Raw genomic sequence first — 56,974 nt, forward strand, 5'->3', positions numbered from 1 at the left:
CAGCGAGCGCGTCGTTCCGACGACGATGTTCACGGTGCCGACGGTATCGCCGAGTTCGTGGTCGGCATCCGACACCTGCTCAGAGCCGTCACGGTCTCGGTCGCACTCGTCCACCGACCCGTCCATCGGCAACGCCGCCGGATTCGACACGCCCGCGGTGGCGACGACTTCGACCGGGCCGAACCGAGCGCGACGCGCGTGCTGTTGGGCGACGCCCGTGAGAAGTACGGGACCGGCGTCGTCGAACCCCGCGGCAGTGACTCGGCGGTCGATGTAGGCGTCGAGGTCGGTCTTCGACCAGCCGTCGGGCACGGTGACGTTGTACGCGGCCGAGCCGTGCGATTCGCCGCCGGCGTAGCCGGTCGAGAGCCAACGCGTTCCCGGACGACCGAGGCGACAGACGCCCTCCCGGCACGTCGTCTCAAACATCGGCGAGTGCGCGGCACAGTTGGTCGTTTTCTGCCGGGCGCTTTACCGCCACGCGGACGTGCGAATCGAGCGTCCGAAACGTGGTCGCGTCGCGGATAGCGACGCCGCGTTCCAACGCGGTCTCGACGACAGACTGAACGTCGCGGTCGCCGACGTCTACCAAGAGAAACGGCGCGTCCGACGGCGACACCGAAAACGACGCCGAAAGCGACTGTCGGAGGCGTTCGCGCTCCGACTCGACGCGCTCGCGGGTGCGCGAAACGAACTCGGTGTCGCGCATGCAGTGCGCACCGACGGCCGCCGCGGGGGTCGAAAGCGACCACGACCGACGGGCAACTGCGAGTCGGTCGCCGAGGTCGCCGGGAGCGACTGCGAACCCGGCGCGGATGCCCGGGAGACCGAACATCTTCGTCAGCGACCGGGCGACGATAACGCCGGACTCGCCGGCCAGACTCGACGCGTCGGTGAAATCGAGAAAGGCCTCGTCGGCGACCAGAACGGTCCCGGCGTCACGACAGCGGGCCGCGAACTCGCGGAGACGAGTCGGGTCCGCGAGTTCGCCGGTCGGATTGTTCGGCGTGCAGACGACCGCAATCTCGTGGTCTGCGGGGTCGGCGTCGAGGAGTTCGTCGTGTGCGACGCGGACGGGGGTCGAACCCTGTAGCCCGACCTCGCGGGCGTACTCGCCGAAACTCGGTTCGGGAACGAGCGCCGAATCGCCCGGTTCGAGCGTGATTTCGAAGGCGAGTCTGAGCGCTTCGAGACCGCCCGCGGTCGGCACGACCGACGCCGGGTCGCAATCGACGTAGTCGGCCGCGGCCGCCCGGAAATCGGGATAGCTGTCGTCGGGATAGCGAGTCGAAGCGTCGAGCGCGTCGACGTACACGGCATCGACGCCAGCGGGTCGCTCCGGGTTCGTGTTCGCACTGAAGTCGAGAACCGAGCTATCGGTCGTTCCCCCGTGAGGGACGCGAGCGGCGGCCCGAACGGCGTCAGGCTCCATCCTCGGCCTCGCCGACGACATCGACATCAACATCGACGGCTTCTGGGTCCAACCGCGAGAGCACGTCCAGCGTCGCCGCCTCCACGTCGTCGATGACGCCCATCCGGTCGGCGAGCATGAGTGCGCCGCCCATTCCCGCGCCTTCCTTGGCCTCGCCAGCCGCATAGCGGTCCAACGGGTGCGTCTCGAATCCGGGGTCGGTGACGGTCACGTCGAGGTCGAGTTCGGCGGCCGTGGCTTCGAGTTCCGGCACGTCCGCTGCGAGATACGAGGTGGTCGCAAGCGTCAGATCGCCGTCGGCACCGGCGTGTCGGGCGAGCGCGGCCGCCGCGAGGAGTTGCGTGCCCCCGCCGAGCGTCACGTCGATGTCGGATTCCAACGCCCCGACAGTGAGTCCGGCGACGACCGGAAGTACGGGGTCACCGAGATATCGCGCGGCGCGTCTCGGCTCGTGGGCCGCCACGCCGGGTTCCATGTCGCTCGCGTCGAACGCCTCGGCGACGACTTCTTCTTTGAGACCCGTCGGGTTGTCCGGGAGTGACGACGAGACCGGGAAGGACTCGCCGAGCGCGCGCAAGACGGCGAGCGCGGTCGTCGTTCCGCCGGGGACCGTCTCGCCGATGACGAGTTCGTCTTCGGGGAGCGCGAGACCCATGCGTCGGGCCGCCTCGAACGCGCCGGGTGCGGTCCGGACTGGCTCGCTCTCGCGGATGTCGTCACCCGGTCGGGCACCCACGTCGATGGTCGGCGTCGCGGTCGGTTCGGCGAGTCCCGCATCGACCGTAAGCACGTCGAATCCTGTGAGTTCGCGGACGGCGCGGGTGATTGCCGCGGGCGTCGGACAGCCTGTCGGACTCACCGGCGTCACCGGCGAGCGGACGGTGTCTCCGTATTCGATGATTTCGGCGTCGGCGCTCGGCGTGTGGTCAACGAGCGATGGGTCCGCACCGGCGGCGCTGATGCCGGGAATCTTGGCCGTCCCGGTCGTGCCGGCGACGAGGACTACTCGCATCGGTCCTCCGCGAGCGCGATGTCTGTCGGGCGATTTACGTTGAGTGCGAGTCTCGAATCTGTCGTGAGATACATGGTTGAATCAGTGTTTGCGGAGGGTGCGTCAGCCGGGTCGGGGTCCGCGCCGACGACGCCCAAGCCGGTCGGACAGACGTCGGTTCCGCGGTAGTCGAACACGAGCGAGTCGTCGATACTGGCTCCGAAAGACGCTTTCAGTTCGACGGGGACACACGCCGTCAGCGATCCGCCATCGGCGGCCGCAATCGCCGCATCGACGTGGTCGGGACACAAGAGCGGGAGGTCGGAAACGACGGTCACGACCGGTTTCGAAACCGAGTCGCGTTCGAGCGCAAAATCGAGGTCGGCGACGTAGCCCTCGCCGGGCGCGTCGATACAGTCGATATCGAGTTCCGCCGCTCGCGCGCGGGTACGCGGTGTGTACGGTGACGTAACCGCGTGAACGGTCTCGACGCTGGAGCGACGGAGGGTCTCCACGATGCGGTCGAACATGGGTCGCCCGCAGATATCGACGAGCGGCTTTTCGACCGGCGCGTCGAGGCGCGTGCCGCGGCCGCCACACATCAAAAGAGCGTCCACACGACCACCCCCACGTGTAGTGCCGCGGCGCGAGCCAGTTCGTTCGTCGCTCCGATGAGGTCACCTGACACGCCGCCGAGTCGCGTCTGCCCCCACGAGCGCAGGGCGAGCGCGACGACAGGGCCGCAGGCGACCGCGGCGACGACACCGATACCGCCGGTGAACAGCCCAAGTGCGAGGGCTGGCAGACACGCGACAGCGACCCCGAAGAGGGCGGATGCGTCGGTTTCCCCGACGAGCGCCGACCCGAGTCCCTCGTGGGCCGGCTCGCCGAGACAAACCAGCGTTGCCATCCCCGCCTTCGCGCCGACTTCGGCCGCGACAGCGATTGTGACGGCGGCCGTGAGTCCAGCGCGTCCGCCGCCCGTCCCGGCGAGACCGAGCACGCCGAGTCCGAGGACGACGAGCGTCACACCGAGCGCGAGCACGCCTCCGACGCCGGTCTGTGAGTCTTTCAGGACAGATAGCCGACGCTCGGCGTCGCCGTGAACGACGGCGGCGTCACCGATGTCCGCAAGCCCATCGGCGTGGGTGACGCCGGTCACGAGATACAGCGCGACGAGATACGTCGCCGCCGCGGTCAGAATCGGGAGCGGAAGGACAAAGGGCAGTGCGACGAGTCCACCGATGACGTACCCGGCGAGCGGGAAAGCGACCGGCGTCCGCCTGAACGACTCCCATTCGGTCTCGCCGCTCCGAACCGGAAGCCGCGTGAGAAAGCCGAGTGCGCCGCGGACTGCGGTTAGAACCACGCAATCACCCCCGCGACGGCGAACGCGGCGAGGCCGGCGCGCGAGACGAGTCGCACCCCGCGTGCCGCAGTCTCCGCGTCGGGAAACTCCGGGCCGCCATCCAACAGATAGTGGTCCGGTTTCTCCAGTCGCGTTTCGAGCAGGACGGCGAGCGTCGCCATCGGCCAACCCGAATTGGGCGACGCCGGACGCCGAGCGAGCGACCCGACGCGCGTGAGAACGCCGGGTGCCCCAGCGACGAGGGCGAGTAAGACGGCCGACAGGCGCGCCGGAAGCCACATCACCGCGTCGTCGAGGCGGGCGGGGACGCGGCCGACCGGCTTGTATCGGTAGCCGAGCATCGAATCGAGCGTGTTGACGCCCTTTACCCACGCCGCCGCTCCCACTGCGAGCGGGAGCGACCCCGGCGCAACGAGAGAGAACGCGAGTAACGGGGCGACCAGTCCGTCGGCGAGGTTCTCGGCCGCGCTTTCGACGGCGGCGCTTCGAATCGCCCCCGGCGAGAGCGACGCCGGGTCGCGCCCGGCGAGCGCGCGAAGGTCGGTCCGCGCGCGGTCGAGGTCGGTCGCCGTCGCCGACACGACGGTTTCTGTCGCATCGAGAAGCATCCGACGGCTCGTCGTCGAGAAGAGGGCCAACGCGGCGACGACCGAACCGGCCCACGGAGAGGCGAGCGTCGCGCCCCACGTCGCACCCGCGACGATACCCGCGGCGAGCGCCGGAAGCGCGAGCGCGGCGAGTGCGCCGACCGCAGTCGGGTGTTCCCACTCGCGGTCGATGGGTGCGACGAGGCGTCCGAACAGCGCGACGGGGTGGATACGCGCGGGCGGTTCAGCGACGAGACGGTCCAACCCCGCCGCGACCGCGACGGCGACCACCGCCGTCACGGGCACGGGACCTCCCCGGCACGCAACCGTGTTGCGAGCGCGTCGAGCGCCGTCGTTTCGAGACTCACGAACTGACCGCCGACGGCTTCGATACCGCCGTCGGTGTCGGGGTCGTCGCCGACGTGAACGAGGTCGGATACGTTGACATCGAGGCCGCGAGCGGCGGCTTCGAACGCCTGTCGATGCGGTTTTCGCCAGCCACAGGCGACGCTCGTGGTGATACTGTCGAAGCCGCGTCGGTCGAGGTCGGAACGGATGAGCGTCCGCGCGACGAGTTCCGGCACCGAGCAGTTCGAAAGGAGACCGACGGGACCGGCTTCGCGGGCAGCCTCGACCGCTTCGACCGCTCCGGGTCGAGTCGTCACATCGGGGTCGAACGCCGTGATGACCGCGCGACGCGCCGCGTTGTCTGGCGACTCGGCACCGCGCGAGCGAAGCGCGGCGGCGACGTGTGCGGGAAGCGGAACCTCGGCCCCTTCGGGGGCGTCGATATGGACCTCGCGGTAGGCGTCGTCCCAATCGCTCGGGACGTCCACGCCGTACTCACAGAGCGCGTCGGCGACGGAAGTGCCCGGGTCTGTTGGATACTCGACATCGACGAGCGTACCGAAGAGGTCGAACGTGACTGCCACTAGAGTTTCATCGATGAAATTCTACTTGAAGATAGCGAAGCCGAAGGTGGAGTCGGCTCGAACAGAGCGCGGCTTGCCGGGAGTGCTCCTGCGCGCGGCGTACCCAACCGCAGTGCGTATAGGTGTTGTCGGTGCGACAGTTCGGGCGTGAGCCTGCTCGGAACTGACGCTCCTGACTTCACGCTCGAACGGACCACCGGCGACGACGTGACGCTCTCGGAGACGCTGGAGAGCGGCCCGACCGTCGTTCTCATCAACCGCGGCCACTGGTGTTCGTTTTGCGCCGAACAGCTCCAGACGTTCAACCGGGTCGCCTACGACCTCTGGTTCAACGACGGCGTGGACATCCTCCCGGTTGTGACGAGCGACCTCGGTGACCTGATGGAGATGCGTGACCGCTTCGGCTTCGAGTTCCAGCTCGCCGCCGACCCCGGCGGAGGCGTCGCAGAGCGGTACAGCGGAACCGAACAGACCAGCCACGGGCTGACGGGCATCGCCGGAACCTACGTCATCGACGGCGACGGCATCGTCCAGTACGAACAGGTCGCCGACCACCCGGCCGACAGAACCTACGGCAACTGGGTTCGGTACTTCATCCGAAACGACTACGAAGATATGTTTACGTAGGCGCGTGACGAGGTCCGTTCCGGTTCGTCAATCCGTCCAGCGTGGAAACATTGTGGTCGAATCGAGCGGGCTGTTACACCTTCTCGGCGAGTCTCGGTAGGGTCCGTGGTCATCTGGTCAACCCTGTTTGTAGGCGGCGTCAGAAACGAGTCCGCGCTCCCCGATTTGAACTCACTCGCAACGCTTCGCGGTGCTCGCTGTTCAAATCAGGTCGAGAAATCCTTCACATTCAACACCGTTCGCTTCGCTCACGTGTGTTGAATTTCAGTCCGCTCTCCCCGATTTGAACGGGGGACAAGCCGATCTACAGTCGGCTGCTCTGCCAGGCTGAGCTAAGAGCGGTCACCAATTTCTATCCCGCCGACGGTTTTAACCATTATCATTCTCCGCGCCACACGCGACGTGTGTCACACACGTGCGAAGATTAAAATAGCCCGAAGATGATTCCCGGATAGATGAGTAAAATCACGTTCCGCGCCGACGACGCCCTCGTCGAGCGATTGGACCGCCTCGATACGTCAAAAAGCGAGGTGATGCGTGAGGCGCTTCGACACTACCTCGACGAGTTGGAACGTGACGACGCGGTGTCTGATACGTCAGAACACGACCCCAACGACGGGACCGACGGCGGACTCGACGGTGCGCTCTCCACTCGCGTCGAGGAACTCGTTGACGCTCGCCTGAACGAGCAACTCCCCACACTCGTCGAGGAGACGCTCGGCACCCGCTCGCAGCGCCGTCAGACACCAGCCGATCTGAACGTCAACATCAACGTCGATGGTTCAGCCGACGAAAGCGGCGTAAACACGTCTCTCGACGACAGTACGGCATCGAATACGGAACGTAAGACACCGAGTGAAATCGAACGCGCGGAGCCGGAAACACAGCCCACAGATTGTAGTCAATGTGGCGAATCTGTCGGAAGCGACCACGTATACTGTCCGAATTGCGGTGAGAAAATGTCGCACCGAGCGTTTTGTGAGTGCGGCGAAGAATTACGGACCGATTGGGCGTTCTGTCCCGACTGCGGTCGTCGGACGCCAGCGGCCGACGTACTCGACCGCGGATAACGACCGATTAAAGCCGTCTATACGTGATATTCAGCTTCTGTCTTACAATTGCCGTTACATTTATATTCCATCCCTCTGTGGTGATTATCGCGTAAGACGGTTGTCTTACAGCCACCCAACGGCGGGCCGGTTCCCGGTTCCGTCCGTTGGTCTTAGGGTGTAAGACACTCGCACTCGCGTGCGGCGCACCGTCTTACCGGGGGAATGTAAACATGGAGCGTGTGACACTACGAATTCCGAAGCAGCAAATCGAGGAGGTCGAGCGAATGGTCGAAACGGGAGAATTCCCGAACCGGTCCGAAGCCATTCGGTCTGCCGTCCGCGATATGCTCAACGAACAGACGAGCGACAAGCGACAGCGTGAATCTACCAGCAAGCGCGGCTGGGCAAAGGTGTAACAATGCAGGATATCGTTCGTGAGGCGATGGAACGTGACGAGGCCGAACGGAAGACGCAGTCGTCGCTCGAAGACAGCGACGACCAGTTCGGTGACCCGCGTATCGTCATCGTTGGCTGTGGTGGTGCCGGGAACAATACCATCAACCGCCTCTACAACATTGGTGTCGAAGGTGCCGACACGGTCGCCATCAACACCGACAAGCAACACCTGAAGATGATCGAAGCGGACACCAAGATTCTCGTCGGGAAATCCCTGACGCAGGGTCTCGGTGCCGGTGGCGACCCCTCGATGGGTGAACGTGCCACCGAGATGGCACAGGGAACCGTCAAGGACGTCCTCGGCGACGCAGACCTCGTGTTCGTCACGGCGGGGATGGGTGGTGGCACCGGTACTGGTGCGGCGCCTGTCGTCGCAAAAATCGCAAAAGAACAGGGAGCAATCGTCGTTGGGATGGTCTCGACTCCGTTCAACGTCGAGCGCGCCCGGACGGTCAAGGCCGAAGAAGGACTCGAGAACCTCCGCAACGAGGCCGACTCCATCATCGTCCTCGACAACAACCGCCTCCTCGACTACGTCCCGAACCTGCCCATCGGCAAGGCGTTCTCGGTCATGGACCAGATTATCGCCGAAACCGTCAAGGGTATCTCGGAGACGATTACCCAACCGTCGCTCATCAACCTCGACTACGCCGACATGTCTACCATCATGAACCAAGGCGGCGTCGCGGTGATGCTCGTCGGCGAGACCCAAGACAAGAACAAAACGCAGGAAGTGGTCAACGACGCGATGAACCACCCGCTTCTCGACGTAGACTACCGCGGTGCGTCCGGTGGTCTCGTCCACATTACGGGCGGTCCTGACCTCACACTGAAGGAGGCAGAGGGGATTGCAAGCAATATTACCGAACGACTGGAGGCCGCCGCGAACGTCATCTGGGGCGCTCGTATCCAGGACGAGTACAAAGGGAAAGTCCGCGTCATGGCTATCATGACTGGTGTTCAGTCCGCACAGGTCCTCGGCCCGACGACCCAAAAGCAGGCCGATAAGTCCCGCCAGAGCATCCAGTCTGGAGACACCCAAGAACAGCTCCAGAGTTCGGAATTCGACAGCTCACAGCGTGTCGAGACGTCGCAGAGTGGCACGTGGTCCGACGGCGGCCGCGACGAAGTCGAGAAGAACAACGGTCTCGACGTCATCCGGTAACGCCCTGTCGGACACGACCTCGGACGCCGCCGCGTCCGTCCGACACAGAACTCATGGATACTTTTTGTTGACTACTTCACCCGCGAGCGACCGCGGTTTTCGGTGAACGACCCGTCGTCAGACCGCTTCTATCGACTCGATGAGCCGACACTTTCGGCACACGTCACCGGCGGTTTTCGACCCGCATCGCTCGCAGTCGTTGAGGTCAGCTTTGCCGTCACCGCGGTACTCGCGGGCGGTTATCTCGGCTAATTCCTCGTAGCCCGCCATGATCGAGTGCCGCGTTCCGGGGTGATTCTCTTCGAGTTTCAACAGGAGTTGCTGGACTTCGGCGCGGTAGGCCTCCGACGAGTGCGGGCACTCGGTGATGTGTGCGGGGAGGTCTTTCAAGTGGGCGTAGAGTGCGACCTCTTTTTCGGGGACGTCACGGAGCGGTTTTGCTCTCGGAATGAACTCACCCGCGTCGCGGCGCTTTTCGAAGTCGCCGATGCTGGCGTCGTAGTGTTTCGCCACTTGCTTGAGGTCGCCTTCGAAGAAGTTCATGAGCGCCGTTTGGGCCTCGTCGTCGAGGTTGTGGCCGGTGAGCAGTTTGTCCGCGCCGAGTTCGTCGGCAAAGCGCTCTAAGAGGTCGCGCCGAAAGACGCCGCAGTAGGCACACGCGGCCATGTTTTCGGGGTCTTTCTCGACCACGTCGTCCATCTGGACGCCGAACTCGTCTTCGTACGTGACCAGTTCGTGGTGGATGTCGAGGTCGGAAGCGAGTTCGACGCAGGCGTCGACCGACTTGTCACGGTAGCCTTCGATACCCTCGTGGATGGTCAACGCGACGAGTTCGATTCGCGGGTCGCGGCCGAAGGTGTCGTCGAGAATTTGCGTGAGGACAACGCTGTCTTTCCCGCCTGAAAGACCGATAACCCACGTCTGAGGGTTGTCTGGCGTCGCGTCTCGGGGTAGCATGTTGTCCTCGCGGATACGGCGTCGCACGCGTTTTTCCACCGAGGCACAGAGATGGTCTTCGCAGAGATGTGCCCCAGAGTAAGCCGCGTGCATGACCGCGTCGCGGCCGCACTTGTCGCACTCCATTGCCGGTCGCTTGCTTGGCAGGAGGGATACGGGTTTCGCCTCGGGGCGGTCGTCACACTCGGTCGCAACCGGTTTGCCCGTCCGCCTCTCACAAACACGCGATGGAGCGAGACGCCGCCCTCGACCGAGTCGAGAACATCGTCGATGCCGTCGAATCCGAGACGCTTCCGGTTCCGGTCCGTGAGGTATGGGTCTACGGCGACGTTGCCCTCGGACTCGACCCGCTCGACCGACTCGACGTGTACGTGACGAAAGATATTCTCCTCCGCGGCGACCCCGACGCGGCCGAGGAATTCGAGCAATCTCACGGGGTGAAAGGCGTCGGCAAGAGCGTCCGCGCCGAGTGGGCACGCGACTATCCCGACCTACTTCGCGCGAACGCGAATGGCTACGCCGCGCCCGAAAAGTGCCTCGCCGCACACCTCCTTCCGGACGACGACGAACCCGTCCACCTCGAAGTGTGCAACGCCTCGTTCGAAGACAACGTCACCCAACGACTGAAGGGCGCGGTCTCCCGCGAGGCGTACGAACAGATTCTCGACCCGCGGGGCGTCTGTCTCTACGCCGACGGCCAGCGCTCTCCGAACGCGATGGAGAAACTCAGACAAAGCGAGTTCGCCTTCCCGACGCTCACCGGCGCACTGGAGATGCTCGGGTTAGAAGGCGACGAGGCCGACGCGGCCGTCGAGGCGATGCGCACCTACCGTGCCGAACAGACCGGGACGTCGGTCCGCGGCGACGTAGTCTGAGGCGACCTGAATCCGTTCCGTACGCTGGTCGCGCCGACCCGCACGTCACTTTTGATTGTACCGTTTTCCCTCTTCGCGGGCTTGTTGCTCCGCGTCGTGCCGGTCCATCTTCGGGAGGTCGCGCGTCTCTCCCCGAATAGCGAGATAGATGACGACCGGAACGCCGACACTCAAGAGAAGAATCAAGAACAGTCCGATTCCTGAAGACATATTGTCATCTGTGGCGGCCGGAGTGGTAATCATTTCGGGGGCCGTGAATCGGCAGGTTAGGTATCAGCAGAGCGGAGACAATCGAAGGCTCAGCTATCTTGGTGGTGGCCGGGTCGAATCTGCCTAAAGGTGTTTGACAGTTGGATTTTTATCCTCGGCGTGTCCATCTCCTCCTATGAGCCCTCCAATAGACAGCGACCGCGGCGGTTGCCCGAAGTGCGGACACGAAGAGACGGAGATGGACTCCATCGCAACGTCCGGAACCGGTCTCTCGAAGATTTTCGACGTCCAGAACCGCAAATTCACCGTCGTTTCGTGCACCAGTTGCGGCTACTCGGAACTCTACCGCGGACAGTCGGGCGGTAACCTCGTTGACCTCTTTTTCGGTTAACCAGCGCGGTCCGTCCGCGAATCAGATTTTATTGCCGGAGCTACAGGACGGCGTCACCAGCGACGAACTCGGTCGGCGCGGTTGCGTTCGTCACCCCGCGAACCGTCGTCAGTCCACAATCGTCCGTCAGTCTGCAAACCGTCGCCCGCAGTCACACCCTGCCGGTCGTCACGTCGAACGGGACGACTTCGGCCCGGCGGTACGCCCCGTCTCGAATCTGCTGGACGACTTCGCGGCCCATCTGCCGCCATTCCCGCCGGACAGACTCGTACGACACGTCGTCAGCGAGACCGCGCTTGAGGTCGGCTTCGTGACGGTCGAGTCCCTCACCAGTCGCTTTCTTGGCCGCACTTCGAACGTCGTGTTCGTCGTACGGCGGTTCGACCAGTTTTCTGTGGTGGTAGCGTCTGGTGCCGACGACCGACAGTCCGGCATCGGAACACAGGCCGCTCACGCGTTCGCCGAGCGCCACGTTGGTCTGGACGCCGTCGAGGAAGGCGTCTCTGACGCGGCGTTCGAGCGAGACTTCCGCTTCGACCGTCGAATCGACGCCGACAGCGGCGTTATCGGGTTCGACCGCCGCGACGAGGTCTGTAGACACGCGTGCGAACTCCGACAGTGCGGCCGCCGGGTCAGGGAGATTCACGAGGAGTGCCTGACAGACGACGAGGTCGAAACTGTCGTCCGGGAAGGGAAGTCGGGTCGCATCGCCCGCGACGACCGCCACTCGTTCGCGGTCGGCGGCAACCGAAAGCAGGTCTGTGTCGGCATCGACGCCGACGACGTCGGCGCTGGAGGACTCGGCGAGGACGCGCGAGAATTCGCCCGTGCCGCACCCGACATCGAGGATTCGGTCGCGCCCATCGAGGTCTAAATCGGCGAGGGCGGCGCGCGAATCGTCCCACATCCCTTGTCGCGTCCGCCGGAGATACGATTCGGAAAAGCGTCGCACGTCCCAGATTCGGGTGCGGCGCGGCAAAAATCAGTCGGTGTGTCGAACCCGATGTCCGACGGGTGCAGTATCAGTCTCTCTGCCGGAGGCGAACCGCCGCGATAGCCAGCGCGACTGTCGAGGCAAAAAGTCCGAACCCGGGTGCGCCAGTCGTCGTCGATGCCGGTTGTGCCGTTGCATTCTCGGGGTCCGATTGGTCGGCTGAGGTGGGAGACGATGTGCTGGGTGGCGTCGCAGTCCGAGTTGTCTCGGAGGGCGTCGTCCGCGGTGCCGTCGAAGATTCGGTTGTCGTCTCTGTGGAACTCGTCTCGGAGGGCGTCGTCGTCTCGGATACCGCACCGAGACTCGGCACTTCGACATCGACGGCGACGCCCGCGTGGTCGGACGGCCAGCGGTCGCCGTCCAGTGTTTCGATACGGGCATCCTCGGTGTGCGCGAACCGAGAGGGTTCGCCCGCGTCGAGGTCGCGGACGAACACGTGGTCAACCGTCCGGCTCAGGTCGCCGCCGGTCAGGGTACTCCTCCGACAGCACGTCGGGGCGAGGTCGGCCGTCACCGGGTCGAGACCATCTGCAAGCCGCGTGTACGCTTCGTCTCCGGGCGTAGTGTTTAGGTCTCCCGCGACGGCTACCGGCCCGTCGCGCGAGGCGACCCACTCGGCGAGTTCGGCGGCCTGTTCGGTTCGGACCCCCCGACTCGCCCGTTCGAGATGCGTCGATACGACGGTAAACGACCGGCTGTTGGAGTCGGTAAGCGAGACCGTCGCCGCGGCGAACCCGCGCGGAATACGGAGTGTGTCATCGGTATCGTTCCCGAGTGGGACTTCGAGCGCGGCGTCGAACGCTTCGCCGCGGAGGTCACTCGCTTCGGCTGTCTCTCGCACGAGAATCGCGTCTTTGTCGCGGAGCGTGACGGTCGTCCGACGTCCGTCGATGCGACCCGGAAGCGAGACCGGTGTCGTCTCGGATACTGCGGCGACGCGGTAGTCCGCCGCCGCGTCGTCGAGCGCCGTCGTCAGTTCTGCGAGGAAATCAACCGATTCGGCGTCGGCCACAGCGACCGCCGCGGCCTCCTGAAGCGCAATAACATCCGCGTCGATTGCGACGAGTTCGCCCGCGAGAGCCGCCATCCGCTGTGTGACGTCGCTCTCGCGGACTGAATCGTACAGGTCACCGACGATACGACGCCGCTCGGATGCGTCTTCGGCAAAGAGAATCGGCGTGAGGCTCACGCCGAGACCGAGGTTTAGCGTGGCGATTCGAGCTGTTCCCGCGGTTTGGGCGGTTTGGGCCGTTTGGGCGGTTTGGACCGTTTGGGCGGTTTCGGCAGTTCCCATGGTTCCGTCGAGTGTCGTTGCTGTCGCGGACTGGGAATGCGCCGCTCCCGCGAAAACGGCGCTCACGGGGACTGTCGTCGCACACCGAAGGACGGCGCGACGGGACAACTGGAGGGTCATGCTGGACGTCGAACGCACACACGGTGATTCGAAAGCGTGACCGATAATCGTTGCCGGACGTGTCGGTTGTCGTTTATTTCGCGTCGGCGCGGAACTCGCGGACGCGTTCGATGTTCCACTCGTAGCTCTTGCCGTTCTCGGTCGGCGTCTCCAACACGAGCGGGACGTCGTTGGCGACGATGGCGTCGTGATTGATGAACGCGCGCATGCCCGCTTCGCCGATGAGACCTTCACCGATGTGGGCGTGTTCGTCCTTGTTCGTGCCGCACTCGTGTTTCGAGTCGTTCAGGTGGACGCACTTGAGATGTTCAATCCCGACTTCGGCGTCGAGTTCGTCGAACGTCTCGGCGACGCCCTCGGGCGTCGAGAGGTCGTAGCCCGCGGCGAACACGTGGGCCGTGTCGAGACAGATATCGAGGTCCTGTGTGGACTCTTCGAGGACGTAGCCGAGGTGCGCGAAGTCGTCGCCCATCTTCGTGCCCGAGCCGGCGTCGGATTCGATGAGGATGGTGACGCCGTCCGGCACGTCGATTTCGTCGAGGACGGAGACGGCGTTTTCGAGTCCCTGCTGTTCGCCCGCGCCGGTGTGTGCGCCGAGGTGAACGTTCACGTACGGAATGTCGAGTTTGGCCGCGGCATCGACTTCCTTCTGCATGGAATCGAGCGACTTCTCGCGCAGACCGTCTTTCGGCGTACAGAGGTTGACGAGATACGACGTGTGGATGACCCACGGGCCGTCGAGCGACTCGGCTGTCCCCTCGCGGAAGGCGTCGGACTCCTCGTCGCCGATATTGGGGTCTTGCCACACCTGCGGGGAGTGGGTGAATATCTGACCGCAGTTCCCGCCGACGTCGATTTGGTTTCCGACCGCATTATCGACGCCACCGGCGATAGAAACGTGTGCTCCAACTCGCATGCCGAACCCCACGGGATACCCGAACAAAGGAACTTCGGAGTTGCTGGACTAGCCGGAACGAATATCAATTACAATAACCAAAATCGAACGATGACTGGACTCGCCGTCGGAGCGACTGCCCCCGACGTCACACAGACGCTCGTCGCACCAGACGGGGAGACGATAGACCGCGCTCTCTCGACCCTCGTCACCGAAAAACCAGTGCTGTTGTGTTTCTACACCGCGGATTTCAGCCCCGATTGCACCGAAGAGTGGTGCGCCATCCGCGACTTCGACTGGTTTTCGACCGGGAACGACGTTCACGTCGTCGGCGCGAGCAAATCGGGCGTCGGTATGCACCGCCGGTTTATCTCCCAACACAACTTGAACTTCCCGCTGTACGCGGACACCGACCTCGAACTCGCCTCGGCGTTCGACGTCGTCTACCGAACCTTCGGCGTCTCGAAGCGCGCCCGCCGGTCGTGTTTTCTCATCGATGAAAATCTGACCGTCCGCTACCGTTGGATTGGCGAGCACTGGCTCGACCCGACTCGGGACGTCCCGCCGCTGACAGAAGTGTACGAGGGCGTCGTCGATGCGCTCGAATTAGACTCACCCGAAACGTTCGGGTTCTGAGTGTCGGCGGCGACCAAGTCGGCTTTACTTCGAACTCGATTGCGGGGTCCGGCGAACCCACTCGCTGTCGCGGTATTTCTCGTCCGCGCGCGTCCGCGCACGTTCAAGTTCGTCGTCGGTCCACGACCCAGCTTCGGCATCGACGAACGCGGCGAGCGAATCGGTCAGCGCTTCGACGAACGCCTCGCGGGACACGTCCGCGAGTTCGTCGATACCGACGACGCGTTCGCGGAACTCCTCGGGGGTCACGTCGTGGCCGTCGAACACGCCGAGGTGCGTTTCGGCATCGACCGAGTACGTGAGCGAGCCGTGTTGTACGACGGCGTCGCGGCGGCGGTACTGTGCGTTCCCCGCGATTTTCCGACCCTCGGCGACCATGTCGTGGGCCGGATGAAGCGCCCGGAGGTAACACGCGGGATGCCAGATAACCGGCATGTCGTCATCGACGAAATCCACGTCAACGCCGACCGACCGAATCGCGTCGAGAATCGGCTCACAGAGAACGTGATAGCAATCCATGAGGTCGCCGGGGAGTTCGTCCTTCGGCGCGACAATCGAGTAAGCGACGTCGCCGTGGTGGTCGTGGTAGATGCCGCCGCCGCCGGTCGGTCGGCGAGTCACCTCGATACCCTCGCGCTCGCAGAACTCCCAATCGACCGTTTCCGGGTCCTGTCCGTAGCCCAGTGAGAGACAACTTGGTTCCCACGAGTAGACGCGAACCGTCCGAGGGCCGCCCGCCGCGGCCGTCTCGCCCGCAATTTCGTCCAGCGCCATCTGCATCGGTCCCGGCCGAATGTCTTCTCGAATCAACCGCCACTCGCGGTCAGCGAGTGCGCCCTCTGAGTCGTTCATACGCTGGATACGCGCAAGCGAGATGAAAGTGATTTCGACGCTCGCCGATACGCGGTCGGTTCGACGCTCGCGCCCCGAGCGACCAATCGCCCCGACGACCAATCACCCCGACGACCAATCACCCCGACGACCAATCACCCAAGTGGCTGGTCGCCGAGCGATTCGATTATACCGCGCCGCGGTGACGTTCGGCTATGAAGTTTCACCGCGTTGCCATCGCCGCGGCAGACCCCATCTCGCTGTGTGAGTTCTATGTCGAGACGCTCGGATTCGCGCCCGTCTCGGGGTCGCAACGCTCTGCGACCGCCGGTGAGACCACGCTCTGGTTCGAACTCGGTGATACGAACCCCGGACACCTCGCCTTTACCGTCGATGCGACGATTGAATCCGTGGTCTCGTGGCTGGTCGACCACGATATCGAGATTCTCGAAACGGACCACGGTGAGAGCATCCGATTCGACTTCCTCGAATGTGACTCTGTGTACTTCGAGGACCCGGACGGCAACGTCATCGAGTACATCTGCTACGACGGCCAGGCCGCCGACGAGTTCGACCCCGAGACGGACCTTCGAGGCGCGACCGAAGTCGGCATGGCCGTTCCAGCAGTCGTCCCGTTCGTCGAAGCCCTGACGGACGCACTCGCCATCGAGACACTGGAATCGTTCGAAGAAGGCGAACTCGTCTTCGTCGGCGATAGAGACGCCCGGTTCGTCGTCTCACCCTCCGGTCGGCCGTGGTACCCGACAGAGACAGACGCGACGGTTGGTCCGGTTTCCGTTCAGTGCGACGTGGATGGCGTGTTCGACCCGGAAGAGTTGCCGTATCGGGTGAACGTCGAAGCCTGAGCGGTCGGTGAGCAGACTCATTTTCGGAGAGGCACCATCGCCGGTAAGCCTACTGTGTAGACTAGGCTGGGCTACAGAACGCGATGGCTGTCGGTGAAAGACGGACTATCGACATTCTATATCGCTGTATTCGATTTATCACGGCACAATTCGGTGACTCGCGGCTCTTTTACGCCTCGCTCACGGAGAGACCCTATGGTACGGAACGTCGCAGGCGTGATGGCCGAACTCGAACCCGAGGACTTCTATCTCCTCTCGGGCGTCGAGCAGGGCATGCGCTTCAGCGAGTGGGTCAACCGCGAGAAGATTCCGAAGAACGCGGGGCTGACCGCAGAAGAGGTCGACTACCGCATCGACCGCTGTATGACCCGCGACCTCATCGAGCGCAAGACCATCCAGTACGAGGGGTACAAACTCACGGTCGAAGGGTACGATGCGCTCGCCCTCCGAACGTTCGCACAGCGAGACACCATTCAAGGATTCGGCGCACCACTCGGCGTCGGCAAGGAAAGTGACGTGTTCGAAGTCCAGTCGTTCAAGCCGCTGGCGCTGAAATTCCACCGCGAGGGCTACACGAATTTCCGGGAGGTCCGCCGCGAGCGCGACTACACCTCCGACAATCACCACGTTTCGTGGCTCTACACCGCCCGCAAGGCGGCCGAACGCGAGTACGATGCACTGGAAACACTCTTTCCGAAGGTGTCGGTTCCCCGCCCCGTAGACCACAACCGCCACGCGATCATCATGTCGAAACTCGACGGCGTCGAACTCGGGAAGTCCCGACTCGAATCCGAGCAGGTGACGGGCGTACTCGGATTGATTCTCGACGAGATGGCCTCGGCGTACGACGCCGGGTTCGTCCACGCGGACATGTCTGAGTACAACGTCGCGGTCGGCGAAGGTGGAATCACCATCTTCGATTGGCCGCAGGCAGTCCCGACCGACCACGACAACGCCCGCGAACTCCTCGCGCGCGACGTGAAGAATATCGTCGGCTACTTCCAGCGTAAGTACCCCACAGAGATGCCAGACGATATCGACCTCGATTCGCTAACCGACGAAATCGCCCGCAACGAGTTCGAACGAGTGGGCGACGGGAGCGCCTAACGGCGGTTTTACAGCGTTTGTCCGGTCTGTAGCCTGTGTTCGAGAGTGACGACGTTGCGTCGGCGTCCCAGATATAAATCTAATATTGCGATATAGAATCCGGGTGTGACTCTCGAACTGCGCGGTATCCACGCACCCCCTGACTGTGATGGCGGACAAGAGCGGTTCAAAATCCGAATCAGCAATCTCGCTTACAAAATATCAGTTCAGCTACTTCTTTAGTAGGAAACGTTCGTAGGGCGATGTGATGCACCAACGCGAACCCACTGTCGTCGCCCTCTGCGGGAGTCTCCGTGACGAGAGTAAGACGCGAATCGCGCTGACAGAAGCGCTCGCGGCCGCACGCGACGCGGGTGCCTCGACAGAACTCGTCGATTTGCGCGACTACGAACTACCGATGTTGAACGCCGCCGATTCCGTGCCGGACGCACGCCGACTGCAAGAGACCGTCAGCGACGCGGACAGCGTTCTCGTCGGCACGCCCAACTACCACGGGTCGTACTCCGGCGCGCTGAAGAACGCGCTCGATTACTGCGGCCGGGACGAATTCTCCGAGACGGTCGTCGGCCTGCTGGAAGTCGCTGGTGGACAGTTTCCGGGGACGGCACTCGTCCACCTCCGGACGGTCTGTCGAACGCTCAATGCGTGGGCGCTTCCGACGGAGGTCGCAATTCCCGACTCGAACACGACCGTCACCGAAGACGGGATTCGAGACGAACAGGTGACAAAGCGAGTCGCCCGCTTGGGGAGCGAACTTGCACGATACGCGGGCATGCCTCACTACCCCGAGATGTGTGAGTCGCGGCGCGAACAGACGATTGTGGGGACACAAACTGACGATTAGCCAGCAGACGAACGCAAGAAGAGCCTCAGCCGGCAGACGCGACCGAGACGTCCGCTTCGGAACTCCGGAGGAATCAATACCAGCGTGAATCAATCCGAGGATATGTCTTTACGCTGGGATAATATCTCGCACGTGACGAAAGTTGACCCGGCGGAACCGTTGCCGTCAGACCTCGATATTCTCGATGGGACCGATTTGGTCATCGTCGGCGGTTCCGACGGCGTCACGCAGGCCAACTCACTCGACGCAATCGAACGGATTCGAGCGCAGTTTTCCGACCTGCCGGTGTTTCAGGAACCCTATGGTTCGGACCACGTCTCGTCGGAGACGATGGACGCCGTCGATTATCTCTCGGTTCCCGCCGTCTACAACGGCGACCGCGACAACTTCGTCGCAAAGCACGTGGACTTCTTTACGGAAGTCGGGAGCAAGCCCGAGGAAGTCACGGGAACGGGACTGCCCGTCGTCGGCGACGTCATCGCGTCTCGCGGCCGCGACGCAATCGCGGCGGCCGCAGAGAAGATACTTGGCGAAGGCTACGTGATTCAGAACCTCGATTCGAAAGCGGCGGCCGTCTCCGGGGTTGACAGACTCTACAGCCCCGACGAGGTCGCGGGCGCGGCGTTGGCGACGGAGTCTTTCTACGGGTTCCCTATCTTCTACATCGAGTACTCCGGCGTCTACGGCGGTCCCGAAGACGTCGAAGCGGCGTCGAAATATCTCGACGAGACGGTACTGCTCTACGGCGGCGGCATCCGGAGCAACGAACAGACGAGAGAGATTCTCGACGCCGGTGCCGACGCCGTCGTCGTCGGAGACTGCTTCCACGACGACCCCGAACGGTATCGACAGACGATGCCCTGAGACCGCCGAAGGCTCTCGGCCGACTGGATTCGGTCACTGCGCGGTCTCGAACGTGACCGTGTCGGCTTCGAAGTCTTCGACGAACGCGCCGGGACCACCGACGCTGTAGGTGCCGTCGTCGGTCTCGACGACGAGCGTGTTTTCGACCGGGAACGAATTGTTCGCGGGTTCGAGCAACCCTTGGCGAGTGTCAACGACGCGCCCGCGAAGTTCCGTCGGGCCGCTCGTGTGAACCATCCGGCCGGAGACGGTTACGTGCAGGTCGATACCAGCACGGCGACAGAGCGCGGCCTGCAAGACGGCGTGGCGGAAGTTGTGGTACGTCGTCGGGAGCGGGTCGGGGTCAACCGTGTAGGCCTCGGCGGCCATCGGCCAGTAGTTGCCGAAAAAGGACCCGACGATGACCGGCCCGAGGTGCGGTTGTGCGAACACGATTGCCTGCGATTCGGAGTTCGACCGGGCGACCATCTCGCCGGGGGCGATGAGACCGGCCCGCGAATCGACGGTGAGCATGGTCGGCATCGGTTGGTGCCAGACGCGCACCAAAGACGCCACGCCTTCGAGCGAGAGGTCGTCGTGCGGTTCGACGCCGCTGACGACGAGCGAGACGAGAACGCCTCGTTCGCGCGCGGCGCGCAGTTCGTCGGCAACCTCGTCGAGCACGTCGTAGGGAAGCGACAGCGTGATTTCGGCGTCCGCTCGTCCGATGAGTTCGGTGATGCGCTTGAGCACCGTCACCCGAGATTTGATGACCTCGAATCGCTCTTCGTCGCGGGCGGTCGCCGTGTACCGTTCTTCGAGCGCGGGACGCATGGACTCGACGCTCTCGGACAGCGATTCGATGACTTCGAGCGGTGGGAGCGGCCGAATCGTCGTCGGCACGACGTGGTCGTTGACCTCTACGAACCCGCGTTCTTCGAGTTCCTTGCTCACGCTGTAGACGTAGCGCTTCGAGACCCCCGCCGCGTCGGCGATTTGGCTCGCCTTCGCCTCCCCGAGTTCGAGGAGCGTCAGATACGTATCGACGACCTTCTCTGAGAGCCCAAATTGCTCCAGGAGGTCGGCGAGTTCCCGGTCGTCCATGCTCTGATTGTCTTGACCACGCTACTTAATCACTCGACTCGGAGACGCGCCGAAACGGGGATTCGCGGGAACGCGTCCCGGCGATGTTTCCACAGTCGGCCGGTCAGCGGCTGACGTGACTACACAGCCATCTAAAAGTATGAAGGAACATTACACCAAGATTATTATCGGCGGGGAACCCACGACTCAGCAATGCAATTACGTGACGCACTGGCTGACTACAAACGGCACGCAGAACACCCGACTCGGTTTCCGGGCGAGAGACGGACGACGAGCGGCCTGTTTTCGGGACTCGACGGCCGACTCGTTCACGTCGAGACCGACGGGTCACTCCGAGACTTTGGTTACCCGCTCTCGGGGCTTTGGGGCGTCGAACGCTCTCGATTCGGTGTTCGTCCGGCGCACGAAAACGACGACGGCGGCATCTACTGGTTCGACAGCGGCGCGACACAGTCGTACACCGACGACGGCGGGGTCGTCGTCACCGAACACGAGACCGCCTACGGCGACGTCACCCAGTCCGACCTCACGGTCGGCGACGGCCACGTCACGCGATTCGAGACCGATACCGACGCGGACGCAGAACTGGAACTCGTCGCGTTCGTCCACTTCCAACCCGACGGCCGCGACACGCTCGTCGGCCAGTTACGCCACGGCGACACCGTCGAAGCGTACCACGCCGAGGAACACGACTTCCTCGCGTCGGCACCCGCGTTTGACCACGTGGAGGGTCGCATTCCCGAACAGTTCGACGAACTGCTCTCCGACGGTGAGGTCGAACTCCCACGCCCTCGCACGGACGACTGCTACGAAGAAGGCCAGTTGAGCGGTGCAATCGTCGGAACTGTCCCGTTCGCCGAGGGGTCGGCCGCCGTCGGGCATCTCGTCACCGACGACACCGAAACGAGTCGGCGCGACGCGCTCGACGCCGTTCGAGACCTCGCGGCGCTCGACCGCGACGACATGCGCACCCGCGCCGCCGAACAGGTCGTCGGACGCGTCCCCGACCACGACGAAGCGGGCGCGATGCACGACGATATTCGCGTCCTCTCACTTCTTTCTGGGCCGCTCGGTCTCCGAATCGCAGGCCCCGATTTCGATCCGTACTACGCCTATTCGGGCGGCTACGGCTACACGTGGTTCCGCGACGATGCCGAAATCTCGAAATTCCTCTTCGAGTCCGACGAGCGACTCGACCTCGGTCTCGACGCGTGGCACGAACGGAGCGCCCGAGCCTACTGCCGCACCCAGCGCGACGACGGGTCGTGGCCCCACCGCGTCTGGCCGTTCGACGGGTCGCTCGCACCCGGGTGGGCCAACGCGCGCCTCGAATCCGGCGACGACGCCGACTATCAGGCCGACCAGACGGGGAGCGTCATCGCCTTCCTCGCAATGTACTACGGCCACTGCGACGACGCCGACCTCCGCGCCGACATCGAGACGACGCTGGAACGCGCGCTCGACAGCCTCGACGAGACCCTCGGCGACGACGGTCTCCCGGTCACCTGCCAGAACGCGTGGGAGAACATGACCGGGCGGTTCAGCCACACCGCCGCGACGTTCCTCGAAGCCTACGCCGCGCTCGCGCTCTCGGACCTCGACGGCGACCTGACCGACCGCGCCGCCGATCGCGCCCGCGACGTCTACGAGGGTATCGACGCCCTCTGGAGCGACGACCGCGAGTGCTACGCGCTCCGCCTCACCGACGGCGAACTGGACGACCGCTACGACTCCGCCGCGCTCGCGCTCGTCTCGGCGCACCGAACCTACGACCGACTCGAATCCGTCGGCGACGACCGCCTCGACAGACTCGTCGCGCACACCGAGGCCGTCTTCGACGGACTCTGGCACGACCCCGACGAAAGCGACGTGAAAGGGCTGGTCCGCTTCGAGGGCGACGACTGGCGGATGCGCGAACAGTCCACGGAGAAGATTTGGACCGTCTCGACCGCGTGGGGCGCGAACGCCGGAGTCGAACTCGCGGGACTGCTCGCGGCCCACGATGACCACCGAGGCACGTCGTTCGCGGAGACGGGGCAGTCGCTTCTCGAACTCGTCTTGCCTGACGGCCCGCTTTGTACCGACGCGGGCTACCTCGCAGAGCAGTTCTTCGACGACGGGACGCCGGACAGCGCGACGCCGCTCGGATGGCCGCACGCGATTCGCCTGGCGACGCTTGCGACGCTCGAAGACTAACACTACGAACAAATCGTTCGAACGTCGTTTGCACGCGAAAACTCAGAGGGATGTCCCGAGGCGATGGACGGCGGCTTCGTGCCGCAGTTAGTTGCTCGCCGGGGCGGCGCGCCGCGCTGGCTCGTCGCGCAGGAGTGTCTCGCCGGTTCGCGGGTGGAAGACATGGAGGTCGGATTCGTCGAAGGTGATGCTGATGGTCTCGTCGATTTCAGGCTCGATATCCGACGCGACGCGAGCGATGAAGTCGGGACCGATGTCGAGATGCAGGTAGTTGTCGGAGCCGATGGGTTCGACAACGCCGACGGTCGAGTCGATGAGGTTCGACCCTTCGGTCGCCGTGAACACGTCTTCGGGGCGGATGCCGATTCGAAGTTCGTCCTCGTGTGTGGCGTCGCGGAGAGCCGCAGAGAACGATTTCGACAGCCGGTACGAAAACGAGCCATCGTCGGCAACGAGCACCACGCGGTCGCCGTCGCGTTCGACCACTACGTCGAGGAAGTTCATGCTCGGCGAGCCGACGAATCCGCCGACGAACTCGTTTGCGGGGTTCTCGTACACGTCTTTGGGTCGGCCGACCTGCTGGAGTTTACCGTCTTTGAGGATGACGATACGGTCGCCCATCGTCATCGCCTCTTCTTGGTCGTGGGTGACGTACAGTGAGGTGATGCCGAACTCGTTTTGGAGGCGCTGAATCTCGGTTCGCATCGTCGTCCGAAGCTTCGCGTCGAGGTTCGAAAGCGGCTCGTCGAACAGGAACACGTCGGGTTCGCGGACGATGGCACGGCCGAGCGCGACGCGCTGTTTTTGGCCGCCGGAGAGTTCGTCGGGCTTGTCGTCGAGGAGGTCTTCGATACCCATCATCTGCGCCGTCTCGCGGACGCGCTCGCGGCGTTCTTCTTTCGAGAGGTCGGTGCTCATCCGCAGGCCGAACGCCATGTTCTCCATGACGGTTTTGTGCGGATACAGTGCGTAGTTCTGGAACACCATCGCCACGTCGCGCTTGCGGGCGTGCTGGTCCGTCACGTCCTCGTCGCCGATGCGGATGTGCCCGCTCGTGGGAGATTCCAGTCCCGCGACCATGCGGAGCGTCGTCGATTTCCCGCACCCCGACGGGCCGACAACGGTGATGAACTCGCCGTCTTCGACCCCGACTGAGAGGTCGTCAACGGCGACAATTCGGCCGTTGTCGAACTCCTTTCTGAGTGAATCGAGCGTAATAGTCGCCATTGTATCCATGGCTCGGTGTGGCACAGTATAGTTCTTCCCCTATTGCTCGAATGTGTGAAGCACAATTTCGTAGTAGTTTTATACTGCGTCGAACGACTCTAACGGCGCGTTTGAGGGCAAAAACGGGGCGATAGCGTCGCACCACGGTTTCGAGGCGGTGCGGGATGCGAATTCCGTGAGCAGTCGCGTTGTTCTCCCGGCGCGGACCCGAGAGAGAAAGCATCAATCAACCGTGAATGATTCTGTGTTATTCGAATGATTTAATATGTGAACAACTTATTCCTCACCTATTCACACCATGGCAATGAATCGCAGAACCTTGCTGAAGAACCTCGGTGCGGCTGGCACGGTTGCCGCGCTCGCGGGTTGTGTTGGCGTTCAAGAGAGTTCCAGCGACGGGTCGGAGAGCGATTCCGACGGGTCCGGCGAGACAGCTACCGACAGCGGGACCGACGAAACGGATGCTTCCGAACCAGCCGGGTCGGCGTCGGTTTGGTACCAACTGGCCGAACCGGAGATTCCCGGGCGGAAGTCGGCCATCGAGCAGTTCAACGAGGCGTCAAAGCACACGGTTTCGGGGTCTGACATCTCCGACATGCGCAAGAAAACAACGAGCGCGATTCCCGCCGGACAGGGACCACAGTCCTTCGAGTGGGCCCACGACTGGGTCGGCGATTACACCCAACGCGAGTTCGTCGTGGACCAACGCGACGAAATCGACATCGACCTCGACGTGTTCACGAGCGACGCCCGCGAGGCGATTCAGTTCGAGGGCAACCTCGTCGGACTGCCGCACGACGCGGAGACGGTCGCACTCGTCTACAACAAGGACATCGTCGATGAACCGCCGGAGACCGTCGCCGACATGGTCGCCGTGATGGAGGAGTTCCACGACCCCGGAAACAACAAGTACGGACTCGGGATGCCCTTCGCTGACGGCTACTTCCTCAGCGCGTGGGCCCGCGCCTTCGACGGCTACCTCTTCGACAAGGACGCGGACCCGCGAATCGGCGTCGCTCTTCCCGAGACGGTCAAAGGCGTCCAGTTCGCCGTCGATAATTTCGTGCCGTACATGCCGAACGACCCGGCGTACGAACCGCAGGCGGCCGCCTTCGCCGAGGGTAACGCCGCGTTCGCAATCAACGGCCCGTGGTATCTCTCGACGCTCAACGAGAAGGGAATCGACTACGGCGTGGCCAAACTGCCCGCCCCCGAGGGCGGCAAACCACGACCGTACACGGGAATCACGATGTGGTACTTCTCGAAGGCGATGGCGAATGGCGGTGCCGACGCCGACGCCGGTCGGTCGTTCATCGAGTGGTACACCACGAACGAGGACATCGCGCTGAAGGCGGCCGAAGAACAGGGAAGTATCCCGGTTCTCAAGAGCCTCGTCGATAGCGGCGACCTACCGGACACCGTCGAAGGGTTCTCCGAGGCGGTCAAACAAGGGTCGCCGATGCCGACCCACCCGGACATGCGAAAGGTGTGGGACCCGGTCAAAGCCGCGCTCACGAAGGCGTTCAACGGTAAGGACGTCGAACAGGCGATGCAGAGCGCCGACGAAGAAATCCGTAGTAACCTCGACTAACGGAGCCAACAATGAGCACCGCATCACGTGTCGCCCGCCGCGTCGAGGACATCCCATTTCTCGACAAGCGAGACGCTTCGCTCCTCTTCGTCCTGCCGGGGCTGTTCGTCTTTTCAGCGTTCATGCTGTTTCCGGTCGTCTACCTCATCGGCATCTCGTTTACCGATGCGGCACCGGCGAACCTCTTCGCCGGAGAGGGCGCGCTCTCCGTTTTGACGTTCGGCGAGGCGACGTTCATCGGAATCAAAAACTACGTAGACGTGTTGTTCGGCGGGACGTTCCGAATCGTCCTGTTCGGCCAGTCCATCGCAACGCTCCCCATCAACGGCCAGTTTTGGAACTCCTTCGGCGTCACGTGGCTGTTCGTGGCGACGAGCGTCGCACTGAAAATCGCGTTTAGCCTCGGTCTCGCGCTCGTCGTGACCGCAGAGCGCGTCCGCGGGAAGCGCATCATGCGCTCGCTTATCATCCTCCCGATGGGGTTGCCGTCGATTTTTACCATCACTGTCTGGCGCGGCATCTTCAGCTCCGCGGAGTTCGGACTGGCGAATCAACTCTTGACGATGTTCGGACTCGAAACCGTGTCGTGGCTCAGCGAGCGATGGCTGGCGTTCGCCGCCTACAACGTCACCGAGATGTGGCTCGCGTACCCGTTCATGGTCATCATCACGGTGAGCGCACTGCAGGACGTCCCGGACGAGCTACACGAGGCGGCCATGGTTGACGGCGCGAGCTACGTCTCGCGGTTCTTCCACGTCACGTTGCCGTCTATCAAGCGGCCCGTGTTCTTCGCGTCGATTCTGACGGCGGCGGCGTCGTTCCAGCAGTTCCTCATCCCCTTCGTGTTCAACGAAGGCGGCCCGGCGCGACAAAACGAACTCATCGTCGTCTACGGCTACCGCGAAGCCCTCTCGTTTTCCGAGTACGGACGCGGGGCGGCGATTAGCATCATCGCGCTGTTGTTCATCGGCGCGTTCATGTGGCTGAACGTCAAGCGCGGCCGACTCGCAGACGGGGTGAACGACGCGTGAGCCTCCTCGATACGATTGGGCGGAAACTGAAAGGCGATGCAGAGACGGTAGCGAAAGCGCCGGTCGAAGCGGCACGTGACGTTCGGTACACAGTTGCGGCGATTCAGCGCGGCGAACTCTCGCCGGTCGAACCGCTGAAGACCGTCGGTTCGACGCTCGGTGCGTTAGTGCTCGTCAGCCTCCTGTTGTTCCCGATTTACTGGATTCTCATCGCGGCGCTGTCGGGAACCGGCGGCTCGATATACTCTTCGAGCGGGCTGAAGCTCTTCCCGGAAGCGCCGTCGCTCGTGCCGTTTCTCTGGGTCGTCGGCGACCTCATCGTGCAGGGATACGACATCGTCGTCGATATTCCGATAACGAACGTCGCGGTCGTGTTCAGCACGCCACAACTGACACTGCTCGACGTGAGCGCGATTCAACCGGGAACGATTGGTCGAGTCGCGTTCGGCTCGTTCGAGTTGTTCCCCGGATTCGCGGTCGAACCGGTCGAGAACCCGTCAGCCTTCAAATCGTTCTTCTGGAACAGTCTGACGGTAGCGATTCCGACGGTCATCATCGCTATGTCGCTCGTCGTGCCGGCCGCCTACGCGCTGTCGCGCCGGGAGTTCATCTTCCGCCGGAAGATTCTGTTCGTCTACGTCCTGTTGACGCAGGTCGGTGGGGGACTCGGAATCGCGCTCCTCATCGGGCTGTACACGGTGTACGTCCAACTCGGTATCAACGACAACAAACTCGCGCTCGCGGTGTACTACGCGGCGACTGCGGTGCCGTTCAACACGTGGCTCTTGAAGACCTACATGGACGGCATCCCGGTCTCCTACGAGGAGGCCGCGGTCGTTGACGGCGCGCCCCCGTGGCGGGTCGTCGTCGAAGTCATTCTGCCGCTTTCGACGGCGGGGCTTGCCACGGTGTTCATCTTCACGTTCCTCACCGGATGGACGGAGTTCGTCGTCGCACAGACGCTTCTCGGGACGGACAACTACACGCTCCCGGTCGGGTTGTACTCGCTCATCAGCGAGTACTCGATTCCGTGGGCGCGCTTTTCGGCGTTCGCACTCACGTTCGCCTCTCCGATCATGCTCGTGTACCTCTTCGCACAGCGGTACATCGAAGGCGGACTGTCGTTCGGCGGCGTCGAAGGCTGACACGAGGCTCGCCACACCATTTTTTCTCCGAATCCGCCGCCTTACGACCGCGGCACCGACCGTGTCGTCTCGACGACCGACCCAGCTTCGTCCACGACGACCCGAAGCGTCTCGTCACCCTGCCGAATCGGCACCGAGACGGCGAGTGGGTCCTCCGAGACGACCGCTCCGTCGCTGTCGTCGATACAGAAGTCGAACTCCCAGAACGGTCGGTCGTCGGGTCCGGTCCCGTGGTCGGAGAGAAACGACACGACTGCGGGGTCGGCCAAGAGCCGAAGTCCAATCGTCGTCGCAATCGACGCGTCGCAGTCGCGGCAGTCGCTCACGGCGGGATAGTCGAGGTGGTGGTGCGACTCGGTTTCGACTCGCGTCGTCATCCGGCCGCGGCAGTACGGACAGACGCCTCGATACGCGAGCGTGAACTCCCGCCAGAGACAGGTGCCGTAGGCCTCGAACAGTTCGTCCGCGTCTCGGGTCGTCCGCCCGCGCGGCGGGAAGTAACCGTAGTGGACGAGCGCGTCGCAGTCCGGACACGCGATTTCGACGTTTTCGTCCGCGTACCGCGCGTGGAGTTGCGCCTCACAGTCCGGACAGGACGCATCGACCGCTTTCTCTTCCGGCCGCGGCGACGCACCGAATCGCTCGTCAGTGACGATATCGACGGCTTTCGACCCCGCCGCACGGAGTTCGTAGCCGTCCTCGCGCTTGCTGACGAACCGCCCGACCAACCGGTCGAGGTGGTAGTTAAACCGACCGCTGTCCCCGAAGCCCGCCGCCGACTGGAGTTCGGCGAACGACTGTCGGCCGCCGTTCCGAAGCGCGACGAGGATGGCAATTCGGTCGGCGTCTGCGAGTGCACCGATTGCGTCGGCCGCCTGCTCGGTATCGACGTTGAGCGTCTCCTCGCCGGTCATTATCCTTCACGCGTGCGCGCTCGTGAAAACATCTTCCGCTCGGCGGTCGTCGCGCCCCAGACTGAAGAAATCTTCACATGAACGCCGTCGAGAGAAGAGTCGTCGCGGGCGAGTCGCATTCATCGCCGCGTTGACTGTCGATTCAGGGGGACTCACGGTCGCCGGATTCCGAGTCATCGGCCCGGCAGTTCCCAGACAGAAGAAACCTTCAGAACAGCTTTATTGAGCAGTGTCGCCCCCAAATAGGTAATGCACCATCCCGGCCCGCCGCGGTTTGCCACCGTCGGCGAACCCGTCGAACTCGCACCACGAACTCCCGACCCAGACGCGGCGTTCCGGTGGCGACTCATCGACTCACCGGACGAATCGACCGCGGCGCTCCCTAACGACCCCGTCGTGCACCTCGACGCGGACGTTCCGGGCGTCTACGTCGCCGAACTCGACGCGCCCGACGGCACCCATCGCGTGACCGTCCGGGTCTTTCCCGACCCCCGTCAACCCGCGCGGTTCACCGTCGCGGCGGACGAAGTCGATGCCGACCTCGACGACGTCGAATCTGCGTCCGTCATCGGGGCGTTCAACGACTTCACGATGGGGACGAACCGAGTGGAACGCGACGGCGACGAGTGGAGTGCGGACGCGCTCCTCCCGCCGGGCGACCACGAGGCAATATTCGCCTTCGACGACGAGTTCGACCCGTACGCCACCGCCGACGTGACGGTCGAGGGGCCGGGTCGTCCACGGATTCGACTCCACGGCCGCGATGACGGCGAGCAGGTGCGTATCGAAGCGACCGCCCGCCCGACACCGGACGGGACCGACCCGACAGTCGAATTCTACTTCGACGACCGCGACGCCCTCGCCGCCGAGGACGCTGAAATCGACGGACACACGATGTATCTCGACAGAGCGGCCCTCCCGGAACTGTCGCGGATTCACGCCGTCGCGGTGAGCGACGACCCACACCCGGAACGCGAAGGCGAGACCGTCGAGCGCGCGAGTATCGCCGACATCATCGAAATCCACGCCGACGAGGAGGTCGCGTTTTCGCATCCGGGCGACGCTCCCGACTGGCTCGAAGACGCGACGATGTACCAGATATTCGTCCGCGAGTTCGCCGGCGAAACCGTGGACACGACGTTCCGCGAAATCGAACGCCGCGTGCCCTACATCGAATCGCTCGGCATCGACGTCGTGTGGTTCACGCCAATCTGCGAGAGTCCGACCCCTCACGGCTACCATATCACCGACTTCTTCGACACCGCGACCGACCTCGGCACGCGCGAAGAGTTCGAATCGCTCGTCGAGAGCCTACGCGAAGCCGGAATCAGCGTCATCTTCGACCTCGTTATCAACCACACCTCACGGGACCACCCCGCGTTCCAACTCCACCGTTCGGGCGTCGCCGAGTACGAAGACTACTACGAGCGCGTCCCGGCCACTCAGGACGCGACGGCTATCGACTGGGCCGGTGACGACGCGCCGGGAATCTACTTCAACTGGGCGAAGATTCCGAATCTCAACTACGACTCGCTCGCGGTGCGGTCGTGGATGCTCGACGTAATCGACGAGTGGGCCGGCGTCGTCGATGGCTTTCGGTGCGACGTGGCGTGGGGCGTTCCGCACGGCTTCTGGAAAGAGGTGCGCGAGCGCGTGAAGTCGGAAACCGACGACTTCCTGCTTTTGGACGAGACGGTCCCCCGCGACGTTCGCTTCCGGGAAAACGAGTTCGACTACCACTACGATACCGACCTGTACGACACCCTCCGCGATATCGGCACTGGCGACGCGCCGGCGGCCGCGCTCTTCGACGCGCTCGTCGAGGCCGACCGCCACGGCTTCCCCGACGAAGCCGTCCACATGCGCTACGTCGAAAACCACGACGAGACGCGCTACGCGACCGAGTGCGACGACGGAACGCTCCGCCCCGCCGCCGCGGCCACGTTCACACTTCCCGGCGTCCCCATGATTTACTACGGGCAGGAACGCGGGGTCGAAGACCAACGCGGAACGATGCGCTGGCACGACGGCGACGACGACCTAACCGACTTCCACCGGCGGCTGGTCGCCCTGCGAGACGACCACCCCGCGCTTCGCTCGAACGACGTGTCGAAGGTGAGCGTCGAAGTCGAATCTGGTGACGCCGATGCGACCGCTGACGCCGAGTCCGTCATCGCCTATCGTCGTGTGGACGACACCGAGTCGCTTCTTGTCGTGTTGAATTTCGACTCGTCGCCCGCGAGAGTGTCTCTCGGCGTGGATTGTGAGACCGAAGACCTCCTCAGCGGCGTCGATGCGGCGACCGGGGCTGGTGCTGAGACGGCGGAAGACGCCTGCGTCGAGGTCACAGACGTGGTCGTGTTACGGGAACGATAGCGGGTGAGAATACACGGCACGGGTGCTCTGAATCCGAAGTTCTTAACCCTCCCCTGTTGGTAGGTCAGCCAACTCGCTGGCATGCGGGCACGCCAGAGGGCACCCGTCACGAACGGGACGAAATGTGGTCATCGAGGGAGTGTCCCTCCACCGACTGAATCGCAAGCGCCCGCGGTGATATACAATGGCACGAAGCTTCTATTCCCACATCAAGGAAGCGTGGAAGACCCCGAAGGAAGGCAAACTGGCCGAACTCCAGTGGCAGCGAAAACAGGAGTGGCGCAACCAAGGCGCTATCGAGCGCATCGAGCGCCCGACGCGCCTCGACAAGGCTCGTGAACTCGGCTACAAGGCCAAGCAGGGTATCGTCATGGTGCGCGTGTCCGTCCGCAAGGGTGGCGCGCGCAAACAGCGACACAAGGCTGGCCGCCGCACGAAGCGCCAGGGTGTCAACCGCATCGGCCGCCGCAAGTCCATCCCGCGCATCGCGGAGGAACGCGCCTCGCGCAAGTACCCGAACATGCGTGTGCTGAACTCCTACGGCGTCGGTCAGGACGGTTCGCAGAAGTGGCAGGAAGTCATTCTCGTTGACCCCAACCACCCGGCCATCCAGAGCGACGACGACCTCAACTGGATTTGCGACGACACTCACAACGGCCGCACCTTCCGCGGTCTCACCAACGCGGGCAAGAAGAACCGCGGTCTCCAGAACCGTGGCAAGGGTACGGAACACATCCGTCCCTCCATCCGCGCCAGTCGCGGCCGCGGCAAGTAACGCCCCGTACACCGCGCAATCTTCTCTTTTTATCGACTGCCGAGCGACTGCTCGGGTCGTAACTGAAGAATATCGTCGGGAACTCTAACGGGGGCAATCCGCGAAGCATACGAGTCCCATCGGTGAATCTACGTGGTACGCTCGGGAAACGAGACGAGTATTATCACAGAATAGTTTGTGGCCGAAGCGGTTAGAACGGCGACGTCGGCCCGAGGTCCGCTTCGTCTCCCGCGTCCTGTTCGACCGGGCCGTTCCAGCCATCGAATCCGCCGCGAAGACTGCTCACGTCGGCGGCGACGTTCTCACCGAAGATGGAGGCGACCCGCTTCGAACTCTTGCCGACGTAACACGAGATGACGACTTCGTCGGGCCACTCGCGGTCGAAGACATCGGGGGTGAGCGTCGCCGCCGGGATGTTCTCCGACCCGGGGATGTGCCCGGACGCGTACGACGAGGGGTCTCTGATGTCCACGACAGCGATATCGTCTGTGTCGTCGTCGTCCAGTTTCTCGCGTAGTTCGTCGGGCGTCGTCTCGGCGACCATATCCGACGTGACGAGCGCGGCGGGAAAGGCGCGTCGCTTCCGGCGATGCGTCCACCCTCCGACCCGGCGGTCGCGCGGTGCCGCGGTGCCGCGGGTTTATTCGGGGGCATCGCCAACCCCGGGATATGACCCTCTCACTCGACGCCACGCAACTCGACCGCTACGCTCGCCACATCATCATGGACGAGGTCGGTCCGGAGGGCCAAGAACGACTGCTCACCGCGCGGGCCGTCGTCGTCGGTGCGGGCGGGTTGGGCGCGCCCGCCATCCAGTACCTCGCGGCGGTCGGTGTCGGCGAACTCGTCGTCATCGACGACGACGTGGTCGAGCGGAGCAACCTCCAGCGGCAGGTCGTCCACCGCGACGCCGACGTTGGCGTCCCGAAAGCAGAAAGCGCCGCCGAGTTCGTGCACGAACTCAACCCGGACGTGTCGGTCGAAGCCGTCGAGACACGAGTTGACAAGTCGAACGTCCACGACCTCGTTTCCGGCGCGGACGTGGTCGTCGATGCCTCGGATAACTTCCCGACGCGCTACCTGCTCAACGACGTCTGTCGGTTCGAAGGAATCCCGCTGGTCCACGGCGCGATATACAAATTCGAGGGGCAGGCGACGACGCTTCTCCCCGACGGACCGTGTTACCGGTGTCTGTTCCCCGAAGCACCCGAACCCGGAACCGTTCCCGACTGCGCGACGACCGGCGTTCTCGGCGTCCTCCCCGGAACGGTTGGGTGTATCCAAGCGACCGAAGCCGTGAAAGTGCTTCTCGATGCCGGCGAGACGTTAGACGGCCGACTGCTGTTTTACGACGCGATGGACATGTCGTTCGAGACGGTTCCGTATCGGCAAAATCCCGACTGCCCGGTCTGCGGCGAGGACGGCGTCGAGACGATCGAGACCGTCGAGTACGTCGAGAGTTGCGCGATTTCGCTCGATTGACGCCCTATCGGCGGACGACCGCGCACACCTGACGTGTCTCCACCAGATACAACCCAACGTATTCAACTACGATTGACAACTCATCGACTACCGTGCGACGACGAAACGCGCTCCAGGCAATCGGTGCGGCGGTCGCTGGAACCGTAGCCGGTTGTACGCAATTAGATGCTTCACAAGACCGCTTTGGATCACCAACGGGCGCTTCACCGACGGCCGACGCTGATTCGAAGTCGGTGACGCCAACCGATTTCGAAGTCGGCGCGACCGTCATTCAGACGTTCACTGCGGACCATCCTGCTCGTCTCCGGGTCAGATTCAAAAACACGAGCGAGACGAAGCTATCGCTATCCGGCGGCCCGGTTCTCCCATTTTCGACGATTCGTGGCGAACAGCAGGATGGGGGTGCACGACTAATTCTCATTCCCGATGAACGGGACTGGATAACGCCGATGGACGGAGACGGCACCGTTCTCGATGTCCCGCTGATTCCGAACTCTCGAACGGATGGCTGTTGGACAGTTGCATACGAAGGAACACTCCGTAAGCAGACTTCACTCCGTACGCAGGTTTCACCGGGGGAATCTATCGGTCACGAGTATACGCTCTTGAACTGGACGGCTGACTCGTGTCTCCCTTCTGGAACGTACTCTTTCACTGATGAGCAACTGGTGGCACGGGGTGGACAGTCACGAGAAACACGGCAGTTCGGCGTCTCGTTCGACCTTTCAGCACACCTCGATTCGAACGGGACGGTGTCAGTTGACGCGTCGGTCCCGACAATCAGAAAACACACACAGACGAGTCCTCAGAGCCCGCGTTCGCAGAGCAGTCAGTGAGTGGGGACAGACCCCGGTCGTTGGCTACCGGCCGAACTGGAACCCGCCCGTCTCGTCGGTCGAACCGGAATCAGCGTCGGTCGCCGAGTGAGACGCGCCGTGGTCGCGGTCGGACACGCCGCCGTCGGTCGCCGCTTGCACGACATCGAGGTCTTCGACTTCTTCCAGCGCCGCGGCGTCGCCACCGACGAGTTCGTCGACGCGGTTGGCGAGCGCGTCAAGTGCGACCGTCTGGTCGGCCGTGGCGTCCGTGATATCGTTCGTCGCCGCATCGGCGGCGTCCGCGTGGTCCTGTGCGAGTTGAATCGTCGTCGTGACCTCCTCGATGTTCGTCGCCTGCGAGTCGGTCGCGCGAGCGACTTCGGTGACGCCGTTTGCGGCCGAGTCCGCCGCGTCGGCGATTTCGGAAAGCGCCGCCAGCACGTCTTCGATTTCTCCGGACGCGACCTGAATCTGCTCGTGCGATTGCTCTGACGCCATCACCGTCTCGTCGGCCTGTTCTTGGATTTCGCTGATGCTACTGGCGATCTCCTCGGTGTGCTCGTGGGTCTGGTTGGCGAGTTGTTTGACCTCGTTTGCGACGACGGAGAAGCCTTCGCCGGCCTCGCCGGCGCGGGCCGCTTCGATGTTCGCGTTGAGCGCGAGTAGGTTCGTCCGGTCTGCGACCTCCGCGATGACTTCGACGACCTCCTCGATTGCGCCCATGCGCTGTTGAAGTTCGGTCACGCTGTCGAGCAGTTCGTCGGAAATCTCGATGACTTGGTCGGTGGCGGTCCGGATGCTTTGTCCGGCTTCCTGCCCGTTTTCGGCGGCCGTCCGGGCTTGGTTCGCCGCCGACGCGACTTGGTCTGAAGTGGCCGCAATCTCTTCCATGCTCGCAGAGAGGTCCTGCATCTCTTGGGAACCTTTTGCGAGCAGTTCTGCTTGTTCTGTGACCTCTGCTTCGATGTCCGACGCGGCGGTTGCCGCGCGCTGAATGGCCGTTCCAAGGTCGGCAGTGGTGTCATCGACACCGTTAGCGAGGCGTTCGAAGCGCGTCGCCATCTGGTTGATGTCGGAGATGACAGCAAGCGTGTCGTCGCCGAGGACGTCCCGTTGGTCGGAGAAGTTCGCGCGTGCGGAGAGGTCTCCGGCCGTGAGACTCCCGATGGTCGCCGAGACCTCATCGACGAGTTCCTCGGACGCGCGTTGCTTTTTCACCACGTCGGTCCGGTCGTGGATTGCCTCGACGACGCCGACGAGTTCGTCGCCTTCGAACAGCGGTTGGGCCGTAAACGCGATGTGTCGTTCAGCGCCGTGTTGGTCGGTTATCGTGCCGGTGTCGCGGTAGAGCGACCGAGCGGCATCGACGACTTCGAGACTGGAGGCGTCTGCCGCCCCGGTCGGATTTTCGAGCACCTTGTCGGCGAGCGTCCGCTCTCTGCGGCCGTTCGAGTAGAACAACTCGCTTACGTGGTCCGACCCGAGGGCGTCCGCGGCCGCGACGCCCGTCAACTTCGAAAGCGGTTCGTTCCACGAGATGACGCGATGGTCCGTGTCGAGGACGAACACGGGCATCCCAACGCCGTCGAGCACGTCGGCGACGTGAAGTTGGTCCGCCGCCGACGCGTTCGTCTGTTGTCGGTCCGATGTCTGTCCCCCGCCGTCCGTCCGCACCCGAGCCTCGACCCCCGGGACCAACGCCGCAAGCCGCGAAAGCAGGTCCATACGTCCGAAACTCAACTATCGGACGCATAACGCTACTGTTCTAGTTTTCAGGATTGATATTCGAATATGTGGATTGTCTCGTTGAAGCGTCTCGATAGCTGTGAGACGACACCACGAAAACGAAAAACGAGAACAAAAACGGCGGAGAGGGCCGAAGTGGGGGAGACTGCGTTCGGTACGACTGGCGGAGTCGTGTGGTTACTGGCTATCTGTCGGCGCGTCGTCGCCGCCGTCGGTGACGGGCGACTGCGGCGAGAGCGTGTCTTCGTCGTCGTGTTGGTCGTCGAAGTCGACGTCGTCCGTCAGTTCGTCGGCGGCGTCGTGGTTGACCGTGAACTCGGAGACGAGCGACATCAGGCGTTCGGACTGCGAGGCGAGGCTGTCCGCACCGCTGGAGACCTCGCCGAGAGAGGCGGTCTGCTCTTCGGCGGCCGCGGCCACCGACTCGGCTCGCTCTGCGGTCTCGTCGCTGATGTCGGAGACTCGGTCCATCATGGACGCGACTTCCTCGGTCGAAGCGGCCTGCTCGTCGGTCGTCCGACTGATTTCGTCCACACCGTTCGTCGTCTCGCGGACGTTCTCGACGATGGTGTCGAGCGAGTCGCGGGCGGTCTCGACCGCATTGACGCCGGATTCGACGGCGGTCCGAGTCTCGCGCATCTCGGTGACCGACTCGGCGGACTTCGCCTGTACTTCCTCGATCGTCTTTTCGATCTCTTCGGCGGAGGACTTCGTCTCGCCCGCGAGGTCTTTCACCTCGTTTGCGACGACGGAGAAGCCTTCGCCGGCCTCGCCAGCGCGGGCCGCTTCGATGTTCGCGTTGAGCGCGAGGATGTTGGTCTGCTCGGCGATGTCGGTGATGAGTTCGACGATGTCGCCGATTTCAGCCATGTCGCCTTCGAGGTCCTCGATTCTGTCGGCCGTGCGGCGGGTCTGCGTCTCGACCTGTCTGATGGTGTCGATAGCGTTTTTCGCCGCGTCGTGGCCGTCTTCACTTGCGTTGAGGGTGTGTTGTGCGGTCTGTTCGAGTTCGGTTGCGGACGAGGCGACTTCTTCGATGGTCGCAGAGAGGTTGCTCGTCTCGCTCGTCGTCTGCTGGAGGTTTTCGCGCTGTTCGTGTGCACCTTCGGCCATGACCTGCGTGGATTCGCTGACCTGCCGGCTGGCGCGTTCGATTTCCTGTGCACTCGCGGTGACCTCCTCGCTTGCGGCCGCGACGGTTTCTGCGAACTCGACGACTTCGGCGATGGTCCCCTCGAGTTCGTCCGCCATGTCGTTGAACGACCGCGCCATGTCGTTCATGGACTCGTTGTCGGCGTCCTCGGACATCCGTCTCGTGAGGTCGCCAGCGGCGGCGTCGGACATGGTTTCGCTGAACTCGGTGGCCTTCGCTTCGAGTTCGGTGATGAGTGCTTCGAGTTCCGTGTGGGTCTGCCCCATCGACTCACCGAACGACCCGGGGATATCCTCTTCGAGGACGGGGTCGTCGAACTCCTTTTCGGCGAGCGCTTCGGCCTGCCCGGCGACGGTCGTCAGGTAGTCCTGCATCGACTCGAAGGAGTCGTACAGACGGCCCATCTCGTCGATACGGGAGGTGTTCGGAAGGTCTCCATCGACCTCGCCGTTGGCGATGTCGTCCGCGTTGCGTGCGACGACGGCGAGCGACTGTGCGGTGCCGCGTCCAATCGTCACGCCGACGAGGAACAAGGCCCCGACGGCGAACGCGATGAGCAGGATCACGTTTTGCGTCACCTGCGACTGGAGCGCGAAGGCGCGCTCTGCGGGGACGTGGTACGTGAGCACCCAATCGGTGCCGGTGATGGGCGCGTACGCCATCGCGTACTGGCCGTCTTCCATGCCGGTGCGGGCGGAGACGACTTGGTAGCCAGTCTGTCCGGTCAGCGCCTTGTCGATCGCTTCGATAGACGATCCGTCAGCGGCCGTGTACTGCTTGAGCAGGGACGACTTTCGGTTATCGAAGAGAATCGTTCCCGACTCGGAGATGACCTTCGTATCGCCGGTTGCGAAAGACGACTCGAACTGGTGCGAGCGCGCCTGAAGCGACGCGGTGAGGACGATGAGTTCGTCACTACCGGGAACGGGTGCGACGAACGCGACGACCGGTTCGCCGCTCGGGTCGTACGGTTCGGACGTCGTCACCGACTTCGCCGACGCGAACGACGACGCCGTCTCCGACCACGGCGTCTCGACCGAACTGAGCGACTGCCCGTTCATGTTGTCGGTCGTACTGGCGACGACGGTGCCGCTGTCGACATCGACGTAGTGAAGCGACCGAACGTCGCCGGGTAGCCCGATGAGCTTCTGTTCGAGCCATCGTTGATGCTCACTGGCGTTCGTTTCGTCCGGCTTCTCGCTAATCGACTCCGCGAGGAACGAGGAGGTCGATTCTCTCGAGACGACCCAATCGGCGACGGAGCGCGCTTCTGTCTCTGCGGCACCGCGAATCTGCGATTTGGTCTGCGAATCGACGACGTCCTTGGTGTCGAAGTGGATGTATGCACCCGCGCCGCTCATGATAACCACGATGAGCAGGAGAACGAGACCGAACTTCGCCGCGTACCGGCGGCGAATCACGTTCGGCAAGAGTCGCTCCATGGCGGACGTCAGCTGTGAGAACGGATTTTTCATTGGCTCCCTCCGGATTCGAAGAACTGCCGTTGGAGCAGTTCGACCTGGGTAACCTCGCCGTTGTTGACGTATTCGACGAGGTACGAACTCAGGGGTTCGAGCGATTCGGTCAGGTCAACGCCGCTCGATGCACCTTGGTAGTTCAGTTCGCGGCCCGCATCGACGAGCGACCGGACGCGGTCGAACTCGCCGACAGAGACTGTGTGTCCGGTTCCGCCGGAGATTGTCTGTAAGGCGTCTGAGATGGCCGGCGCGCTCACTTCGCCGGCGTACTCGGCGGCCGCCGCCATGAGGAACATGGCGTCGTAGGAGTTTGCGACGTAGGGTGCGAGCGGCGCGATTTCCGAGAGCCGCTGGTTGAGGTGGAAGAAGCCGTCCGTCCGAACCGACGAGAGCGAGGCGCTGTAGAAGCCCTCGTAGTACGCCGGGAGGTCGCCGCTGAACATCCCCGCCGAAAACACCCACGGAGCCTCGTAGCCGCTGGTCCCGTAAGCGTCGAGGATGCCTTTTTCTTGCCCGGGAACGCTGACGAAGCCGACCGCGTCCGGGTCCTCGGCGAAGACCGAATCGAGCGTACTGCTGAAATCGCCCGCCGCGGGGTCGTAGCTGACCTGCGTGACGACCTCGGCGTCGAGACTCTGTTGCAACACGGTGCCGAGGTCCGATCCGAACGCACCTTTCACGGTGAGAATCGAGACCGAATCGGCGTCCGCGTACTGCGGTGCGTCCAGAATCTTCGCCATCGCCCTGGCCTGGAGCCGGTCGCTCGGGACGGTCCGGCCGAAATATTTTCGCCCGCCGGTGCGTCCCACATCGGAGAGTTTCGGGTTCGTACTCGCGGGACTCATCTCCATGATGGAGTCATCCGCCGCTTTGGGTCCGAGCGCCAGCGACACGTCACTGACGAGGCCGCCAACGAACCCGACCACACCGGCGTCAACCAGCGTCTGGTAGCCTTCGGTGGCGGCTTCGACGGAGCCTTCCGTATCCACGGCCGTCAGCTCGACGGGTCGGCCGAGAATGCCACCCGCCTGATTGATGTCCGCGACGGCCTGCTCGACGGCGCGTTTTCCGTCCGATCCAACCTCCTCCAGCGACCCACTGAGTGGCAACATCGCTCCGAACTGCACGGGTTCGCCGGAACCGCCTCCGAACGTCCCGACGCACCCGGAGAGCGAACCGAGCATCGCCGCCCCACCAGCGCTGAGGAACGTTCGTCTATCGTACCTGGGAGTCACATCTCGTGGGTGAATCCACCTGTATATAATCTTGGGCCGCCGATTATCACGACCAATATTCTAAACCTAAGCCAGCAATGTAGTGTTGATTATGAATAAACGGTGACAAACAATGTGAGTGTGTGACGTCCCATCCAGCGACGGCGGTCGCCGCGGGGCGGGACCGAGCGTCCTCGCCACCGAGTTCGTCGCGGACCGGGCATCGTAGTATTTTATCCGCCGGCCCACCCACGTGCGGACATGACTACTCAGGGAATCGTCGGACAGTTCCTCTCGCTGAAAGAGGAGACCGACGCCGACCTGCTCGCCATGCAGTGCGGTGACTTCTACGAGTTTTTCGCCGACGACGCCGAGACCGTCGGGCGCGAACTCGACCTCAAGGTGTCGCAGAAGTCCTCGCACGGGTCGTCGTACCCGATGGCGGGCGTGCCGCTAAACGATCTGACGCCGTATCTCAAGGCGCTCGTCGAACGCGGCTATCGGGTCGCCGTCGCCGACCAGTACGAGACAGAGTCCGGAGACCTCCGCCGACAGATTACGCGCGTCGTGACGCCCGGGACGCTCCTCGAAACCTCGCGCGACGACGCGCAGTTTCTCGCGGCCGTCGTCACCGGCGACGACGGACTCGGTCTCGCGTTCGCCGACATCACCACCGGTCAGTTTCTCGTCACCGAAGCCGAAAGCGTCGCCGACGCCGCGGCCGAACTCTACCGGTTCGCGCCGGTCGAGGTCCTCCCCGGACCCGACCTCCGCACCGACGACGAGGCGCTCTCACGTCTGCGCGAGACCACGGACGCGTCGTTCTCGCTTTTCTCGACTGAATCGTTCGCGCCGGGACGTGCCCGCCACGCCGTCCGCGACCAGTTCGGCGACGCAACCGTCGAGAGCGTCGGTCTCGACTCGGAACTGGCGACCCGCGCGGCGGGCGGCATTCTCGCCTACGTCGAGGAGACGGGTGCCGGCGTCCTGCGGTCGATGACGCGGCTACAGGTCTACCACGCAAGCGACCTGCTCGAACTCGACGCGACCACCCAGCGAAACCTCGAACTCACGGAGACGATGCACGGCGACCGCTCGGGGTCGCTTTTCGACACGATAGACCACACCGTCACCTCGCCCGGCGGCCGCCTGCTCCGCGAGTGGCTCACCCGGCCGCGACGCGACCGAGACGAACTCTCGCGCCGACTCGATGCCGTGCAGTCGCTCGCGTCCGCCGCCCTCGCCCGCGAGCGCGTCCGCGAAGTTCTCGACGGAGCCTACGACCTCGAACGACTGGCCTCGCGCGCCGCCTCCGGAAGCGCGGGTGCGAACGACCTGCTTTCGGTCCGCGACACCCTCGATGTGCTCCCGGCGCTCGCCGACGCCATCGACGGAACCGAACTCGCCGATTCACCGCTCGCCGAAGTCGTTTCGCGGCCGGACAGAGACGCCGCGGCGTCCCTCCAAACCGAACTCGCCGACGCGCTCGCCGAGGACCCGCCGAAGACGGTCACGCAAGGCGGGTTGTTCCAGCGAGGCTACGACGACGAACTCGACGGCCTCATCGAGCGCCACGAATCCGCGAAGTCGTGGCTCGACACGCTCGCCGACCGAGAAAAGCGCCAGCACGGCCTCTCGCACGTCACCGTTGACCGAAACAAGACCGACGGCTACTACATCCAAGTCGGCAAGTCGGTCGCAGACCAAGTGCCGGACTACTACCGGCAAATAAAGACGCTCAAGAACTCGAAGCGCTTTGTCACAGAGGAATTAGAGGAAAAAGAACGCGAGGTGCTTCGCCTCGAAGAGACCCGCGGCGACTTGGAGTACGACCTGTTTCAGGACCTCCGCGAACGCGTCGCCGACCGCGCCGAACTCCTCCAGAACGTCGGGCGCACGCTCGCCGAAGTGGACGCGTTGGCGTCGCTCGCAACCCACGCGGCCGGGAACGGCTGGACCCGACCGGAACTCACCGACGCCGGGTCGCTCCGCATCGAGGCCGGACGCCACCCGGTCGTGGAGACGACGACCGAGTTCGTCCCGAACGACCTGCACATGGACCGCGAGCGCGGCTTTCTCATCGTCACCGGGCCGAATATGTCCGGGAAATCGACCTACATGCGACAGGCGGCGCTCATCACACTGCTCGCGCAAGTCGGCAGTTTCGTTCCCGCGCGGTCGGCGACCATCGGCGTCGTCGATGGTATCTACACGCGCGTCGGCGCGCTGGACGAACTCGCGCAGGGTCGCTCGACGTTCATGGTCGAGATGCAGGAACTATCGAACATCCTCCACTCGGCGACCGAAGAGTCGCTCGTCATCCTCGACGAAGTCGGCCGCGGAACCGCCACCTACGACGGCATCTCTATCGCGTGGGCCGCGACCGAGTACCTGCACAACGAAGTGCGGGCGAAGACGCTATTTGCGACGCACTATCACGAACTGACGACGCTCGCCGACCACCTCGACCGCGTGGCGAACGTCCACGTTGCCGCGGACGAACGAGACGGCGACGTGACGTTCCTCCGAACCGTCGTTGACGGTCCGACAGACCGGAGTTACGGGATTCACGTCGCCGATTTGGCGGGCGTTCCGCGCCCCGTCGTAGACCGCGCTGGCGACGTGCTCGACCGACTCCGCGACGAAAAGGCAATCGAGGCGAAAGGCTCGGGGTCGTCGGAACCCGTCCAAGCCGTCTTCGACGTGGGAAGCGGGCAGATGAAAGTCGAGAGTGGAAGCGACAGCAGAAACAGCGACACGCGCGCAGGCGGCAGTCCCGAAGCTGGTGCGCCCCAGAACGGGTCGGTCGAGTCCGCGTCCGAAGTCGTGGGCGAAAGCGCCGACCGCGCCATCGACGCCGAGACCGAAGCCGTCCTTGACGAACTACAATCGACCGACGTGAACGCGACGTCACCCATCGACCTGATGGCGAAAGTACAGGCGTGGCAGTCGAAGTTGGAGGGCGAAGAATGAGCGAGATTCGACAACTCGACGAGCAGACCATCCAGCGAATCGCGGCCGGGGAGGTCGTAGAACGTCCCGCCTCGGTCGTAAAGGAACTGTTCGAAAACAGCCTCGACGCGGATGCGACGCGGGTTTCCGTCGCCGTCGATGCCGGCGGAGTCGAGGGCGTCCGCATCCGCGACGACGGCGTCGGCATGGGCGAAGACGACCTCGAACTCGCCGTCCGTGAGCACACGACGAGTAAAATCGCCGATATCGAGGACCTCGAAGCCGGCATCGGTACGCTCGGCTTCCGCGGCGAAGCGCTCCACACCATCGGAGCCGTCTCGCGGCTGACCATCCGGTCGAAGCCTCGCGGCGGCGACGTCGGTACCGAACTCCGATACGAGGGCGGCGAGGTCGAGGAGATTCGGCCCGCCGGGTGCCCCGAAGGAACGGTCGTCGAGGTCGAAGACCTCTTTTTCAACACCCCCGCGCGACGGAAGTTCCTCAAGACGACCGCCACCGAGTTCGACCACGTGAACACCGTGGTCACGCACTACGCGCTGGCGAACCCGGGCGTTGCGGTCTCGCTGGAACACGACGACCGTGAGGTGTTCGCAACCGAAGGCCGGGGGGACTTGCAATCGACGGTGCTCTCGGTGTACGGCCGCGAAGTCGCCGAATCGATGGTCCCGGTCGAACACGACGCACCCGGCATCTCCGTGACGGGTCTCGTGAGCCATCCGGAGACGACTCGGAGCACCCGCGACTACCTCTCGACGTTCGTCAACGACCGCTACGTCACGGACCGCGTGCTTCGAGAGGCCGTTCTCGACGCCTACGGCGGACAACTCGACGCAGACCGATACCCCTTTGCAGTGCTCTTCGTCGAAGTCGCGCCGGACGCCGTGGACGTGAACGTCCACCCGCGCAAGATGGAGGTCCGGTGGGACGAAGAATCGCAGGTCAAACGCGAGGTGACCGAGGCGGTCGAAGACGCGTTACTGACGCACGGACTCGTCCGGTCGTCGGCCCCACGCGGCCGCTCGAAGGCCGACGAGGCGGCTATCGAACCCGGCGAGCGAAACGAGACGCCCGAGTCGGACGGAGCGAGTGACCAGAACGGGACGAGTGAATCAGTTGCCGCCGCGGGCGCGGACCCACACGAGGGTCACAGGCCGGGCGATGGCGACGCCGAAAGCGACACCGACGACCGGCCGATGGTGAGGGACGTACAGGCACAATCGGATACCACCGATGCACCTGACCCGAGCGCGGGCGCGTCGCCGCCGCCGACGCCGCCCCGAGAGTACGACCTCGCGCCCGGCCCGGAGACGACGACGCAGTCGTCGCTGGACACCGACGCCGCGGAATCACCGGATTCGAGCGCCGACTCGACGCCCGAATCCGAGGCGTCGGCACCGAGCACTGAGCCACCTTCGCAGACCGACAAATCGTCTCCAGCCACCGCCGAAGGAACGCCATCGACCGGCGGGTCGCCCCAATCGGCCAGCCCGGAATCGTCGCCGCCGGATGCAACTCCATCGCGTCGAATCAGTGCGCCGACGACCCAGCGCGACCTCTCGGGCGACGAGGCGAATCTCACACCCGAATTCGAGTCGCTCCCATCGATGCGCATCCTCGGCCAACTGCTCGACACGTACATCGTCGCCGAGACCACAGCGGGGTTAGTCCTCGTAGACCAACACGCCGCCGACGAGCGGGTGAACTACGAGCGACTGCGAAACGACGTCGAAGGCGACACGCCGACGCAGGCGCTCGCGGACCCAGTCGAACTGGAACTCACCGCCCGCGAGGCGGCGCTGTTCGAGGAGTACCGCGAGGCACTGGCACAGGTCGGCTTTCACGCCGGACGAACCGGCGACAGAACCGTCTCGGTTCGAACCGTTCCGGCCGTGTTCGACGCGGCACTCGACCCCGAACTGCTCCGCGACGCGCTGACGGCGTTCGTCCGCGAAGAGGCCGACGGCGGCCAGCAGACGGTCGATGCCGTCGCAGACGAACTGCTCGCCGACCTCGCGTGTTACCCGTCGATTACGGGGAACACGTCGCTCCGCGAGGGGTCCGTCCTCGACCTCTTGTCGGCGCTCGACGACTGCGAAAACCCCTACGCGTGCCCGCACGGTCGGCCGGTTATCATCGAATTCGCCCGCGACGAAATCGAAGCGCGGTTCGAGCGCGACTACCCCGGTCACGGCGGGCGACGTACCGAAGACTAACCGTCGCCGTCGCGGCCACAGCAGATTGAAGTCACGGTACCGTGTGGGTCGAAGCGATGAACGCGCTCGTCTTTCTCGGAATCCTCTTCGGGCCGCTCGTCTTCGTCGTGTCGTACCTCTTTACCGCCGCGACGGGGCCGAGTGTCCCGCCGTGGGCCGACGCGGTGGGCGCCGCGGTTCGACTGTACGGCACCGCGGTCGCGGTCATCGTCGGTCCCGCCGCGCTCCACCTCGACCGAATCGCGCTTGCGAGACGGTCGAACTGGATTCCGTCACCGCTGTACTACCTTATCGCCGTCCCGTTTCTGAGCATCCCGATTTCGTTCATCTACCTCGTTCGACGGCTCACGTCGGCGTGAGACGGGGAAACAAGACGGGTGACGGATTCGGGCGAATACGAACACGTGTGCGGCAGACGGCGACTGCACCCGATGCTGGTGAGTGACCGGCCCACCCCACGCAGTGACCCGCACGTATTAATGTAGCTGAATGGATATTTTGAGCGATGCGAACTGACACCGTGCGCTCGCCACTGGTGGCGGGTCCTCTCGTTGCGTTTGCGGCCGCGTTGGTCGCCGCACTCGTCATCGAGTTCCGGGAGCGCTGGATGGTGGACGCCCTCCTAATTACGGCCGGCGTCGCGGTCGGCTCGGCTACCATCATCGTCGGGAACGTGGTCGGCTCCGGCCACGACGGCGGCTACCGACTGACCAACGCGATACTGGCGGTCTCGTACGTCGGATTCATCGTCATCTCCGCGTACAACGCGTTCGTGCTCGAAATCATGACCGGCTGGGTCCGCGGCCTGACGATGGTCGTCGTCGGCATGACCGGTCCCGCAATAGTGATAGCCGCCAGTCGGGCGCTCGGAAACGAGCCCCTGCTCGCAACTGACTGAGTCTGACGCTCTTCGTCGGCCACGCGGTCGCCGCAAAGCGCCGGCAGTCGCTTCATTCGACGGCAACGCCGGAGGTTTATATTGCGCCCGCGAACGACCGACCATGACAGCACTCGTGACCTTCGGCGAGACGATGCTTCGCCTGTCGCCGCCGCGCGGTGAGCGACTCGAAACGGCCCGCGAGTTCGAAGTACAGGCCGGTGGAGCCGAAAGCAACGTCGCCGTCGCCGCGGCCCGACTCGGCCGCGATGCCGCGTGGTTCTCGAAGCTCCCCGACTCGCCGCTCGGTCGGCGCGTCGTCGGCGAACTCCGAAGCCACGGCGTCGGAACCGACGCCGTCGTGTGGAGCGACGACGAGCGACAGGGCGTCTACTACCTCGAACACGGCGTCGCGCCCCGCCCGACCAACGTCGTTTACGACCGCACCGACGCCGCCGTAACGACGCTTTCGGTTGCCGAACTCGACCTCGACCCCGTCCGAGAGGCCGCGGTCTGTTACACGAGCGGCATCACCCCGGCGCTCTCCGAGACGCTTCGAGAGACCACGACCGACGTGCTCGCGGCGGCACAAGACGCCGGAACGACGACCGCGTTCGACCTCAACTATCGGTCGAAACTCTGGTCGCCCGAGGCGGCCGCGGCGGCTTACCGCGACCTGTTCGACTCGATAGACGTGCTCTTTGCCGCCCAACGGGACGCCGAACTCGTTCTCGGGCGCGACGGCGACGCAGAGTCAGTCGCTCGCGGACTGGCCGCCGACTACGATTTCGAGACGGTCGTCGTCACCTGCGGTGCGGACGGGTCACTCGCCTTCTCGGACGGCGACGTGTACGAACAGGGCGTCTACGAAGCAGAAACGCACGACGCTATCGGAACCGGAGACGCCTTCGTCGGTGGCTATCTCGCAAAACACCTCGACGGCGGCGACGTCGCCGAGTCGCTCCGGTGGGCCGCGGCGACGGCCTCGTTCAAACGAACCATCGACGGCGACATCGCAGTCGTCACACCCGAAGACATCGAGCGAGTCATCGCCGACGAGGGCGACGGCATCTCGCGGTGAGCCACGACTTACGTTGGGAAGATTGGATATATAAAGACAATAATGATTTTCCATTTCTATTAAACAGGTAGATTGAAATTAGGAACGATGATAGTTTGCGTCAGTAATGGCGTCATTATCGTTCGAACCGCTGACGTTTGATGACATTCACGAGGACGAACGGCCCTCGCTTTTGCAAGCGGCGGTCCCCGTCATCGGGATGCTCGTCTTTCTAAGCGTCGGGGTCATTTGGCTCGGCCTCGACCCGCAGATTCCGCTTCTGTGGGGCATCATCTTTACCGGGTTGGTGGGTCGGTATTGGCTGGGTCTTCCGTGGTCACGTCTCTCAGAGGGCATCCGTGACGGCATCAACATGGGGATGTCGGCGCTGTTGATTCTCCTCGTCGTCTACATGCTCATCTCGACGTGGACTGCCGCGGGGACCATTCCCGCGCTCATCTACTACGGGTTGGACCTCCTCTCGCCGGTCGTGTTCCTGCCCGTCGCAACGTTGCTCTCGGCAATCGTCACCTTCGCCATCGGCTCGTCGTGGACGACCGCGGCGACCCTCGGTGTGGCGTTCATCGGCATCGGGTCGGGTCTCGGCATGCCCAACGCGATGACCGCCGGTGCCGTCCTCACCGGCGCGTACACCGGCGACAAGGTGTCGCCGTTCTCGGACACGACGAACCTCGCGGCGGCCGTGACGAACACCGAGTTGATGACCCACGTGCGGACGATGCGCGTCGGAACGAGCATCGCGCTCGTCATCTCGCTCGTCGCGTACACCGCGCTCGGACTCACCGCGAGCGGGAACATCCCAGTCGGTCGAATCGCGCAGATTCAGACGGCAATCGACGGCGCGTACACCGTGACGCCGCTGGTGTTCGCACCCCTCGTCGTCACGTTCGTTCTCGCGCTTCGCGGCTACCCCGCGTTGCCGTCGATTATCGCAGGCGTCGTCGTCGGAACGCTGACGCAACTGTTCGTACAGGGACCGGTCACCATCGACACCTTCGTCAACACGTGGTCCGTCGCCTTCGCGGGAACGTCACCACAGACCGGCGTCGAAACGGTCGATTCGCTTCTTTCCTCCGGCGGGTTACTCGGCTCGTCGTGGACGATGACGGTCATCATCGCGTCGCTGTCGCTCGGAGGCATCCTCGAACGGACCGGCTGTATCGCCGTCATCGCCCACAACCTCCGTCGGATTCTCACGTCGGTCACGTCGCTGACCATCGGCACCGCCACCTCGGCGCTGGCGATGAACGCCATCGCGGCCGACCAGTACATGAGTCTCGTCGTCCCCGGTATGAGTCTCCGCGGCCTGTACGACGAGTTCGACTTGGAGAGCAGAAACCTCTCGCGCGCCATCGAATCCGCCGGGACGACGACGAGCGCGCTCATCCCGTGGGGAACCGGCGGCGCGTACATGGCTGACGTGCTCAACGTTCCGACGCTCCAGTACGCTCCGTACTACTTCCTCGGCTACCTCTCGCCCATCATCCTTGTTTTGATGGGGCTGACCGGCTGGCGCATCACGAAACAGGGGTCCGACACGCAAGCGGGGCTTCGCGGCGCGGTCGCGTCGCTCGGCGACGACGACTAACCACGCGACAAGACACGCTCCCAGCCGGTACCGGACCGGCAAGCGTATTTTGATTCGCCCAGTAGCCGCGGGCATGGAGGTCACGACGGCCGGGCGGTTCAGAGTCTATCGAAGCCCACACACGCGAGACGAACTTCTCTTGCTCGAACTCCCCGACGAGACCGTCGATTGGACCGACCCCGACGCCGCGGCCGACACGGACGACGCCTTTTCGCCGACGTACGTGCCGCAGACCGGATACGACGATTCCCTCGCTGAGACCGTCTCGGCGCTCGAACCCGGAAACGTAGTCGAAGCGACCCTGACGTGGGACGACGGCAACCCGCGGTTCGCCGACGCGTCGCGCACCGACCGGACACGGTTCCGGTTTGTCGGGGCCGCGACGGGTCTGTTCGAGGCCGCCACAGAGACGTGGAATGCGACCGCGGAGGGCGAGGCAATCAGCTCTCGCGTCACCTACGGCACCGACGGCGACCCGAACGCCGTCCTCTACACCTTCGCCAAACAGTCCGGCGCGCGCGACCTCTTCGAGGAGTTCGCCGACGGACTGCTCCCGCTCGACCCGCTTCTCGCTCGTCTCGACCACGAGACCAGCGACGATTCGGAATTCGAACTTCCCGACGCTTCCCGCGAGGTGTTCGTCTTGCGCCCGCTGGACGAGTCGTTCGTCCTCGTCGCTATCGCGTTCGACAGAGACGGACTGTTCGCGGAGACGATGCGCGACACGTACTGCTGAGTTAGTCCCAGTTCGGTTCGACTCGGGCGGTCGGTTCGTCGCCGGCGAGCACGCGCTTGATATCCGACGCGGTCTGTTCGTTCACCTCGGCTTTGGCTTCAACCGAACACCACGCCGCGTGCGGTGAGAGCACGGCGTTTTCCAGTTCGCGGAGCGGCGACCCTGCTGGAAGCGGTTCGGTCTCGAACACGTCGAGTCCGGCCGCCGCGATGTCGCCGTCGCGGAGAGCGTCGGCCAGCGCCTCCTCGTCGATGACCGCCCCGCGGCCGGTGTTCACGACGATAGTGTCGTCGTCGAGCGCGTCGAAGGCGTCCGAATCGACCATTCCACGCGTCTCCGGCGTCTCCGGGGCGGTAACGGAGAGATAGTCGGCGCGGTCGTAGAGCGCGGCGAGTGAGACGCGCTCGACGCCGTGGTCGTCGAGGACCGCGTCGTCAACGTACGGGTCGTGAGCGACGAAATCGAGACCAAACCCGGAACACAGCTCCGCGGTTCGCTGTGCGATAGCTCCGAACGAGAGGAATCCGAGCGTTCGACCTCGCATGCGATGGAGGTCGCGGCCGGGAGTCGCGGGCCAGTCACCGGCGCGAACCGCACGGTCGTAGGTCGGAGTCGCGCGGAGACACGACAACAGGAGCGAAACGGTGTGTGTCGCCACCTCGTCGGTGCAGTACGACGGAACGTTGGTGACCACCACGTCGTGTGCCGCGGCCGATTCGACGTCGATGTTGTCGTACCCGACGGCCGCCCGCGCGACGACTCGCAGGTCGAGTTCGGCGAGCGCCGCGGCGGTGACGGGCGTGTTGATATCGGTGACCACCGCGTCGGCGTCGGTCTCGCGGCACGCATCGACCAGCGCCGTCTCGGACCCCAGTTCTGCGACGCTCACCTCGACATCGTCGCCGAGAACCTGACGGTGGTGCTCGGGGTCTATCATGTGAAAGTCGCTGAGCACGACGTGGGAACTCATATTCGAGTGAATAATTTCATCGAGAACACTTGATTGTGTCTCGGGTTCTCGGCAGTTGGGACGCCGGCCACGAACGCGGTCGAGTTCGCAGAACTGAGAACGGTGCGTTACGAACCGGAGACGGACGACGGGAAAACGAAGTGCGACGACAGGCGGACCCGGTCTCCGCCGAGCCGACTCACCGACGAGGCGTTCGTCCCGTGCTGTACGCGACTGGCTTTCGTTTCGCGCGTCGAATCAGTTTTCTTGTGACCACCGCTGGTAGAGCGCCGACCCGCCGAGGACGGCAAAGACCACAGACGAGAGGACCGGCGCGCCGACCGCAGAGATGACGGGAACCTCGACGACGACGGCGATCATGAGAACGAGTCCGAGCGCGGCGAGCGCGGCGTAGTACTCACTCCACGACAGTTCCCCTTCCGGGACGACTTCCATGTAGACCGTGATATCGGCCGCCTCAGCCAGTGAGACGACTTTCGACTCTTCGTCGTAATCGACGATGTCGAGTTCGACGAGCTTCGGGATGTGTGTTTGCTGGAGCGAGACGTATGCGCTCTGGCGGATGTTTCGCGGCGGCGGTGATTCGCCCGTCTCGGCTTCCGCGATTCGCTCGGAGAGTTCACGAAGCGTCAGGTCCCCGTCCTGCAAGAATTCGATTGCCATCCGACGGCGGTCGTTGCTCAGTACCTCGTGGATTCGGGTCTCAGAGAGTCCGGGTTCGGATGTTGTCGCCATACGAGGATTCGATTGATTTGTGACTGGTCGCTTCTCCTATATCAACAGTTCGTCTTTGTTATCTCTACTGAAAACGGCGAGGGTTTCCGGATGGCAACAATCGCCTGACAGCTTCTGGATACGAGGGTCGAATCGTCCGGTAAGTCGTCGCAGTCGCCCGCACTAATGAGTAGTATCTGATACAAATCTCGTCGCCGCGAGGAAACAATCGACTGGACGGCGATGCCAATATTTATTATATATTTGTACCTGTCTTAATATATGACCGTTGTCAGCGTTTCCATGCCGGAAGAGCTTCTGGAGCGCATCGACTCGTTCGCCGGTGAGCACGGCTATACCGGACGGAGCGAGGTCGTCAGAGAAGCGGCGCGAAACCTCCTCGGCGAGTTCGAGGACAAAAAACTCGAAGACCGCGACCTCATGGCCGTCGTCACCGTCATCTTCGACTACGAGACGACGGCGGTCGAAGAGCGAATGATGGGTCTCAGACACGAGTACGAAGGACTCGTGAAATCGAACTTCCACAACCACGTCGGCAACCACTACTGCATGGAACTGTTCGTCCTCGAAGGCAAGCTCTCGGACATCTCGACGTTCGTCGGGAAGATTCGGGCGACCCGAGACACCCTCAGCGTCGATTACTCGGTGATGCCCGTCGATGAGTTCACGGGCATCGTCGAAGAGTAACCGCGGAGTGTTTCAGTCGTCGTTGCCGGGGGCGACGCCCTCGGGCGCGCCGACGTCGGACTTGCCGAGCATGTTCTCGCGGAGGTCCGCTTCGATAGCCTCCAGCGACCGCCCTTTTGTCTCCGGAACGAACACGTAGGTAAACGCGAGCGCAACCGCGCTGAGCGCCGCGTAGACCCAAAACGTCCCCGCTTTCGTTATCGCGCCGACCATGACCGGGAAGGTAAGCGACACCGCGAGGTTCGCAACCCAGTTGAAGACGGTCACGACGCCCATAGCGGTCCCGCGGACCTTCAGCGGGTAGACTTCAGAGATGAGAAGCCAGAACACCGGTCCCAGACCGATGGCGAAAAACGCCACGTAGAGCATCAGACTCCCCGTCGCAATCCAGCCGACGAAACCGGACAGGCCGGGGAGATAGAACGCCGCGCCGAGTCCGGCGAGCGTGAGCGTCATGCCTGCGAGACCAACCGATAGGAGCGGCCGACGGCCGGTCCGGTCGATGAGGACGACCGCGACGATGGTCATGACGACGTTGACGACGCCGATACCGACCGTTGCGAGGATGGACGCCGAGGACTCGAAGCCGGTCGATTCGAGAATCGTCGGGGCGTAGTAGATGACCGTGTTGATGCCGGTGACCTGCTGGAGAACCGCGAGACCGACACCGACGAGGAGCGCCGGGCGCATCCACGGTTTGATGAGGTCGCGCAGGCTCCCGTCTTCCTTTTCGATTGTCGCTTCGATTTCGTCGAGTTCCGCCCGAATCTGCTCGTCGGTTCGCGTCTTCGAGAGGACGTCGCGCGCCTCGGACACGCGGTCGTGTTCGACTAGCCAACGCGGGCTTTCGGGCATGAAAATCATCCCTGCGGCGAGGATGACCGCCGGGACCATCCCGGTGCCGAGCATCCACCGCCACTGGCCGCCGTCGGCGAAGGCGTAGTTGACGAAGTACGACGAGAGGATACCGACGGTGACCGCGAGTTGGTTCAGCGAAACGAGCGACCCGCGAATCTTCGGCGGGGCGATTTCGGAGAGATACAGCGGGCCGACGATGGACGCGAACCCGATTGCGACGCCGTCGATGAGTCGTCCGAGGACGAGTACTTCGACTGTCGGTGCGATGGCCATGACCAACGACCCGACGAAGAAGACGACGGCGCTAACGAGGACGAGTCGTTTCCGACCCCACCGGTCGGCGAGGTAGCCTCCGAGCGCGGCACCGAGTGCGGCACCAGCGAGCGCACCACTGACGACGATACCCTCCACCAACGAACTCATTTGGAAGGTGTCGTTGATGTACAGGAATGCACCGGAGATAATCCCCGTGTCGAACCCGAATAAGAGTCCATTGAGCGCGGCGAGCGCGGCTGTCACGTAGACGAACCGGTTTCGACCACCACCACCGGATGAGTCAGTATCGTCTATCATAAATCGTACTCGACCGTGACATTCTGGCTCCTCATTTAGAAGCCCTCCGACATATAATCAATATTTTTATATTATAATTTTCGTCAAAACAGAATCAAAAATCGCCATACATAGACGAGTTATACTCGATACAACGAGTAGAATTCAGACCCACATATAATTTTCTAAAAATGATTACAATTTATACTACAAACTGAGTAAATTCTCATTCGTGTGTGACGAGAAGGCTCATCACGTCGCGGTGACGACACCCCGATGATGAGCGACGCCGTTCCAATCGTCATCTACACGCGAACGCAGTGTCCGCTCTGCGACGAGGCGAAAGCGACTATCAGAGAGGTCGCCGAGACGACGGCGATTCCGGTCGATATCGAACTCGTGAACGTCGAAACCGACCCGGAACTACAGTCGAAGTACGGCGAGCGAGTGCCGTACGTCTACGTCGATGGCCGTCCCGCGTTCAAATTCGAGGTCGAACCCGAGCGACTCCGGGAGAAACTGCTCGCGGCGCAAGCGTAGGCTCCGTTTCGGTGTCGAGGTGTGCCCGTGAGCGATATCACCGCACGAATGATTATGACTCTCGTTACCATATGTAACTCCGGTGGGTCTCGTGGTGGAACTCAACGAACTCGAACCGAACGTGTACGAAATCGAGCGAACCGGAAAGATGCGCGTCCCGGCTCGCGCCTACGGTTCGGAATCGCTCGTCGAAGGGATGCAAGAGCCGGACGACCGCGCGCTGACGCAGATTCAAAACGCCGCGGCGCTTCCGGGCGTCGAGAAGTTCACACTCGTCCTTCCCGACGGGCATCAGGGCTACGGGTTTCCCGTCGGCGGCGTCGCCGCGGTTGACGCTGACGACGGCGTCGTCTGTCCGGCCGCCATCGGATACGACATCAACTGCGGCGTTCGACTCCTGCGGACCGGTCTCTCGTACAAAGACGTCGTGAGCGAGCAGTCCATCCTCGCCGACCGCCTCAACCAGACGATTCCCACGGGACCCGTCGCGGGCGGCTATGTCGACGCGGACATCTCCGACGTACGCGGCATTCTCGAAGACGGATTGGAGTGGATGCACTCGAACGGGCACGCCACGCGGGCCGACCTCGACCACTGCGAGGAACACGGGCGACTGCCGAGCGATCCGAACGCGGTGCCGACCGAGGCACTCAAACGCGGCGTCAGTCAAGTCGGGTCGCTCGGAGCCGGAACCCACTTCGTCGAAGTCCAGCGCGTGACCGACGTGTACGACGACGAGACCGCCGCGGCGTTCGGACTCGGCACCGACGACGTAGTCGTGATGATTCATTCCGGATCGCGCGGCGTCGGCCACCAGACGTGCGCGCACTACATCCGCGCGTTCGAACGCGAGTACCAGTCGCTCTCAGCGTCGCTTCCTGACGAACAACTCGTCTACGCGCCGCTCGGCGACGACCTCGCAGACGAGTTCCGTGGGGCGATGAACGCCGCCGCCAACTTCGCGTGGGCGAACCGACAGGCGATAACCGAGGCGGTCCGCGAGGTGTTCGACGTGCTCTTCGGCGCCACCGGACTCGAAGTCGTCTACGACGTCTGCCACAACATCGCCAAGGAGGAACGACACGCCGTCAACGGCGAGATGCAGACGCTTCTCGTCCACCGAAAAGGCGCGACACGCGCCTTCCCAGCGGGCCGACCCGAGGTCCCAGAGGCCTACCGCGCCGTCGGCCAACCGGTCTTCATGCCCGGAAGTATGGGGTCGCACTCGTACGTGCTCGCCGGCGGTCCGGAGTCGCTCGAACGGAGTTTCGGGTCGGCGGCTCACGGGGCCGGCCGCCGCAAGTCGCGGACCGAAGCCGCGAGCGAATACTCAGCCGGCGAACTCAAGAAAGCGCTCCGCGCTCGCGGTATCTTCGTCCGGGCGCGCTCCGCTGAGGCGCTCACCGAGGAAGCGCCCGGCGCGTACAAGGACATCGACGAAGTCGTCCGCGTCAGCGACGCGCTCGGCATCGGAACCAAAGTCGCCCGCACGGTTCCGCTTGCGAACGTCAAGGGGTGAATTGCCGTGAACGAGACTGACAATTTCGCGCTCGGCCGCCGAGCCGAAACCGGCCGTCGCGGGCGTACTCCTATCATCTCGGCGCACCACTAGACGCGTATGGAAGCTGATAGAGACCTCCTCCAACACGCCCGAAACCAACTCGACGGGTGGATTTACACGGCTCGTGACCGGGCCTACCGAGAACTCTTCGCCGGTGACGACGCCGCGGTCACGGCCGAGGAGCGACAGCTTCTCGACGATATCGACACGGAACTCGTCGCTGACGGCGGCGACGGGTTGTGGGGGGTAGACGAGTACGCAATCGTTCCCGGCCATCCGAAGAACCACCCCCTTTCTGTCGTCTGCACCAGACACCCGAAGATTCCGTCGGAGTGGTCACGCGGCGGCGACAGTCTGACCGAACCCGAGCGCGAACAGTTCAACGACCTCCTGTGGGACTACTGCGAGCGCGTCCGTCGATATCTACAGACCGAAGTCGATGCGTTCGTCGTCGATGGCGGCCCAATCGAAGAGTAAGCGAGTTTCACGACGACAGCCGTCGTTGGGGACGAAGAGAGCGCCGTGTCCCGATGGCACGACAGAAACTGTCCCGATGGCCAAACAGAAAGAACCAATCGGGCGAACGCGAGTGTCTGCCAAGTTATTTTGGGCGATTCTGACGCCGTGAGAACGTATCACTGATTCAAGCCATCGGCACCCGTAGATGACGACCATGAGCGATGCAGATTCGTTTGGAGCCATCCGCGAATTCGAACACGATGGCACCACGTACAAGATGGCTGACTTGACGGTCCTCGAAGAACAGGGCCTGTGCGACCTCGACAAGCTTCCCGTGAGTATCCGTATTCTACTGGAATCGGTTCTCAGGAACGTTGACGGCGATATCGTGACCGACGAGGACGTTCGAAATGCCGCGTCGTGGAACCCCGAGGTCCCCAACGTCGAAGTACCGTTTACACCCTCGCGGGTCGTATTACAGGACTTGACGGGCGTTCCCGCGGTCGTTGACCTCGCGGCGCTTCGCTCCGCGGCGGACCGCGCCGGTGAGGACCCGAAACTCGTCGAACCCGAAGTCCCCTGTGACCTCGTCATCGACCACAGCGTACAGGTCGATTACTTCGGCACGCAGGACGCCTACGAGAAGAACGTCGAACTGGAGTACGAGCGCAACGCCGAGCGCTACAAGGCGCTCAAGTGGGCACAGAACGCCTTCGACAACTTCAGCGTCGTCCCGCCAGGAACCGGCATCGTCCACCAGGTGAACCTCGAACACCTCGGGCGAGTCGTCCACGACCGCCAGTGGCGCGACGACCAGTGGCTCCTGCCCGACACGCTCGTCGGCACGGACAGCCACACACCCATGATTGGCGGCATCGGCGTCGTCGGCTGGGGCGTCGGCGGTATCGAGGCCGAAGCGGCGATGCTCGGCCAGCCGATTACGATGAAGCTCCCCGAAGTCGTCGGCGTCAAACTCGAAGGCGAACTGCCCGAGGGTGCGACCGCGACGGACCTCGTCCTGCACGTCACCGAACAACTCCGCGAGGTTGGCGTCGTAGACCGTTTCGTCGAGTTCTTCGGTCCCGGTGTCGGCAACCTCTCTGTTCCCGACCGAGCGACCATCTCGAACATGGCACCCGAGCAGGGTTCGACTATCAGCGTCTTCCCGGTAGACGAAGCCACGCTTGACTACCTCGAACTCACCGGCCGCGACCCCGAACATATCGAACTCGTCCGGGAGTACCTCGACGCACAGGGTCTTTTCGGCGAGCAACACCCCGAGTACACCGAGACCGTGGAGGTGGACCTCTCCGCGGTCGAACCGAGCCTCGCCGGGCCGAAGCGCCCACAAGACCGCGTCCCGATGGGCGACATGAAGTCGCACTTCCGTGGTCTCGTCCACCGCGAGTTCGAAGACGAC

54 protein-coding genes and 1 tRNA gene (2 of these 55 only partly in view) are annotated in these 56,974 nt (G+C 63.5%); 31 read left to right on the forward strand and 24 right to left on the reverse strand.

Annotated features, from left to right (window positions below; translation table 11 throughout):
- The 7 genes in view from C440_RS16370 to C440_RS16400 are tightly spaced (each overlapping or abutting the next) and all read right to left on the reverse strand, a layout consistent with a single transcriptional unit that may run on beyond the window.
- Positions 1 to 429: the 5' portion of an adenosylcobinamide amidohydrolase gene (locus C440_RS16370; RefSeq protein WP_008321781.1), read on the reverse strand. The gene continues 306 nt to the left of window position 1, outside the view; only the first 429 of its 735 coding nucleotides appear in the window; the start codon lies at positions 427 to 429; the stop codon falls past the left edge of the window.
- Entirely contained in the window at positions 422 to 1,432 is a 1,011-nt protein-coding gene (gene cobD / locus C440_RS16375; RefSeq protein WP_008321782.1) for a threonine-phosphate decarboxylase CobD, read from the reverse strand. Before cobD ends, C440_RS16370 begins: the two co-directional genes overlap by 8 nt.
- Positions 1,422 to 2,444: a nicotinate-nucleotide--dimethylbenzimidazole phosphoribosyltransferase gene (locus C440_RS16380; protein WP_008321783.1), complete on the reverse strand. Its 1,023-nt coding sequence runs from the start codon at positions 2,442 to 2,444 to the stop codon at positions 1,422 to 1,424. Before C440_RS16380 ends, cobD begins: the two co-directional genes overlap by 11 nt.
- Complete coding sequence (locus C440_RS16385; RefSeq protein WP_008321784.1) at positions 2,435 to 3,025, reverse strand: NTP transferase domain-containing protein; 591 nt, start codon at positions 3,023 to 3,025, stop codon at positions 2,435 to 2,437. The genes C440_RS16380 and C440_RS16385 overlap by 10 nt, the downstream gene beginning before the upstream one ends.
- Positions 3,025 to 3,792, reverse strand: coding sequence for an adenosylcobinamide-GDP ribazoletransferase (gene cobS, locus C440_RS16390; RefSeq protein ID WP_008321785.1), 768 nt, complete (start codon positions 3,790 to 3,792; stop codon positions 3,025 to 3,027). Before cobS ends, C440_RS16385 begins: the two co-directional genes overlap by 1 nt.
- A complete protein-coding gene (locus C440_RS16395) occupies positions 3,783 to 4,685 on the reverse strand; it encodes a CobD/CbiB family cobalamin biosynthesis protein (RefSeq protein WP_008321786.1) in 903 nt (300 codons plus the stop codon). The genes cobS and C440_RS16395 overlap by 10 nt, the downstream gene beginning before the upstream one ends.
- Positions 4,676 to 5,311 (reverse strand): HAD family hydrolase, encoded by a 636-nt coding sequence (locus C440_RS16400; protein ID WP_008321787.1) that lies wholly within the window; start codon positions 5,309 to 5,311, stop codon positions 4,676 to 4,678. Before C440_RS16400 ends, C440_RS16395 begins: the two co-directional genes overlap by 10 nt.
- A gap of 147 nt (positions 5,312 to 5,458) precedes the next feature.
- On the opposite strand from C440_RS16400, the gene C440_RS16405 reads away from it, so the two are divergent.
- A complete protein-coding gene (locus C440_RS16405; protein WP_008321788.1) occupies positions 5,459 to 5,938 on the forward strand; it encodes a peroxiredoxin family protein in 480 nt (159 codons plus the stop codon).
- A 268-nt stretch (positions 5,939 to 6,206) separates the two neighbouring features.
- Here C440_RS16405 and C440_RS16410 read toward each other — a convergent pair.
- Positions 6,207 to 6,280 (reverse strand) — tRNA-Tyr (locus C440_RS16410).
- Between the two features lie 113 nt (positions 6,281 to 6,393).
- Between C440_RS16410 and C440_RS16415 the strand changes: the two genes are divergently transcribed.
- From C440_RS16415 to ftsZ, 3 genes are all read left to right on the forward strand, one after another.
- Positions 6,394 to 7,008: a double zinc ribbon domain-containing protein gene (locus C440_RS16415; protein ID WP_008321789.1), complete on the forward strand. Its 615-nt coding sequence runs from the start codon at positions 6,394 to 6,396 to the stop codon at positions 7,006 to 7,008.
- A 212-nt stretch (positions 7,009 to 7,220) separates the two neighbouring features.
- Positions 7,221 to 7,406, forward strand: a complete 186-nt coding sequence (locus tag C440_RS16420) for a ribbon-helix-helix domain-containing protein (RefSeq protein ID WP_008321790.1) — start codon at positions 7,221 to 7,223, stop codon at positions 7,404 to 7,406.
- Positions 7,407 to 7,408: 2 nt separating this feature from the next.
- On the forward strand, positions 7,409 to 8,611 hold the full coding sequence (gene ftsZ, locus C440_RS16425) for a cell division protein FtsZ (RefSeq protein WP_008321791.1): 1,203 nt from the start codon (positions 7,409 to 7,411) through the stop codon (positions 8,609 to 8,611).
- Positions 8,612 to 8,728: 117 nt separating this feature from the next.
- Here the strand turns inward: ftsZ and ncsA are convergent, their stop codons facing one another.
- Positions 8,729 to 9,694, reverse strand: a complete 966-nt coding sequence (gene ncsA / locus C440_RS16430; RefSeq protein ID WP_008321792.1) for a tRNA 2-thiolation protein NcsA — start codon at positions 9,692 to 9,694, stop codon at positions 8,729 to 8,731.
- 101 nt (positions 9,695 to 9,795) lie between these two features.
- On the opposite strand from ncsA, the gene C440_RS16435 reads away from it, so the two are divergent.
- A complete protein-coding gene (locus C440_RS16435; protein ID WP_008321793.1) occupies positions 9,796 to 10,443 on the forward strand; it encodes a DUF7095 family protein in 648 nt (215 codons plus the stop codon).
- Positions 10,444 to 10,488: 45 nt separating this feature from the next.
- On the opposite strand, the gene C440_RS17455 is transcribed toward C440_RS16435, so the two are convergent.
- Entirely contained in the window at positions 10,489 to 10,653 is a 165-nt protein-coding gene (locus C440_RS17455) for a hypothetical protein (RefSeq protein WP_008321794.1), read from the reverse strand.
- Positions 10,654 to 10,828: 175 nt separating this feature from the next.
- Between C440_RS17455 and C440_RS16440 the strand changes: the two genes are divergently transcribed.
- On the forward strand, positions 10,829 to 11,044 hold the full coding sequence (locus C440_RS16440; RefSeq protein WP_049915932.1) for a zinc ribbon domain-containing protein: 216 nt from the start codon (positions 10,829 to 10,831) through the stop codon (positions 11,042 to 11,044).
- A 151-nt stretch (positions 11,045 to 11,195) separates the two neighbouring features.
- Here the strand turns inward: C440_RS16440 and C440_RS16445 are convergent, their stop codons facing one another.
- The 3 genes from C440_RS16445 to C440_RS16455 all read right to left on the reverse strand — a co-directional run bounded on the left by C440_RS16445 (position 11,196) and on the right by C440_RS16455 (position 14,368).
- Positions 11,196 to 11,996 carry a class I SAM-dependent methyltransferase gene (locus tag C440_RS16445; protein ID WP_338035390.1) on the reverse strand — a complete coding sequence of 267 codons (801 nt, stop codon included), beginning with the start codon at positions 11,994 to 11,996 and terminating at the stop codon, positions 11,196 to 11,198.
- Between the two features lie 70 nt (positions 11,997 to 12,066).
- Positions 12,067 to 13,452: an endonuclease/exonuclease/phosphatase family protein gene (locus C440_RS16450; protein ID WP_008321797.1), complete on the reverse strand. Its 1,386-nt coding sequence runs from the start codon at positions 13,450 to 13,452 to the stop codon at positions 12,067 to 12,069.
- A 73-nt stretch (positions 13,453 to 13,525) separates the two neighbouring features.
- Positions 13,526 to 14,368, reverse strand: a complete 843-nt coding sequence (locus tag C440_RS16455) for a deoxyribonuclease IV (protein WP_008321798.1) — start codon at positions 14,366 to 14,368, stop codon at positions 13,526 to 13,528.
- A gap of 90 nt (positions 14,369 to 14,458) precedes the next feature.
- On the opposite strand from C440_RS16455, the gene C440_RS16460 reads away from it, so the two are divergent.
- A complete protein-coding gene (locus tag C440_RS16460) occupies positions 14,459 to 14,983 on the forward strand; it encodes a redoxin domain-containing protein (protein WP_008321799.1) in 525 nt (174 codons plus the stop codon).
- Positions 14,984 to 15,007: 24 nt separating this feature from the next.
- Here C440_RS16460 and C440_RS16465 read toward each other — a convergent pair whose 3' ends face one another.
- On the reverse strand, positions 15,008 to 15,835 hold the full coding sequence (locus C440_RS16465) for a lipoate--protein ligase family protein (protein WP_049915970.1): 828 nt from the start codon (positions 15,833 to 15,835) through the stop codon (positions 15,008 to 15,010).
- A gap of 194 nt (positions 15,836 to 16,029) precedes the next feature.
- Between C440_RS16465 and C440_RS16470 the strand changes: the two genes are divergently transcribed.
- From C440_RS16470 to C440_RS16485, 4 genes are all read left to right on the forward strand, one after another.
- The gene (locus C440_RS16470; RefSeq protein ID WP_008321803.1) at positions 16,030 to 16,680 is read left to right on the forward strand and encodes a VOC family protein; all 651 of its coding nucleotides are present in this window, start codon (positions 16,030 to 16,032) and stop codon (positions 16,678 to 16,680) included.
- 195 nt (positions 16,681 to 16,875) lie between these two features.
- Entirely contained in the window at positions 16,876 to 17,787 is a 912-nt protein-coding gene (locus C440_RS16475; protein ID WP_008321804.1) for a serine/threonine-protein kinase RIO2, read from the forward strand.
- A 247-nt stretch (positions 17,788 to 18,034) separates the two neighbouring features.
- Positions 18,035 to 18,631 (forward strand): NADPH-dependent FMN reductase, encoded by a 597-nt coding sequence (locus C440_RS16480; protein WP_008321806.1) that lies wholly within the window; start codon positions 18,035 to 18,037, stop codon positions 18,629 to 18,631.
- 102 nt (positions 18,632 to 18,733) lie between these two features.
- Positions 18,734 to 19,495 carry a heptaprenylglyceryl phosphate synthase gene (locus C440_RS16485; protein ID WP_008321812.1) on the forward strand — a complete coding sequence of 254 codons (762 nt, stop codon included), beginning with the start codon at positions 18,734 to 18,736 and terminating at the stop codon, positions 19,493 to 19,495.
- Between the two features lie 33 nt (positions 19,496 to 19,528).
- Here C440_RS16485 and C440_RS16490 read toward each other — a convergent pair whose 3' ends face one another.
- Positions 19,529 to 20,578, reverse strand: coding sequence for a TrmB family transcriptional regulator (locus C440_RS16490; protein ID WP_008321813.1), 1,050 nt, complete (start codon positions 20,576 to 20,578; stop codon positions 19,529 to 19,531).
- Positions 20,579 to 20,770: 192 nt separating this feature from the next.
- On the opposite strand from C440_RS16490, the gene C440_RS16495 reads away from it, so the two are divergent.
- A complete protein-coding gene (locus C440_RS16495; protein ID WP_008321814.1) occupies positions 20,771 to 22,774 on the forward strand; it encodes a glycoside hydrolase family 15 protein in 2,004 nt (667 codons plus the stop codon).
- An 87-nt stretch (positions 22,775 to 22,861) separates the two neighbouring features.
- Here C440_RS16495 and C440_RS16500 read toward each other — a convergent pair whose 3' ends face one another.
- Complete coding sequence (locus C440_RS16500) at positions 22,862 to 24,001, reverse strand: ABC transporter ATP-binding protein (RefSeq protein WP_049915935.1); 1,140 nt, start codon at positions 23,999 to 24,001, stop codon at positions 22,862 to 22,864.
- Positions 24,002 to 24,299: 298 nt separating this feature from the next.
- Here C440_RS16500 and C440_RS16505 point away from each other — a divergent pair, with 298 nt between their 5' ends.
- Genes C440_RS16505 through C440_RS16515 form a run of 3 tightly spaced genes read left to right on the forward strand, consistent with a single transcriptional unit; the run spans position 24,300 to position 27,768 of the window.
- On the forward strand, positions 24,300 to 25,592 hold the full coding sequence (locus C440_RS16505) for a substrate-binding domain-containing protein (RefSeq protein WP_008321816.1): 1,293 nt from the start codon (positions 24,300 to 24,302) through the stop codon (positions 25,590 to 25,592).
- Positions 25,593 to 25,603: 11 nt separating this feature from the next.
- A complete protein-coding gene (locus C440_RS16510) occupies positions 25,604 to 26,623 on the forward strand; it encodes a carbohydrate ABC transporter permease (protein ID WP_008321817.1) in 1,020 nt (339 codons plus the stop codon).
- Positions 26,620 to 27,768 (forward strand): sugar ABC transporter permease, encoded by a 1,149-nt coding sequence (locus C440_RS16515; protein WP_008321818.1) that lies wholly within the window; start codon positions 26,620 to 26,622, stop codon positions 27,766 to 27,768. The genes C440_RS16510 and C440_RS16515 overlap by 4 nt, the downstream gene beginning before the upstream one ends.
- Positions 27,769 to 27,809: 41 nt before the next feature.
- Here C440_RS16515 and C440_RS16520 read toward each other — a convergent pair whose 3' ends face one another.
- Positions 27,810 to 28,682 (reverse strand): DUF7351 domain-containing protein, encoded by an 873-nt coding sequence (locus C440_RS16520; protein WP_008321819.1) that lies wholly within the window; start codon positions 28,680 to 28,682, stop codon positions 27,810 to 27,812.
- A gap of 249 nt (positions 28,683 to 28,931) precedes the next feature.
- On the opposite strand from C440_RS16520, the gene C440_RS16525 reads away from it, so the two are divergent.
- Both C440_RS16525 and C440_RS16530 read left to right on the forward strand, forming a co-directional pair.
- The gene (locus C440_RS16525) at positions 28,932 to 31,058 is read left to right on the forward strand and encodes an alpha-amylase family glycosyl hydrolase (protein WP_008321820.1); all 2,127 of its coding nucleotides are present in this window, start codon (positions 28,932 to 28,934) and stop codon (positions 31,056 to 31,058) included.
- Between the two features lie 184 nt (positions 31,059 to 31,242).
- Entirely contained in the window at positions 31,243 to 31,833 is a 591-nt protein-coding gene (locus tag C440_RS16530; RefSeq protein ID WP_008321821.1) for a 50S ribosomal protein L15e, read from the forward strand.
- Between the two features lie 190 nt (positions 31,834 to 32,023).
- Here C440_RS16530 and C440_RS16535 read toward each other — a convergent pair whose 3' ends face one another.
- Complete coding sequence (locus C440_RS16535) at positions 32,024 to 32,377, reverse strand: rhodanese-like domain-containing protein (RefSeq protein WP_008321822.1); 354 nt, start codon at positions 32,375 to 32,377, stop codon at positions 32,024 to 32,026.
- A gap of 125 nt (positions 32,378 to 32,502) precedes the next feature.
- On the opposite strand from C440_RS16535, the gene ubaA reads away from it, so the two are divergent.
- Together ubaA and C440_RS16545 are read left to right on the forward strand one after the other, a co-directional pair.
- Positions 32,503 to 33,315 (forward strand): SAMP-activating enzyme E1, encoded by an 813-nt coding sequence (gene ubaA, locus C440_RS16540; RefSeq protein ID WP_008321823.1) that lies wholly within the window; start codon positions 32,503 to 32,505, stop codon positions 33,313 to 33,315.
- A 92-nt stretch (positions 33,316 to 33,407) separates the two neighbouring features.
- Positions 33,408 to 34,151 (forward strand): hypothetical protein, encoded by a 744-nt coding sequence (locus C440_RS16545; RefSeq protein ID WP_049915937.1) that lies wholly within the window; start codon positions 33,408 to 33,410, stop codon positions 34,149 to 34,151.
- A gap of 24 nt (positions 34,152 to 34,175) precedes the next feature.
- Here the strand turns inward: C440_RS16545 and C440_RS16550 are convergent, their stop codons facing one another.
- The 3 genes from C440_RS16550 to C440_RS16560 form a co-directional block, all read right to left on the reverse strand.
- Positions 34,176 to 35,858, reverse strand: coding sequence for a methyl-accepting chemotaxis protein (locus tag C440_RS16550; RefSeq protein WP_008321825.1), 1,683 nt, complete (start codon positions 35,856 to 35,858; stop codon positions 34,176 to 34,178).
- A 198-nt stretch (positions 35,859 to 36,056) separates the two neighbouring features.
- The gene (locus C440_RS16555) at positions 36,057 to 38,507 is read right to left on the reverse strand and encodes a methyl-accepting chemotaxis protein (RefSeq protein WP_008321826.1); all 2,451 of its coding nucleotides are present in this window, start codon (positions 38,505 to 38,507) and stop codon (positions 36,057 to 36,059) included.
- The gene (locus C440_RS16560) at positions 38,504 to 39,694 is read right to left on the reverse strand and encodes an ABC transporter substrate-binding protein (protein WP_008321827.1); all 1,191 of its coding nucleotides are present in this window, start codon (positions 39,692 to 39,694) and stop codon (positions 38,504 to 38,506) included. Before C440_RS16560 ends, C440_RS16555 begins: the two co-directional genes overlap by 4 nt.
- Before the next feature lie 291 nt (positions 39,695 to 39,985).
- Here C440_RS16560 and mutS point away from each other — a divergent pair, with 291 nt between their 5' ends.
- The 7 genes from mutS to C440_RS16595 all read left to right on the forward strand — a co-directional run bounded on the left by mutS (position 39,986) and on the right by C440_RS16595 (position 49,192).
- On the forward strand, positions 39,986 to 42,697 hold the full coding sequence (gene mutS, locus C440_RS16565; protein WP_008321828.1) for a DNA mismatch repair protein MutS: 2,712 nt from the start codon (positions 39,986 to 39,988) through the stop codon (positions 42,695 to 42,697).
- Entirely contained in the window at positions 42,694 to 44,910 is a 2,217-nt protein-coding gene (gene mutL / locus C440_RS16570; RefSeq protein WP_008321829.1) for a DNA mismatch repair endonuclease MutL, read from the forward strand. Before mutS ends, mutL begins: the two co-directional genes overlap by 4 nt.
- Positions 44,911 to 44,966: 56 nt before the next feature.
- Positions 44,967 to 45,269: a hypothetical protein gene (locus C440_RS16575; protein WP_008321830.1), complete on the forward strand. Its 303-nt coding sequence runs from the start codon at positions 44,967 to 44,969 to the stop codon at positions 45,267 to 45,269.
- 146 nt (positions 45,270 to 45,415) lie between these two features.
- A complete protein-coding gene (locus C440_RS16580) occupies positions 45,416 to 45,808 on the forward strand; it encodes a hypothetical protein (RefSeq protein WP_008321831.1) in 393 nt (130 codons plus the stop codon).
- A gap of 103 nt (positions 45,809 to 45,911) precedes the next feature.
- On the forward strand, positions 45,912 to 46,868 hold the full coding sequence (gene kdgK1 / locus C440_RS16585) for a bifunctional 2-dehydro-3-deoxygluconokinase/2-dehydro-3-deoxygalactonokinase (protein ID WP_008321832.1): 957 nt from the start codon (positions 45,912 to 45,914) through the stop codon (positions 46,866 to 46,868).
- A 106-nt stretch (positions 46,869 to 46,974) separates the two neighbouring features.
- The gene (gene arcD, locus C440_RS16590) at positions 46,975 to 48,456 is read left to right on the forward strand and encodes an arginine/ornithine antiporter ArcD (RefSeq protein ID WP_008321833.1); all 1,482 of its coding nucleotides are present in this window, start codon (positions 46,975 to 46,977) and stop codon (positions 48,454 to 48,456) included.
- A gap of 73 nt (positions 48,457 to 48,529) precedes the next feature.
- Entirely contained in the window at positions 48,530 to 49,192 is a 663-nt protein-coding gene (locus tag C440_RS16595; RefSeq protein ID WP_008321834.1) for a DUF6663 family protein, read from the forward strand.
- Between the two features lies 1 nt (position 49,193).
- Here C440_RS16595 and C440_RS16600 read toward each other — a convergent pair whose 3' ends face one another.
- Complete coding sequence (locus tag C440_RS16600; RefSeq protein WP_008321835.1) at positions 49,194 to 50,162, reverse strand: C-terminal binding protein; 969 nt, start codon at positions 50,160 to 50,162, stop codon at positions 49,194 to 49,196.
- A 237-nt stretch (positions 50,163 to 50,399) separates the two neighbouring features.
- On the reverse strand, positions 50,400 to 50,897 hold the full coding sequence (locus tag C440_RS16610) for a DUF7344 domain-containing protein (protein ID WP_008321837.1): 498 nt from the start codon (positions 50,895 to 50,897) through the stop codon (positions 50,400 to 50,402).
- Between the two features lie 261 nt (positions 50,898 to 51,158).
- Here C440_RS16610 and C440_RS16615 point away from each other — a divergent pair, with 261 nt between their 5' ends.
- Positions 51,159 to 51,584, forward strand: coding sequence for a CopG family ribbon-helix-helix protein (locus C440_RS16615; RefSeq protein WP_008321838.1), 426 nt, complete (start codon positions 51,159 to 51,161; stop codon positions 51,582 to 51,584).
- Positions 51,585 to 51,596: 12 nt separating this feature from the next.
- On the opposite strand, the gene C440_RS16620 is transcribed toward C440_RS16615, so the two are convergent.
- A complete protein-coding gene (locus tag C440_RS16620) occupies positions 51,597 to 53,015 on the reverse strand; it encodes a sugar porter family MFS transporter (RefSeq protein ID WP_008321839.1) in 1,419 nt (472 codons plus the stop codon).
- A 258-nt stretch (positions 53,016 to 53,273) separates the two neighbouring features.
- Here C440_RS16620 and C440_RS16625 point away from each other — a divergent pair, with 258 nt between their 5' ends.
- The 4 genes from C440_RS16625 to acnA form a co-directional block, all read left to right on the forward strand.
- Positions 53,274 to 53,534 carry a glutaredoxin family protein gene (locus C440_RS16625; protein WP_049915971.1) on the forward strand — a complete coding sequence of 87 codons (261 nt, stop codon included), beginning with the start codon at positions 53,274 to 53,276 and terminating at the stop codon, positions 53,532 to 53,534.
- 82 nt (positions 53,535 to 53,616) lie between these two features.
- Positions 53,617 to 55,053 carry an RtcB family protein gene (locus C440_RS16630; protein WP_008321841.1) on the forward strand — a complete coding sequence of 479 codons (1,437 nt, stop codon included), beginning with the start codon at positions 53,617 to 53,619 and terminating at the stop codon, positions 55,051 to 55,053.
- Positions 55,054 to 55,152: 99 nt separating this feature from the next.
- Entirely contained in the window at positions 55,153 to 55,572 is a 420-nt protein-coding gene (locus C440_RS16635; protein WP_008321843.1) for a DUF7539 family protein, read from the forward strand.
- Positions 55,573 to 55,768: 196 nt separating this feature from the next.
- On the forward strand, positions 55,769 to 56,974 hold the start of the coding sequence (acnA, locus tag C440_RS16640) for an aconitate hydratase AcnA (RefSeq protein WP_008321844.1). It continues 1,575 nt past the right edge of the window; the window shows 1,206 of its 2,781 coding nt (coding positions 1-1,206); its start codon is at positions 55,769 to 55,771; its stop codon lies off the right edge, out of view.

Origin of the sequence: Haloferax mucosum ATCC BAA-1512 (assembly GCF_000337815.1) — an archaeon.
Lineage (GTDB): Archaea > Halobacteriota > Halobacteria > Halobacteriales > Haloferacaceae > Haloferax > Haloferax mucosum.

Bases quoted from the DNA above. Each gene is read 5' to 3' on its own strand.
- cobD (WP_008321782.1), bottom strand. From the start codon at position 1,432: ATGGAGCCTGACGCCGTTCGGGCCGCCGCTCGCGTCCCTCACGGGGGA.
- C440_RS16380 (WP_008321783.1), bottom strand. From the start codon at position 2,444: ATGCGAGTAGTCCTCGTCGCCGGCACGACCGGGACGGCCAAGATTCCC.
- C440_RS16385 (WP_008321784.1), bottom strand. From the start codon at position 3,025: ATGTGTGGCGGCCGCGGCACGCGCCTCGACGCGCCGGTCGAAAAGCCG.
- C440_RS16415 (WP_008321789.1), top strand. From the start codon at position 6,394: ATGAGTAAAATCACGTTCCGCGCCGACGACGCCCTCGTCGAGCGATTG.
- C440_RS16420 (WP_008321790.1), top strand. From the start codon at position 7,221: ATGGAGCGTGTGACACTACGAATTCCGAAGCAGCAAATCGAGGAGGTC.
- ftsZ (WP_008321791.1), top strand. From the start codon at position 7,409: ATGCAGGATATCGTTCGTGAGGCGATGGAACGTGACGAGGCCGAACGG.
- ncsA (WP_008321792.1), bottom strand. From the start codon at position 9,694: ATGGAGTGCGACAAGTGCGGCCGCGACGCGGTCATGCACGCGGCTTAC.
- C440_RS16435 (WP_008321793.1), top strand. From the start codon at position 9,796: ATGGAGCGAGACGCCGCCCTCGACCGAGTCGAGAACATCGTCGATGCC.
- C440_RS17455 (WP_008321794.1), bottom strand. From the start codon at position 10,653: ATGTCTTCAGGAATCGGACTGTTCTTGATTCTTCTCTTGAGTGTCGGC.
- C440_RS16440 (WP_049915932.1), top strand. From the start codon at position 10,829: ATGAGCCCTCCAATAGACAGCGACCGCGGCGGTTGCCCGAAGTGCGGA.
- C440_RS16450 (WP_008321797.1), bottom strand. From the start codon at position 13,452: ATGACCCTCCAGTTGTCCCGTCGCGCCGTCCTTCGGTGTGCGACGACA.
- C440_RS16455 (WP_008321798.1), bottom strand. From the start codon at position 14,368: ATGCGAGTTGGAGCACACGTTTCTATCGCCGGTGGCGTCGATAATGCG.
- C440_RS16460 (WP_008321799.1), top strand. From the start codon at position 14,459: ATGACTGGACTCGCCGTCGGAGCGACTGCCCCCGACGTCACACAGACG.
- C440_RS16465 (WP_049915970.1), bottom strand. From the start codon at position 15,835: ATGAACGACTCAGAGGGCGCACTCGCTGACCGCGAGTGGCGGTTGATT.
- C440_RS16470 (WP_008321803.1), top strand. From the start codon at position 16,030: ATGAAGTTTCACCGCGTTGCCATCGCCGCGGCAGACCCCATCTCGCTG.
- C440_RS16475 (WP_008321804.1), top strand. From the start codon at position 16,876: ATGGTACGGAACGTCGCAGGCGTGATGGCCGAACTCGAACCCGAGGAC.
- C440_RS16480 (WP_008321806.1), top strand. From the start codon at position 18,035: ATGCACCAACGCGAACCCACTGTCGTCGCCCTCTGCGGGAGTCTCCGT.
- C440_RS16485 (WP_008321812.1), top strand. From the start codon at position 18,734: ATGTCTTTACGCTGGGATAATATCTCGCACGTGACGAAAGTTGACCCG.
- C440_RS16490 (WP_008321813.1), bottom strand. From the start codon at position 20,578: ATGGACGACCGGGAACTCGCCGACCTCCTGGAGCAATTTGGGCTCTCA.
- C440_RS16495 (WP_008321814.1), top strand. From the start codon at position 20,771: ATGCAATTACGTGACGCACTGGCTGACTACAAACGGCACGCAGAACAC.
- C440_RS16500 (WP_049915935.1), bottom strand. From the start codon at position 24,001: ATGGCGACTATTACGCTCGATTCACTCAGAAAGGAGTTCGACAACGGC.
- C440_RS16505 (WP_008321816.1), top strand. From the start codon at position 24,300: ATGGCAATGAATCGCAGAACCTTGCTGAAGAACCTCGGTGCGGCTGGC.
- C440_RS16510 (WP_008321817.1), top strand. From the start codon at position 25,604: ATGAGCACCGCATCACGTGTCGCCCGCCGCGTCGAGGACATCCCATTT.
- C440_RS16520 (WP_008321819.1), bottom strand. From the start codon at position 28,682: ATGACCGGCGAGGAGACGCTCAACGTCGATACCGAGCAGGCGGCCGAC.
- C440_RS16525 (WP_008321820.1), top strand. From the start codon at position 28,932: ATGCACCATCCCGGCCCGCCGCGGTTTGCCACCGTCGGCGAACCCGTC.
- C440_RS16530 (WP_008321821.1), top strand. From the start codon at position 31,243: ATGGCACGAAGCTTCTATTCCCACATCAAGGAAGCGTGGAAGACCCCG.
- C440_RS16535 (WP_008321822.1), bottom strand. From the start codon at position 32,377: ATGGTCGCCGAGACGACGCCCGACGAACTACGCGAGAAACTGGACGAC.
- ubaA (WP_008321823.1), top strand. From the start codon at position 32,503: ATGACCCTCTCACTCGACGCCACGCAACTCGACCGCTACGCTCGCCAC.
- C440_RS16550 (WP_008321825.1), bottom strand. From the start codon at position 35,858: ATGGACCTGCTTTCGCGGCTTGCGGCGTTGGTCCCGGGGGTCGAGGCT.
- C440_RS16555 (WP_008321826.1), bottom strand. From the start codon at position 38,507: ATGAAAAATCCGTTCTCACAGCTGACGTCCGCCATGGAGCGACTCTTG.
- C440_RS16560 (WP_008321827.1), bottom strand. From the start codon at position 39,694: ATGCTCGGTTCGCTCTCCGGGTGCGTCGGGACGTTCGGAGGCGGTTCC.
- mutS (WP_008321828.1), top strand. From the start codon at position 39,986: ATGACTACTCAGGGAATCGTCGGACAGTTCCTCTCGCTGAAAGAGGAG.
- mutL (WP_008321829.1), top strand. From the start codon at position 42,694: ATGAGCGAGATTCGACAACTCGACGAGCAGACCATCCAGCGAATCGCG.
- C440_RS16575 (WP_008321830.1), top strand. From the start codon at position 44,967: ATGAACGCGCTCGTCTTTCTCGGAATCCTCTTCGGGCCGCTCGTCTTC.
- C440_RS16580 (WP_008321831.1), top strand. From the start codon at position 45,416: ATGCGAACTGACACCGTGCGCTCGCCACTGGTGGCGGGTCCTCTCGTT.
- kdgK1 (WP_008321832.1), top strand. From the start codon at position 45,912: ATGACAGCACTCGTGACCTTCGGCGAGACGATGCTTCGCCTGTCGCCG.
- arcD (WP_008321833.1), top strand. From the start codon at position 46,975: ATGGCGTCATTATCGTTCGAACCGCTGACGTTTGATGACATTCACGAG.
- C440_RS16595 (WP_008321834.1), top strand. From the start codon at position 48,530: ATGGAGGTCACGACGGCCGGGCGGTTCAGAGTCTATCGAAGCCCACAC.
- C440_RS16600 (WP_008321835.1), bottom strand. From the start codon at position 50,162: ATGAGTTCCCACGTCGTGCTCAGCGACTTTCACATGATAGACCCCGAG.
- C440_RS16610 (WP_008321837.1), bottom strand. From the start codon at position 50,897: ATGGCGACAACATCCGAACCCGGACTCTCTGAGACCCGAATCCACGAG.
- C440_RS16615 (WP_008321838.1), top strand. From the start codon at position 51,159: ATGACCGTTGTCAGCGTTTCCATGCCGGAAGAGCTTCTGGAGCGCATC.
- C440_RS16620 (WP_008321839.1), bottom strand. From the start codon at position 53,015: ATGATAGACGATACTGACTCATCCGGTGGTGGTGGTCGAAACCGGTTC.
- C440_RS16625 (WP_049915971.1), top strand. From the start codon at position 53,274: ATGAGCGACGCCGTTCCAATCGTCATCTACACGCGAACGCAGTGTCCG.
- C440_RS16635 (WP_008321843.1), top strand. From the start codon at position 55,153: ATGGAAGCTGATAGAGACCTCCTCCAACACGCCCGAAACCAACTCGAC.